The following is a 57,671-nucleotide window of genomic DNA, read 5'->3' as shown; positions in this document are numbered from 1 at the left end:
CGTAGTATTTCAGCTGCCTAAAAACCTGACGAACGCAGCCAAGACCAATAACGCGCAATAACAAACCCATTACGACAGTTAGTCTTAAATTGAAAACGTATAAAACCCCAGTTTCTGCACTTGTACTTATTTACACCCCAGACTTAAAAGTGTTGATCATGGAGCGTGCAGATAAAGCTGGGTTCTGGCAATCGGTAACCGGCAGCATCGAAGGTGACGAAACACCGCAGCAAGCAGCAGCCAGAGAGCTAGCCGAAGAAACTGGCTTAGATGCAACACAATATACTTTGGAAGATTGGAACGTATCTAATGTATATGAAATTTACCCCCACTGGCGCCATCGCTATGCCCCTGGCGTCACTGAAAACCGCGAACACTTATTTGGCTTGATGCTACCAAGCGCCTTGCCCGTTACGCTTGCACCAAACGAACATTTGCAATACGAATGGGTAGATTGGCGCGAAGCTGCAAAACGGGTGTTTTCATGGACAAATATAGATGCATTAAAAAGATTAGGTGAACGACATCAATTAACGTTATAAAATATACGCTTTAGCGTGCGCACTTTTAGAAAATACTATGTCTATTGCAACCATACCAGCAGCCCCGATTAAATTCGAGAAATTTCAAGCCACAGATGACGCTGACTGTCAGCGCCGCATCATTGCCGCTAAAGAGAAGTTAGGCAAACGTCTTGTTATTTTAGGTCATCACTACCAGCACGAAAGCGTGTATCGCCATGCCGACTACACTGGCGACTCACTAAAGCTGTCACGTTACACTGAAAACCTAGATGCTGAATACATCGTATTTTTAGGCGTGCATTTCATGGCCGAAGTAGCGGATATTTTAAGCCGCCCAGAGCAAATTGCGATTCTGCCTGACCTTGCTGCCGGCTGTTCGATGGCAGACATGGCCAACCTTGCCAAGGTTGAGCGCAGCTACCGTGAGCTTAACAAGGTGCTGAACTTTGATGAACAAATCACGCCAATTACTTACATTAACTCCGCTGCCGACCTTAAAGCGTTTTGCGGTGAGCATGGTGGCATTGTGTGTACCAGCACCAACGCGCCTAAAATCTTAGAATGGGGATTTGCACAGCGAGAAAAAGTGCTGTTCTTCCCTGACCAGAACTTAGGCCGCTGGAGCGGCTACAAAATGGGTATCCCGCTAGAGCAAATGCCAGTGTGGGACCCAGACCAACCGCTAGGCGGCTTAACCGTAGAGCAAATCAAGAATGCGAAAATTTTGCTGTGGAAAGGGCATTGTGCTGTACACCAGATGTTCCGCCTGCAGAACATAGAGAAATTCCGCGCCGAGCATCCGGATGGGTTCGTGATTTCACACCCGGAAGCGCCGTTTGAAGTTTGCCAGCACTCTGACTACGTAGGTTCTACTGAATATATTTTAAAAACCATCAGCGATGCACCTGCCAATACAAAATGGTTAGTTGGTACTGAATTAAATCTAGTAAACCGCCTAGCTGAACAAATGAAGGCAGAAGGCAAGCTGGTACAGTTTATGAGCCATGTGGTGTGCGAATGCTCTACGATGGCACGCATAGACCCGCAACACTTAGCTTGGGTGCTGGAGAATTTGGTAGAAGGCAAAGTGGTGAACCAGATCAAAGTACCTGCGCACGAAGCTAAACTGGCAAAATTAACGTTAGATCGAATGCTAGCGGCCTCTTAAGCCGGCATACTGGCATAACGATTGCGTTGAGAGGTATTAAAATTGACTTGTGCATTATGCGGCCCTACACCCCATGAAATCTTATGGTTAGATGACTTCTGCCGCGTAGTATTGCTTAACGATGAAGATTACCCAGCTTATTGCCGGGTAGAGCTATTAGAACACGTTAAAGAAATGTCTGACCTGCCACCGCAAGAGCGGGCGCGCATGATGAAGGTGGTATTTGCGGTGGAAACTGCGTTAAGAACAGCGTTCAACCCGGACAAAATCAACTTAGCCAGTCTAGGCAATAAAACACCGCATATCCACTGGCACGTGATTCCGCGCTTTGAGCATGATAAGCACTTTCCGAACTCGCACTGGGGGCAAGCGGTGCGCGAACACAACAGCACATTGCTTAATGCGCAAGCTAAGCAAGCACTGGCTGACAACATGAGCACACTGATTGAGTGCGCGCTTAGTGCTAGTTAAACTGCCAAAACATTCAGGCGCTTTAGTATTCTGCAATACTTCCCTAGCCTAGACCAACAAGCGCTCCACGACTTTGCCATTAATTAAGTGGCTATCAATAATTTCATCAATATCATCGTTATCGACAAAGGTGTACCACACAGCCTGCGGGTACACGACCATCACTGGCCCGTCATTACAGCGATCTAAACAACCAGCACGGTTGATACGTACTTTACCCTTACCATTTAGGTTGAGTTTTTTCACTCGCGACTTCATGTGGTCAAAAGCCTGCTCAGCACCATGATCCATACAGCAAGCGGCACCGCCCTCACGCTGATTTAGGCAGAAAAATACGTGATGTTCGAAATGGCTTGTCATCATTTTCTTATCTCAATTCTTAAGGCAACAACAGGTTATGTCTTTTCAGACCAAACAAAGCAATAAAGATTTTTAATTTCTATTTCAGCATTGAAGTGCAGGCAACACACTCAGTACTACAAGTGAAAATAACAGAAATTAAGAAAGATAAAGGCTTACTCGGTAGCCAAGCTCTCTTCTTTGGTAAAGGTCCATGTTCTGGTGATGCTCAGCACATCGATCTCTTTGCGCACATCATCGGGAAACCTAGCGTAGGGCGCCCCTAGCTCAACAATATGCCTTGCCGCAGCATCCAGAACCTTATGCCCTGAACTGCGGTTGATTTCTATAGATTCAATGCTGCCATCGGCCTTAATCGAAACTGTCATTTGCAGCTGGCCATACAGCTTTAGGTTTTTTGCGGCTTCCGGATAGTTAAGATTACCAATCTTCTCTACTTTTTGTCGCCAGGCTTCCACGTATAGTGCATAGCGATACTCCTGCGCCCGGCCACCGACAAATTTGCGCTTAGGTCGTTTTTGGTACTCATCCTGCTGCTTGGCAATCAAGGCCTCCAAGCGGTCCATTTCCAGCGCGGCGGCAGTAATATCCTGAATATTAACCTTTTTACTCAAATGCTCTTGAGGCGCTGTCTCAGACTCGGTGGCATTCACCTTTTGTACCGGTTGAGATTCGACCTTATGGGTAGCTTCTAGCTGGGTCATCAATGCCTGCGCCTGCTTTTCTAGCGCAGCAACATTTTTCTTCGATTGCTTCTCTTCTGTTGGCTGCTCTGCCAATTTAGCTGCTTGTTTTGCATTGACCACAGGCTTAAGCGTGACATCAGCCTGCTGCTGTTTAAATGCAGGCAATGCAGTCTTCATCTGGCGGTCTAAATCCGTATTGCCGCCACGATCCAAGTTGGCTTGAGCATAAACCTCGGTATTTTGTGGTTTTGACTTGGTTTTTGTATTTACCAACATCACCTCAAGTACTGGCAATTTATCACGAAACTTTTTAAGTTCAGGCTCAAAATGGATACTGAGAATCACCAAATGCACCAGCAAAGAGATGCTAAGCGCAATGGTCATCACACGCATTGTTTTAATTTTTACAATGAGTGATGCCAATGGGTTTAGCGCTGTTTTTGCGGGCTGCTTGCTCAAATGTTTACACTTCTTTTAACGCGTCGAGCAATTTCTGATGGATGCCGCCAAAACCACCATTACTCATAATCAACACATGGTCCCCCGCAACCGCTACTTGCTTAATCGCAAGAATCAACTGCGTCAGGTCATCATGCACTTGAGTTTTACTGGCAATAGGTGCAAGCGCCGCACCAGCATCCCAACCCAAATTAGCTTGGTAACAAAACACTAAGTCTGCCTCTTTTAGGCTGGCAGGTAATGCGCTCTTCATCACACCCAGCTTCATAGTATTAGAACGTGGCTCTAATACTGCCAGGATGCGAGCTGAACCTACTTTGGCACGCAAGCCAGCTATCGTAGTTTCAATGGCTGTTGGATGATGGGCAAAATCATCATACACCACCACACCACGGCTCTCACCGCGCACTTCCATGCGGCGCTTTACGTTCTTAAACTCGGTCAACGCAGCAATGCTTACATCAACAGCAACCCCTGCATGGCGCGCTGCTGCAATGCTTGCCAACGCATTCATACGATTGTGCTCACCTAACAAACCCCACGCCACATGCCCTTGCATTTGACCTTTGTAGATGACGTCAAAGCTACCGTCGCCTTGGGCGTTGATGGCTTGCCAGTCGTCATCTGTGCCAAACTTCTCTACAGGTGTCCAACAACCTTTATCCAGCACGCGTTGCAAGCTAGCTTCTTTGCCATTGGCCACCACCAAACCCTGCTGCGGTACAGTTCTCACCAAGTGATGAAACTGTTTTTCAATCGCATTCAAATCTTCAAAAATATCGGCATGGTCAAACTCAAGATTATTCAACACCGCAGTACGCGGGCGGTAGTGCACAAACTTGGAGCGCTTATCAAAAAAGGCGGTGTCGTATTCGTCCGCCTCAATCACGAAAAATGGCGATACACTGTTTTTATCTTGTGCCGGCACTTGTGGCAGACGCGCTGACACTGAGAAGTTTTCAGGTACTCCACCAATTAAGAAACCTGGTGCCAAACCTGCGTACTCCAATATCCACGCCAACATTGAGCTGGTGGTGGTTTTGCCATGCGTACCGGCCACCGCAAGTACCCATTTACCTTGTAGCACATTTTCTGCCAGCCACTGCGGCCCTGAAATATATGGCAACCCTTGATTTAGAATCGCTTCCATTAAGGGATTGCCACGCGACACCACATTACCAATCACATAAATATCTGGATTAAGTGAGGTTTGCGATGGGTCGAAGCCCTCAATCAACTCTACCCCTTGCGCCTCTAGCTGCGTGCTCATTGGCGGGTAAACATTGGCGTCACAACCTGTGACTTTATGCCCTGCGGCTTTAGCCAGCACCGCAATGCCGCCCATGAATGTACCGCAAATACCTAATATATGAATGTGCATAAAGTTATTTCAAAAAATCGATTAAAAATTGTAAGAGCTGAACAGCCCCATTTACTAAACGGTGCGTACGCTCTCCTCCATTATTAAAGAAGAGATACGCGAAAAATGCTAATAAGCTTAAACCCAAGACCCAGCCTAATAACCTTGCGAACTTACGCCTTTTATCACTGACAGGATGCTTTTTCTCCGCTGTCATTTCCATAAAGATAAAAGGCAAAATCACAGGTAAAGCAGCAACAGTCATAACAATTAATAGAAAAAGAAGATTTTCCATATCCACTTACGCTAAGTTAGGCGCTAGCCAGCGTTCTAAATAGTCTTTAGTTAGCCCTCTACGCTTTGCCATATCTTCCAATTGGTCTGCGCCAATTTTATCTACACTGAAATATTTACTTTCAGGATGTGCAAAATAGAAGCCTGATACAGCAGCACCAGGTGACATGGCAAAGGATTCGGTCAATGCCATGCCAATAGTCTCCGCTTGCAGCAACTTAAACATATCTGGTTTAACCGTATGATCAGGGCAAGCAGGGTAGCCAGGTGCAGGACGAATGCCTTGGTATTGCTCTTTAATCAAGCCTTCTTTGCTGATGTTTTCATTCGGCGCATAGCCCCAGAAATCTACACGGACGCGCTCATGCATATATTCGGCAAACGCCTCAGCGAGCCTATCAGCCAAGGCTTTGAGCATGATGCTGCTATAGTCGTCATGTGCATCTTCAAACTTTTTCTCGTGCTTTTCGATACCTAAGCCAGCCGTCACGGCGAACAAGCCGATGTAGTCCGGTGTACCTTTAGGTGCGATGAAATCAGCCAAACACTGGTTAGGACGTGCGATGCCGTCAATCACCGGTTTCACGGTTTGCTGGCGCATACCGTAATAGGTAAATGCCACTTGCTCACGCGTTTCATCGGTATAGATTTCAATATCATCATCATGCACGCGGTTAGCTGGGTGCAAGGCGACCACACCATTGGCGGTGAGCCAACGGCCGTCGATGATTTTTTTCAGCATCACTTGCGCTTCATTGAACAACTTAGTGGCCGCATCGCCCACTACCTCATCCTTTAAAATAGCAGGGTAGAAGCCTGCCAAATCCCAAGTCTGGAAGAATGGCGTCCAATCAATGTATTGAGCAATGATGCTCAAGTCTGCATTTTTAATCTCACGGCGGCCGATAAACTTAGGCTTAACTGGCGCATCCTCACCCGCAAACGAGAGATCTGCCTTATTGGCACGCGCCTCGGCGATGGTGAGCATCGGCGTGCCTTTTTTATTGGCATGCTGGGTGCGGGCTTTTTCATAATCAGCCTGAATCTCGGCCAAATAAGCGCCACGCGTTTCTGGGGTGAGTAAGTTCTGCATTACCGTCACAGAACGTGAAGCATCTGCTACATATACAATTGGGCCATCATAATGCGGTGCAATTTTCACTGCAGTATGCGCACGTGAAGTAGTGGCACCGCCAATTAACAATGGCATTTTCTGTTCTTTGAAATACGGGTCGCGCTGCATTTCACGTGCTACATGCGCCATTTCCTCGAGTGAAGGAGTTATCAAGCCTGACAAGCCGATAATATCAGCATTCTCGGCTTTGGCCATGGCTAGAATCTCAGAGGCAGGCACCATCACGCCCATGTTTACCACTTCAAAGTTATTACATTGCAGCACGACGGAAACGATGTTTTTGCCGATATCGTGCACGTCGCCTTTTACCGTCGCAATCACCATTTTGCCTTTAGGTTTAGCTACGATGCCGGTACGTGCTTCGTCGGCAGCTTTTTCCGCTTCAATAAAAGGGATAAGGTGTGCTACAGCCTGCTTCATCACGCGCGCAGACTTCACCACCTGCGGCAAGAACATCTTACCTTGGCCGAACAAATCACCCACCACGTTCATACCATCCATGAGCGGGCCTTCAATCACATGAATCGGCCTGCCGCCAGCCTCGGCGACTTTTTGCCGTGCTTCTTCGGTATCTTCTACGATAAATTCGGTGATGCCATGCACCATGGCGTGACTCAGGCGCTTTTCAACCGGTACCGGATTTTCTGGCGTACCACGCCATTCTAGCGTCGCCGCCTCCTTTTTGCCGCCAGCCACTAAAGTGCTGGCTATCTCAATCATGCGCTCGGTAGCAGCTAATGGATTATTTGGGTCAACCACACGGTTAAGTACCACATCCTCCACGCGCTCTTTAAGTTCGGCTGGCAAGTCGTCATATACGCCCATCATGCCGGCGTTAACAATCCCCATAGTCATGCCTGCCTTAATGGCGTGGTATAAAAACACGGTGTGAATCGCTTCACGCGCAGGGTCGTTACCCCTAAAGCTGAAGCTCACGTTGGATACACCACCGGAAATCTTGGCGTAAGGCAGGTGCTGCTTAATCCAGTGGGTAGCGTTGATAAAATCAACGGCATAGTTGTTATGTTCCTCGATACCCGTTGCAATCGCGAAAATATTCGGGTCGAAAATAATATCTTCCGGCGGAAAATCTAGCTCTTTTACCAGCAAATCATAGGCGCGCTTGCAAATCTCAACCTTGCGTTCAAAGGTATCGGCCTGACCTTTTTCGTCGAATGCCATCACAATCGCCGCGGCGCCATAGCGCTTACATAACATCGCCTGACGGATGAACTCTTCTTCGCCTTCCTTCATGGAAATCGAGTTAACGACGGCTTTACCTTGCACGCACTTTAAGCCCGCCTCAATCACTGACCACTTACTGGAGTCGATCATAATCGGCACGCGTGCGATATCCGGCTCTGACGCCACTAAGTTCAGGAAATGTGTCATGGCCTTGATAGCGTCCAACATGCCTTCGTCCATGTTGATATCAATCACCTGTGCGCCATTCTCAACCTGCTGGCGCGCTACGGTCAGCGCTTCATCGTATTGCTCGTTGATAATCAAGCGTGCAAACGCTTTAGAACCGGTCACGTTGGTACGCTCACCTACGTTCACAAATAGCGAATCGTCATCAACCACAAACGGCTCTAGGCCAGACAACTTCAAGGTGCGTGGCAATACCGGAAGCTGGCGTGGCGGTAAGTCTTTAATTTCGTTATAAATGGCATTGATATGCGCTGGCGTAGTGCCGCAGCAACCGCCTGCAATGTTCAAAAAATTACTGAGTGCAAACTCTTTTACCAAGCTTGAGGTGACGTCAGGCGTTTCATCAAAGCCAGTGTCAGACATTGGGTTGGGCAAGCCCGCATTAGGGTAGATACACACGAAAGTATCTGCGATCGAAGACAGCTCTTCTACATAAGGGCGCATCAAGGTAGCACCCAATGCACAGTTTAAGCCGATAGTAAGCGGCTTGGCATGACGTACAGAGTGCCAGAAGGCGGTAACCGTTTGCCCAGATAAAATACGGCCCGAAGCATCGGTCACCGTACCGGAAATCATAATAGGTAGGGTATGTCCCACTTCTTCAAAATAGGCATCAATCGCGAACAATGCGGCTTTACAGTTCAGCGTATCAAAAATGGTTTCTACCATTAAGATGTCCGCTCCACCCTCTACTAGCGCACGCGTTTGCTCCAAGTAAGCATTTACTAACTGATCAAAATTCACGTTACGAGCAGCAGGGTCATTCACGTCAGGTGAGATAGAGGCCGTTTTAGGGGTGGGGCCTAATGCGCCAGCCACAAAACGCGGCTTGTCTGGTGTGCTGTATTTGGCGCAAGCGGCTTTCGCTAGTTTGGCTGCCTCTACGTTCATTTCATATACCAGATGCGCCATATGGTAGTCATCTTGTGCAACAGCTGTGGCACCAAACGTGTTGGTTTCTATGATATCTGCACCAGCTGCTAGGTATTTTTCGTGAATCTCCTGAATAATGTCAGGCTGAGTTAAGGTCAATAATTCGTTATTGCCTTTTACAAACAACTCGCGCTCACCTTCAGGTGCTTTAAAATCGGCAAAGCGCTCACCACGATAGTCGGCTTCCGTCAGCTTATATTGCTGAATCATGGTTCCCATCGCACCATCTAAAATCAGGATGCGCTGCGCCAGCAAAGCGCGTAATTGGGTTTCTATCGGGGAAGTTGTTAATTGAGCCATGAAAATCAGTCGTTAAAATTTTCTCAATTTTATCATGCAAGTATCAGGTTGCTGTAGCTAGTTCTATACTATCTAACGCTATAGTGGGGCGAGTTCGAATACTGCTCTATGCTTCACCACGTCTATATTGCACAGCCTCTGCGATATGGCTAGATTTGATATCAGTATCACCTGCTAAATCGGCAATACTGCGTGCCACTTTTAAAATACGGTGATAAGCGCGTGCGGATAAATTAAGGCGTGATATCGCAGTTTTTAATAATGCTAAACCTGTCGCATCAAGCGCGCAGTGCAACTCTATTTCCGCACTGCCAAGTGCAAAGTTCGCCTTACCTTGGCGGCGCAATTGCGCATCGCGCGCTTTCTCAACGCGGTTACGAATAGCATCACTACTTTCAGCATTGGCAGCCTTGGTGAGCTCGTCCTCTTTTAACGCAGCCACTTCTATATGCAAATCAATCCTATCTAGCAATGGGCCGGAAATTTTGCCTTTATAACGCGCCACCTGATCCGGCGTACAACGGCATTTATTGTTGAAATGCCCCAAATACCCGCAAGGGCAGGGGTTCATGGCAGCGATTAACTGAAACTGTGCAGGAAAATCTGCCTGACGTGCGGCGCGCGAAATGGTGATATGCCCACTTTCCAAAGGCTCGCGTAACACCTCTAATACTTTACGGTCAAACTCAGGTAGCTCATCTAAAAACAAAACCCCGCGATGCGCTAATGAAATTTCACCAGGGCGAGGAACACCGCCGCCGCCCACCAACGCTACGCCAGAAGCAGTGTGATGCGGAGATCTAAATGGCCGCCGCTTCCAATGCTCCACTTTATATTGACCATTAAGCGACTGTAGTGCGGCTGATTCGAGCGCCTCATCTTCTGCCATGCTGGGCAGTATGCCAACAAAGCGACTTGCCAGCATACTCTTACCGGTGCCGGGCGGGCCGCTCATAATCACACTATGACCACCAGCCGCAGCAATCTCCAACGCACGCTTAGGACCGGACTGCCCCTTCACCTCACTAAAGTCAGGATAAATAATCGGTTGCGCTTGGCGCTGCGCATCCAGTTGCACCAATAGTGTGCGTCCGCTTAAATGCGCGCACACTTCTAGCAAATTTTTTGCGGGGTATATGACTGCATCGTTTACCAATGCTGCCTCTAGTGCACTTTCGGTAGGCAAAATAAAGGCGCGCCCACTTTGATAAGACTTATAAGTCATGGCTAACGCACCGCGCACCGGGCGCAATTCACCGGTTAACGCCAGCTCACCTGCGAACTCGTATTGAGATAAAGCAGTTGCTGGAATCTGGCCGCTGGCCGCCAGTATGCCCAGCGCGATAGGTAAATCGTAACGCCCGCTCTCTTTGGGCAAATCTGCAGGAGCCAAATTCACCGTAATGCGTCGTGCAGGAAACTCAAACTGAGCCGTTTGTAAGGCCGCTCGCACGCGGTCTTTACTCTCTTTCACCTCCGCTTCGGGTAAGCCCACGATGGTAAAGCTAGGCAAGCCATTGGCCAGATGCACTTCCACCACCACCTGTGGTGCGTCCATGCCGGTAAGCGCACGACTATACAAGACGGCTAAGCTCATACGGCTTACTTCCCTTCCAACTCAGCCAGCCTGGCCTCTAGCGCCTCTAGCTTTTCGCGCGTATGACGCAGCACCTCTGCCTGCACTTCAAACTCTTCGCGTGTCACAAGCTCCATTTTGGTGAATGCGCCCTTTAATAGTGCATTTAGGTTTTTTTCAACATCAGCCAAAGGTGATGTTGACATTACCTCTTTGATTTTATTAGATATTTCGTTAATTTTATGTGTGTCCAACATATTAAATTCCTTATTAATAAAGTCTAGTTTAGCAGATTATTTATCAGCATTACATAAACGCAACAATCATACAATTCAATATCACATTGATTTTAAACACTTTTATTATTGGCACGGCAATTGCTTAATCAAAATCGTAGAATTTTTAGATAACCTTTTTTTAACTTGGAGTTAATAGCATGCGTAAATCAATACTAACACTAGCTGTTTTAAGCACTCTCGCCCTACCTTCGTTCGTATCAGCGGCAGAAGAACCTGCAGAAACAACAGCTAAAGCACCAGCATCTGACTGGGCGTTAACAACAAATGTTGGCTTTGTATCAGACTACTACGCACGTGGTGTTTCACAAAGCTGGCACAAACCTGCTGCTCAAGCAGGTATTGATGTAACTCACTCAAGCGGCTTTTATGCTGGTGCATGGGGTTCAAATGTATCACCAAACACTTACCCAGACGCAAATGTTGAACTAGACGCATACGCTGGCTACAACGGTACTATTCCTGCTATTGAAGGCTTAGGCTACACCGTGGGTGCTATTGGTTACTTTTATCCGGGCGGTAGCTGGAAAAAGTACAGAGGCTCAACTGCTGTAGATGGCTCTGGCAATCAAATTCCACTAACACCACGTGGTGGTCGCTGGGATACCTATGAAGCTAACTTTGGTTTGTCATACAAATGGCTAAGTGCTAAAGCATCAGTAACACTAGGCGACTGGTATGGCGCTGAAAAGAAAACTGGTTGGGATGGCGGCACTAGCGGTACAACTTATCTTGAGTTGAACGCTGCTTACCCATTGCCATGGGAAGGCCTAACCTTGGTTGGTCACGTTGGTCACTTAAATGTAGCTGGAAAACTTAATTTAAGTTTCCCAAATAGCGCTAGTACATCAATTACTAACGAAACTAATCCTGACTACACAGACTGGAAAGTTGGTTTAAGTAAAGCATTCAAGATTGCTAACTCTGAGGGCTGGAATGCAGGCGTTTATTATGTTGGCAATGATAATGATAGATACTGGGGTGCAAACGGTTACGGTGGCACAAGTTTTAATGGTAAAGGTACAACTACCAAAGCTGCTAGCAAAAACCTAAATGACGACAGACTTATTGTTACTATCGGTCGCACGTTCTAAATTTTTCAGTAGAATAACGGGCGCAGCGCCCGTTATTGTTCTTAACAACTAAAGGAGACATACATGAAATTTGTATCCGCAATTATCAAGCCGTTTAAGCTTGACGAAGTGCGCGAGGCACTTTCAATTATCGGTGTACAGGGCATCACTGTAACCGAAGTGAAGGGTTTTGGACGCCAAAAAGGCCACACAGAGCTGTACCGTGGCGCTGAATACGTAGTAGACTTTTTACCAAAAGTTAAACTAGAAGTAGCGATTAAAGATGAGTTACTAGACCAAGTAGTAGATGCGATTGAAAAATCTGCAGCGACAGGTAAGATTGGCGACGGTAAGATTTTTATCTTTAATCTAGAAGAAGTCTACCGCATTCGTACCGGTGAAACCGGTGTAGAAGCTCTATAAGGGGATCAATAATGAAGAAACTACTCTCGATGTTTGCGTTAGTTACCATGTTGGGTTTCGGCTTCACAGGTAACACATACGCAGAAGACGCTGCGCCAGTGGCTGAAGCCGCGACCGCGGTTGCGCCAGCTGCCGAAGCAGCTGCTGCTGCAGTTGCACCTGCTGCGACAGAAGTTGCTCCGGCAGCTGCGCCTGCACCAGTACCAAACAAAGGTGATACAGCATGGATGTTAATGGCAACCGTACTGGTTAGCTTAATGGTAATTCCTGGTTTGGCATTATTCTATGGTGGCTTGGTTCGTCAAAAAAATATGCTGTCTGTACTCATGCAAGTATTCATGATTTTCTCGCTCATGGGCGTGTTATGGGCAATTTATGGTTACAGCGTTGCATTTACAGGTGGTAGCCCGTACTTTGGCGGCTTAAGCAAAGCATTCTTAGCTGGCGTCACCCCTGATTCATTAGGCGCGACATTCAGCAAAGGTACTTACATTCCTGAATTAGTATTCGTTGCTTTCCAATTAACTTTTGCAGCGATTACGCCAGCATTGATCGTTGGTGCATTTGCTGAGCGCATGAAGTTCTCTGCAATCTTGGCATTCATGGTGCTATGGTTCACATTTGCTTACTTGCCACTAGCACATATGGTTTGGTACTGGGATGGTCCTGATGCGATTACTGATGCAGCTTCACTTGAAACTGTAGTAGCTAACGCAGGCTGGTTATGGGCTAAAGGTGCACTAGACTTTGCAGGCGGTACAGTAGTGCATATCAACGCTGGTGTTGCTGGTTTAGTGGGTGCCATCATGGTTGGTAAACGTATCGGTTACGGTAAAGAAGCGATGACTCCACATAGCCTAACCTTAACTATGGTTGGTGCAGCATTACTATGGGTGGGCTGGTTTGGTTTCAACGCAGGTTCTAACCTTGAAGCTAACGGTTATGCAGCACTTGCTTTAGTAAACACATTTATCGCAACTGGTGCAGCTACATTGTCTTGGACATTCTCTGAGTGGATGCTGAAAAGCAAACCATCAATGTTGGGTGCAGTATCTGGTGCGGTAGCAGGTTTAGTAGCAATTACACCAGCTTGTGGCTTCGTAGGCCCAATGGGTGCAATCGTGATTGGCTTGTTAGTATCACCAATCTGCTACTTCATGGTAGCTAAAGTGAAATACGTACTTGGTTACGATGACGCATTAGATGTATTTGGTATCCACGCAATTGGTGGCGTATTCGGTGCATTAGCAACTGGCGTGTTCGTTAACCCAGCACTAGGTGGTGCAGGTGTGGTTGATTATGTAGCAAATGGCGTAGCAGCTTACGACTTTGGCGCACAAATGACTGCTCAAGTTTATGCAGTAATCACTGCAATCGTGTTATCAGCAGTGGTTTCATTCATTGCTTTCAAAATTGTAGATGTGCTGATTGGCTTACGTGTAAGCGAAGAAGCTGAACGTGAAGGCTTAGATACAAGCCAACACGGTGAGCGTGCATATCACAACTAGTAGTACATAGTTGTAAAGCAAAGGGGCGCAAATGCGCCCCTTTTTTTATACCTAATCACATGCAGGCATTAGTTCAGTATAAGCCTAACCACAAGCAAACGATTATTCAGCAACCTGTTGCACAGACCCTATTAAACTGACAGCACTTGCATTATCACACTATCGCTAGCCTATGGCTTATAGGGCTTACTTAGCCTTGATCTCCATGTATGGCCTCTTACCCAAAAACTGGGTTCTTAACGCATCGTGTTGATGCGATGCCTCATCATCCACGGCTTGATTGGTGCTTACTTTCTTTGTATCTGCCACTTGCATATTAGCCTGCTGTACTTGTGCCGTGCTGGTTTGATCTTTAGCTTCATCCGCACTTGCATTAACACTAACAGCAAGACAAAAAGCATAAATAAATAATGCGAATAACTTCATGAATACTCCTAATTTTTAATATTGGTCATCAACCCGAATGCAGGTAGCGCTAAATCAATCACAATAGCTTATCGTGCAGGGGAGTTGGTTAGCATGATGCAATGCCATTAAAGCGCCATACATCATGCTAAGTGTTAATTGCGAGTTACTTCCAGCCGCCGCCTAGTGCTCGGTATAAATTCACCATTGCACTAATCTGCTTCTGCTTGGTTTCAATCAGCTCACTTTTTGCTTCCAACGCTTCACGCTGGGTTAACAAAATCTCTAAATACTCTGCTCGGGCAGATTTAAAGAGCTGATTCGCCACATCCACAGACTCGGTTAAAGCTTGAACCTGTGTCGTTTTAAGTTGATAATTTTTCTCTAAATTATCAATATTAGACAGCTGGTTAGCGACCTCACCATAGGCATTAATAATGGTCTTCTCATAATCATAAGCAGCCTGTATTTGCGTTGCATTTGCATTTTTATACACGGCTGTAATGGCATTACGATTCACTAATGGCGCCATCATATCGCCCGCCAAGGTGTACATTAAAGACTCTGGCGTATTGAGCAGATACCTAGGGTTGAATGCCTGGAAGCCAACCCCAGCGCGTATCGCGAATGAAGGGTAGAAATTAGCCTTCGCCACTTGAATATTCAAATCGGCCGCCGCTAATTCCAGCTCAGCCTTTCTGATATCAGGACGATTTTCCAACAGCTGTGCAGGCACACCGGCCTGAATCATCTTAGGCTTAATCTCCATAAAGCCTGCACTTGCTCTTTGAATCGGCTGTGGCGTTCTACCGAGTAAGAAGTTAATGCGATTCTCCAGCTCAACTTGCTGCTGTTTAATCACGTACTGTCTACTTTGGTTTTTCTTCACTTCCGCTTCAAAGCGCTTCACCGCCAGCGAGGTTGCTCTAGCGTACTTTTTAAGCTCTTTGGTCACTTCTAGCGCATTCTGCTGGATCTTAATATTCTGCTCTAAGTTATCCAGCTGATTATCTAGCGCGATCAGCTCATAATAAGCATTGGCAATTTCCGCAACCAAGTTAGTTACTAAGAAATTTTTGCCCTCTATCGAGGCCATGTATTCCATGCCGGCAACTTTTGTGGCGTTTCTCAGTTTCTTCCAAACGTCTAACTCCCAAGAGGAATACAAACCAAATTGATAATTAGGCAAAGGGTCCGGAAAGGCCTTGCCCTCTTTGATTTCCAGACTTTCCTCTACCGCGCCATTTCGCGTAAAGCGGCCAACCTTCTCAACTTCTGCACCCGCGCCGAAGCTCACGAATGGCAGATACTCACCACGTCGTGCCTGAATCTCATTTTTGGCCATGCTGATGCGCTGGGCCATGATATTCACTTCTTTGTTGTTGGCAATTGCAGTGTCTATCAAGCCCGGCAAATAGGCGTCGTCAAAAAAATCTTTCCAGTTCACATTGGCAGTATTTTCGGTACTTTGCGCTTGGTTATTAAATTGCTCAGGCAGCTTAGTGTCCGCCTTTTTAGTTGTTAATAAAGGGATGGAACACGCCTGCATCGAGAGGGCTAACGCCCCCGCGACCGCCAATCGAATATAAATAGGTTTATTTGTCATCATCTTTATCTTCATCTTTATTGTAGTGATATAGCTCTGTAAGAGGTTTGAACTCTTCGTTTTTAATCAATGATTTGCCTTCTTCCATTTTTGCAAATAGATAGTAGAGGCCAGGAATCAAGATCACGCCAAAGACAGTACCGAACAGCATGCCACCTAACGCTGAGCTACCAATCGTACGGTTACCAACAGCACCCGCACCCGTTGCAACCACTAATGGAATCAAGCCTGCAATAAATGCAAACGACGTCATCAGAATTGGGCGGAAACGCGCTCTTGCGCCTTCAATGGCAGCTTCAGCAATCGACATACCTTGCTCATGTTTTTGTACCGCAAACTCCACAATCAACACGGCATTTTTGCCCAGCAAGCCCACCAGCATCACCAGCCCCAGCTGCGCATAAACATCATTGGCAAGGCCCAGTGTTTTAAGCAGGAAGAAGGTACCAAACACACCCGCCGGTAATGACAGAATCACGGCTAACGGGAGCAAGAAGCTTTCATACTGCGCGGCCAGCACCATGTATACGAAAACCAAGACCACTGCAAAAATGATCATCGCCTCGTTACCACGTTTAGCTTCATCAAAGGACAGGCCTTCCCAGCCAATGTCATAGCCATGTGGCAAGGTTGCCGCAGCCACTTCTTGTACCGCCTTAATCGCATCATCGGTGGTGTAGCCTTTAGCTGGCGTTGCACGAATCGTGGCTGAGTTATACAAGTTGTAACGGGTAATTTCGTTTGGCCCTTGTATTTTCTTCATTTTCATAAAGGATGAATAAGGCACCATTTCACCTTCTTCATTTTTCACGTAATAATTCAAAATATCACTTGGATATCTACGGAACTCTGGGCCTGACTGCGTATACACCCGGAAGAAGTTATTGAAGCGAATAAAGCCTTGCTCAAAGGTACTACCAATCAAGATATTGAGGTTATCCATTGCCTTACCAATAGACACGCCTTTTTGCATGGCAGCCTTATTATCAATGTCTAACTCATATTGTGGATAATTGGCGGCGTAAAACGTGAACAAGCCTGTCAGTTCTTTACGCTTACCTAATTCCGCCATAAAGTCCTGATTAATCTTGTCAAACTCGTGGTAATCCGTGCCATTGGTTTTATCTAACAAACGCAACGCCAAACCAGAGGCTGCGCCATAGCCAGGTACCGCAGGTGGCTCGAAGAACTCGACGATTGCACCAAAGTTTTTGGTTTTCTCTTCCAGCTCTTCAATAATTTGCTGCACAGATTTGTCGCGTTTTGACCAATCCTTCAAGTTAATCAGACAAGTACCGGCATTAGAACCACGACCTTCGGTCAGAATCTCATAACCCGCCAAGGCAGATACAGACTCAATCCCTTCAATCTTCTTAGCCTCTACCTGCAACGCACGCGCCACCTTATTGGTAGCTTCCAGCGTAGTGCCCGGTGGCGTTTGAATAATTGCGTAAATTTGCCCCTGATCTTCTCCTGGAATGAAACCAGCAGGTAAGGTCTTATTGATAGTAAATGTCGCAAAAGAAAAACCTACCAAGGCTAAAATAGTCACTACTCTTAGCGTAACGATTTTGCTCAAGAAGTTGGTGTAGCGCCCTGTCAGTTTCTCAAACAGGTGGTTAAATACATCGATGAAATAGCCAATCGGTGTTTTTCTTTTAACGTGCCCATGATGATTTTTCAGCAACATCGCGCACAACACTGGTGTAAGTGATAGCGCAACCACACCAGAAATCACGATAGACGCAGCCATGGTAATAGAAAACTGACGGTAAAACACGCCCACAGGCCCGGTCATAAACGCAACTGGCACAAACACCGCAGTCATCACCAAGGTAATCGCTACAATCGCACCGCCAATTTCACCCAATACTTGCTGAGTTGCCTTATATGGGCTTAATTCAGCATTTTCTTCCATTTTGGCATGCACCGCCTCTACCACCACGATCGCATTATCGACCACAATACCAATCGCCAGCACCAGCGCGAACAGGGTAATCAGGTTAATGGTAATGCCAAATATCTGCATGCAGAAGAACGTACCAATCAAGGATACCGGCACCGCCAAGATAGGAATTAAGGTAGAGCGCCAATCCCCAAGGAAGATAAACACCACCAAGGCCACTAAGATAAACGCCTCAACCAGCGTATGTAGTACCTTTTCAATCGAAGCATCTAGGAATTTAGAAACGTCATAGTCGATTTCATATTCCATACCCGCAGGGAAAGTGCCTTTTAGCTCCTCCATTTTTTCCTTAACCTGCTCAATGACTTCACTCGCGTTACTGCCGTAGTTCTGCTTTAAAATAATCGCAGAGGATGGATAGCCATCTTTATTTGAGTAAATATCAAAGAACTCACTGCCTAACTCCACCTTGGCAATATCTTTAAGTTTTAAGATTTCGCCATCAGAGTTTGCACGGATAATAATGTCTTCATATTGTTCAGGCTTGTTATAGCGGCCTTGGTAAACCAGTACGTACTCTTTAGACTGTGCTGCAATGCCTGAGCTTTGACCCAACCGACCCGGGCGGCCAATAATGCTCTGCTCGTTCATGGCCTTCATCACTTCTTCAACCGAGACTTTATAAGCACGCATTCTGTCCGGGTTTAGCCAAATACGCATCGCATATTGGCGGCTACCAAGAATCTTCGCGCTGGCAATCCCGTTTACACGCTGTATCTCAGGAATCAGATTGACGTTAGCGTAGTTGTATAAAAACTTCTCATCAGCATCTTTATCTTTACTGAACAAGTTGATATACATCAGCATACTAGGCTGCACACGCTCTACTACTACGCCCTCTAACTGCACTAACTCAGGCAAGCGGCTCATGACCTGATCCAAACGCGTTTTGACGTTAATCATTGCCTGGTTCGGGTCAGTCCCTAAGCCAAAAATTACCTGGATTGTCGCTTCACCTGCACTGGTCGCATCTGACACGATGTACTTCATGCCAGGCACACCGTTAATAGCGCGCTCAATCGTAATTAAAGATGATTGCACCAATACATCGGCACTCGCACCTGGGTAGGCTAAAGACACAATGACGCGCGGCGGCGCAATGTCAGGAAACTGCGAAGTCGGTAGCGTCCTAATCGACAAAAATCCAAGAAAGACAATAATCAGTGACAGCACAATCGCCATCACCGGTCTTTTGATAAATATATTAAACATATAGGGTCTCTTCTTTCACTATTCGGCGTGAAGTTCTAATTGTGAAAGTACTTTCTCTGGCGCGACAAAATTAACGCCGATTTTCTGGCCGTTATGTACCTTGCGCAAACCCTCTACTAAGACCTTGTCATCATCTTTCAAGCCACTTTTCACAACAAACACATGTGGCAATTCAGCAGCGATGGTAATCAGCCTTTGCTCCAGCTTGTTCTCTTTGTTCACTACATAGACATAGGTTTTGTCCAGTATTTCAAAGGTCGCTTTTTGTGGGATAAGCATGGCGTTTTTGTAAGGGATGTCGATGAGGATATTGCCGGTCTCACCATGACGAAGAATTTGATTCGGGTTCGCAAATACAGCCCTAAATTCGATGTTGCCGGTTTTGTTGTCAAAATCCGCTTCTATGGTTTCAATCACCCCTGGCTGATCAAACATTTCACCATTCGCCATTTTCAACTTAACGTTAACGGGTGCTTTTGTCGTTTTGGCAATCTTATAATCCAGATACTCTGACTCAGGCACATTGAAGTAAACCCACATTTTGCTGATGTCAGATAGCGTAGTTAATAAGTCACCTTCATCCACCAGACTACCGTTTCGCGCATTGAAGTGATCCATCACACCACTAAATGGCGCGTTAATATCGGTAAAGTTTAGATGCGTTTGTGCAAGCTTAACCTCGGCCTCGGCTTTATCCAACCTAGCCCTAGCTAGCGCCAGTTCATTTGGGGAAACGATGTTTTTTTCTGATAGGGATTTAGTATTTTGATACTCAATCCGCACCACTTCAGCCTCAGCTTTAGCTTTTTGCAAATCCACTTGGTACAGGTTCGGCATGATTTTAAACATGCGCTGACCTTGCTTCACCGCCTGGCCTTCATCTACAAAAATGTCTTGTAGATAGCCACGCTCTAGCGCTCTTAATTCAATATGCCTGAACGCATGAATCTGGCTCACATACTCTTTAACAATGGCGGTGTCTTTACGTAGAGGTTGTGTGACCTCAAGCTTGGCCTCCTCCTCTTTTGCCTCTTCTGAATGGTGGCAGCCAGTAATGAGCAATACGGTAAGGCCTAATGCTACAAACAATTTATTAATCATATTAATTTCTAATTTCTAAAATTTAAAAAAGATTTGAAGCTCAACTATGTTGTTTTAGCAGCTTCAGTAGCCGCTAGATTGTTGTGATTACACCAAGAATAAAAACACGAGGTGAGACATGCACAGACAAGCAGAGGCGACTTTGCTAAATACAGTCAGTAAAACAATTGATTTGGAGACGATGGCTTAACGCATATTCAGTGCTTGAAACATACGCAAAATCATCACCGCGGGTGCGGTGCGCATCGGCTATATGCAAAGCAAGATGTAATACATGACCAGTCTGTTAAATCTGAGCGGCAACGTAATGCCAACCCATGTTAAACCGACTAGTTGAGTGGGGGAGAGCGGGGTCGTACGTGAGAAAGAAAGGTCAAACGAGGGAAGACCTCGTTCAAAAATACAAATGAGATAAAAAATACACTAGCGAAAATAAAGACAATGCTGGACAACATGATGTCCCGCGGCGGCCTATCCTGCGGAGGAGGCTCGGAGTCACCCGTTGCGCCCTGTATTTCGGCTACACGTAAGCGCGGCGCATCGTCGTTATATGAAGAACTATCTGAGAACTGGGCCAGAAAAACAAATCCGAGCACAGCAATCAGCACTGTTAGTGATAACAGTCTGATTCTAAACGCTACTGAATTTAAGTTTTGGTCCATAAGGTTGTTTGTACAATCCTGATTTTGTATAAATATTAAGCAAAGTGACGCTTAATTATTTGGAAACATACTATATCAAAAGCACCACTTTAACAATGATTCAATCACATACGACTAAAATGTTGTCAATAATCGCGCGTTGCTAGCGCCAGCCGGCAACTGAATAAATAAAACCAGCAAATCAAAACCGTGCTGATTGGACAGGCCAAAGCCAAATAGTTCAAAACCGCATGGTGATATCACTGCCGCAGTATAAATCAGCGTTAGAATTTCAAGTCTTGCTAAGCGGAATTGCGGATGTCTAGCTATTAGCTTATGAATCAACTTCGCTTTATATAAAATCCGCTTGACTTTCATAACTAAATAACTAATTATTTAGTTATGAAGAGTGTGACAGAAATTCCAACTAGCTTTAAAGATACCGCGGATATTTTCATCGCGTTAGGTGATGAGCATCGGCAACTGATTCTGCTTGCCTTTGAAAAGGGTGAGAAACTGAACATTATGCAAATTGTTTCCACCACCACACTCAGCCGCACCGCAGTGACGCATCACCTAAAAGTATTACATCGCGCAGGCGTGTTAGCGTCAGAAAAAATAGGCAAAGAAGTCTTTTTCTGGATTAATAGCCCGCTAATTGCCAATGCTCTGCAACAAGTACTGCATTACATCCAAAACGAAACCTAATAACAAATGGAGAAAATATGATTGCAACGCTGTTACAACTGGTTTGCCGCATTCTTTTCAGAGTAGATGTCTCTGGAGTTGCCAACCTACCAAAACAAGGCAAGTTGTTGATTATTGCAAACCACGAATCATTTTTAGATGGCTTGCTACTAGGCTTATTTTTGCCGATTCGTGCCACGTTTGTAGTGCATACCACCGTACTGAACCATTGGCTATTTAGACAAATATTACGCCTTACTCCTTATTTGGCGGTAGACCCGACCTCACCGCTCGCCATGAAAAAAGTCATTAAGTTGCTGGAAGCTGGCAAACCTGTGGTGATATTCCCCGAGGGGCGCATCACGCTCACCGGCTCATTAATGAAGGTCTATGATGGCCCCGGCTTTGTTGCCGCAAAAACAGACGCGATGATTTTACCGGTGCGCATTGACGGTGCAGCCCGCTCTTACTTTAGCCGCCTCCGTGGCAGCCACCCAAGAAGGTTATTTCCCAAAGTCACCATCAGCATCTTGCCGATACGCCACATTAGCATGCCACAAGCACACACCGCCAAAGCCAGACGCAGACTAGCCGGTGACGCCATGCGCCGTGAAATGCAAAATATGCTGTTTAGTTCGGTGCCTATCAGCACCTTGTTTAGTGCATTTCTCGATGCGGTTAAAACCTACGGACGCAGCACCATGCTCGTGGAAGACATGCGTCAAGTTGAGGAAAGCTATGGGGACTTATTGAAAAAGAGCCTTGCCTTAGGACGGCTCACCAACAAAATCAGCAGCAAGCATGAAAACATTGGCGTACTCATGCCCAATGTCACTAATACGATTTGCCTGATATTTGGCATGAGTGCCTTTGGCCGGGTGCCCGCAATGCTGAACTACACCGCAGGCAGCGCTGGCATTCAAAATGCCTGTACTGCAGCCAGTGTTAAAACCATCATTAGCTCTCGTGAGTTCATTAAAACCGCCAAGTTGGAAGAGGTCATCTCCGGCTTAAAAAATATCAACATTGTCTATCTTGAAGAGCTATTCAAACAATTCACCTGGGTAGATAAATTATGGCTAATGGGCTTTGCATTATGGCTACCTAGACTGGCTGTCAATAAAGGTCAATCACATGACCCTGCTGTCGTGCTGTTTACATCCGGCTCCGAAGGAAAACCCAAGGGAGTCGTGCATACGCACACTAGTATCTTGGCGAATATTGCACAGATTAAATCCGTGATTGATTTTTCCATGCAAGACAAATTCATGATGGTGCTACCGCTGTTCCATGCGTTTGGCTTTACTTGCGGCGCAATCATGCCGCTAGTTGCGGGCAGTAAACTATTTGTCTATCCATCACCATTACATTACCGCGTGATCCCAGAGGTGATTTACGACCGCGGCTGTACTGTGCTGTTTGGTACCAGCACTTTCTTAGCTAACTATGCAAAATTCGCTAATCCGTATGACTTTTATAAACTACGTTATGTAGTCGCTGGTGCAGAAAAACTCAACGAAGAGGTGCGTAAAACCTGGGTAGATAAATTTGGTATCCGCATACTAGAAGGCTATGGCGCTACCGAATGTGCTCCAGTACTTGCTGTGAACACGCCGATGGCCAACAAACTAGGCTCAGTAGGCACGCTGATGCCTAGCCTAGAATCCAAACTAGAAAGTGTCCCCGGTATTGAGCATGGTGGTTTGCTCTCGGTGCGCGGGCCAAACGTGATGCGCGGTTATTATTTATTTGATCATCCCGGCGTCATACAAGCACCAAAAGACCAGTGGTATAACACTGGCGATATTGTAGAAATTGATGATGATGGCTTTGTGTTTATCAAAGGTCGCGTCAAACGCTTTGCCAAAGTAGCGGGCGAAATGGTTTCTCTGGAAACGGTAGAAAGCATTGCCAACCATGCCTCACCACAACATCAACATGCGGCCACGACCAGCCCAGATCTACAACGTGGCGAAAATATCATTCTCTACACTACAGACAAGTCACTCAGCAGAGAGCAGCTAGGTAATAGTGCAAAAACACTAGGCAGCCCAGAACTTGCCATTGCACGTAAGATTATCCTGATAGAGGGGCTACCGTTATTAGGCACCGGAAAAACCGACTATGTAACTTTGAAGCAGATGACAGAAAATGAAAAACAATAATTCAAGAACTAAAACATTAGCTATTGGCGTATCGATTATCACGACTTTATATAGTTTAACGAGCGTAGCAGAGAGTCCCTTTAGTAATGCATTAAACGAAAATAATTTGCTAGGCCTCTACCGCACCAATCAATTCCAGCTGAATCAGGGCGCTTGCAAGAATTGCGCGATAACGCCGCAAGCATCCTGGTTTTTCGAGCAGGAAACCATTGCCATACCACTGAGCAACGCACACAGTTTTGATCCAAGTTTAAGTGCTCAAGATGATGTCAAACAATGGGCTAAACGCCAACCAGTAACCAACACTATGCCGCCTTTGGTATGGCTAGGCTCGCCACATGTTGCTGTGGGTAAGCTCAGTCGAGATGGAAAATTTCTGGAAAGTGAAAATAGCAAAATTCAGCTATCGATTACACCAAAAATCCAAAGCAATCAGTCTTACTACAGCAATGCTAGTGAACAGCATTTCGCTGGTCGCAATTTAGTCATGCGAGGCACGGCGAATCAAACCCATTTTACTGCACGCAGTATTTGGCCATTGGATTACAACCTAGATTTGAATCAAATCCCCTACCAACCACTTGCAAATCAGGAAACGATTGCCAGTTTAATACGTGAACAAAATGGTGGTGCATCAGCACCTTTTTCTGCGCGTATTTTGTATAAAAATCCTAATCTGACTAGCTTGCAAAACAAGTCTGTATTGAGCTTTGTACTTAATGGCGCACAGGGTGACGATGATGAAGCGCATGGTGGCCACTTCGCAGTTGCTACCGGCCGCTTTGGTGCACAGGGTGAGTGGCATGATTGGCTGGTCAATAACTTCTACAACCTAGGCTCCGTTAGCGAAAAAGGTATTATTGCCGCCAGTTTACCGATGGATAGCTATCAAGGTGATTTAAATAGTGGCCAGTCTTGGTACCGTCCATCCTATATGCTGGTGGCGGTACTAAAAAGTGATCGTAGTGCAGCCACCTATCAAAGTGCAGTTAACCGCGTCATGCAGCATTTTTACCGTCAAGATTTCTTATACCGTCACGCCGGGGTCAATTGCGCTGGTATTAATTTGGAAACTTTACGCTCGCTTGAATGGAATATCCCCAAGCTTGGTGCAACCAATTTACCAAAAGCCTTTGCTGCACTGCCATATAAAGCACTGAGCGATATGAGCTTGGAAAGTGGCCTTAAAGCATATGACTACCTGAGCGCAGAACAAACCAATTTATATCCTTTTGTCGCATTTGAAAGTATAGGTAATGATTTATTGAGTCGTATTGCTAAGAATCAGGCGAATAGCGCATTTGAAAAACAACTGGCAGAAGACCTTGAAGCGATTATTTATGTGCATATCCCGCAATTTCCTTCTTCTCGAGCCATGGGTCTGGCACCCGTTGCTTCTTTGGATGAGTATATTGAACGTACTCCAGCGGATATGTCGCAATGGAAAATTATCCCGGTAGGCGCACGTCATTTTCCTGACAATTTAAAAGACAAAAATGCACCAACTGAGCCAACTCGCCCTGCCTACTATGGCTTAATGGCATGGCTAGTCATTTTGATATTGGCGCTGCTAGGCGTGCGAAATATTTTCCAAAAATTACGTAAAAAATAATTAATGATGAACCGCAGACAATTTTTACTTGGGCTATCAGCCATTGGTGCCAGCGGCCTTACGATTGCCGGGGCGAGATATTGGCCGGAATCAGGCTTTACCAACCCATGTTTCAGCCATATACCGGATGAATTAAAGCAGCATCCACTGATGCAGAAAATATGGGCGGATATAGATGCCGCACAAGTATGGGATACCCATGCCCATATTATCGGCACAGGCAATAGCGGTAGTGGTGTGAGGTACAACCCGGATATGGATAGCTGGTCACACCCCATTTTGAAAATCCAAAAAGATTTCTACATGAATGGCGGCTGTATTACTAGTGACCACGAAGATGAAACCTTCATCGCCCGCATGGTAGATTTGTCCGCTGACATGCCTGCTGGCTACAAAACTATGTTATTTGCGTTTGACTGGACGCACAACGCACAAGGCGAGCCTGAAAAAGCGCACTCTATCTTTCATATTCCTAACAGCTATGCTGCGAGCATTGCCAAACAATATCCGCAATACTTTGAATGGGTGGCGTCTATCCATCCTTATCGGCCAAATGCTATAGACACATTAGAAAGTGCGAAAGCTAACGGCGCACGTGCAATTAAATGGCTGCCTTCTGGTATGGGTATAGATCCCAGTTCGCCCAAGTGTGACAAGTTCTATCAAAAGCTTGCCGAACTAAACCTGCCTATAATTAGCCATACAGGACGTGAGAGCGCAGTGCAGGGCGGTGACCAGTCTTTCGGCAATCCATTACACATGAGGCGTGCGCTGGATGCTGGGGTACGTGTGGTACTTGCACACTGCGCAAGTGATGGTCATGACGAGGATTTGGATAACCACGGAAAAACTATCAAAAGTTTTGAGCTGTTTACAAGAATCATGGATACGACTGCTTATGCAAAGCTAGCATTCGGTGAGATATCAGCCATTACTTTAATTAATCATGCTTGGGTGATTAAACCATTACTGCAACGCCCAGATTGGCATGCTCGCCTACTCAACGGTTCTGACTATCCATTACCAGGCATAATGCCCCTAATTTCCATCAAACAATTGATGCGTGCGGGACTATTAGAAGAATCACACTTATTATTCCTACAAACCTTGCGCGATTACAATCCATTAATGTTTGATTTTGCCGTAAAACGACTCATCCAATTTAATGGCGCTAGTTTTGGTCGCAAAGTTTTTGAAACCAGAGCATTTTTTGATAATGCCACGACAAATACATAGCTAGCCAACATATTCTCTATACCCAATAAAGATTCAAAATAAATCCAATAACAAAAGGCCAAACCCATGAGCAACCAGTTTCAATTGATGCGAGAAAAACGTTTTCGTCCATTTTTCTTTACCCAGTTTTTAGGCGCATTTAACGATAATGTTTTTAAAACTGCACTGATCACACTGGTGGCATTTCACACGGCTAAACTCACCTCCATAGACGGCAGCACACTTGCGACTTTGCTACCGGGCTTGTTTATTCTGCCATTTTTTCTGTTCTCGGCCACGGCGGGGCAATTAGCAGACAAATATGAAAAGTCACAAATCATCCGCTTAGTTAAGGTGTTTGAAATAGGCATCATGTTATTTGCCAGTGCAGGTTTTTTTCTGCATAACATCTGGCTGTTAGCCACGGCGTTATTGATGATGGGCATGCATTCCACACTGTTTGGGCCAGTGAAATATGCCTACTTACCGCAACACTTGAACGAGCATGAAATCGTGGGTGGTAACGGCATGGTGGAAATGGGCAGTTTTGTGGCGATTTTACTTGGGCAAGTACTGGGTGCGTGGCTCGCCATGCAAAACGGGCATGCCACATTAACCAGCATCACCGTGTTAGGCATCGCCATACTGGGCTACTGGACTAGCCGCGGCGTACCAAACTCACCGGCGGCCGCGCCAGACCTGACCATCAACTGGAACCCAATCACCGAAACCTACAGAAACATCAAGTTTATCTGGCAGCACCAAGCCATCTGGCTCACCATTATTGCTATTTCTTGGTTCTGGTTTTATGGTGCAACGCTATTGGCGCAATTCCCTAACTTTGCAAAAAACATACTGCACGGGGATGAAAGCCTATTCATTTTATTACTGTCAATTTTTTCATTGGGTATAGGCATAGGCTCACTGATGTGTGAAAAGCTTTCTAAGGGGAAGGTGGAGCTTGGTCTGGTACTATTTGGTGCGTCCGGGTTAACCGTATTCGGTGTTGATTTATATTTTTCCAGTGTAAGCATCTATGAAAGCTTGAACAATAAAGCCTTGTTTGATTATGTAGCGTTTATTGCAAAACACTACGATGCAGAAGGGGGCTTAATTCTCACTTATTGGCGCTTACTTGCAGATATCGCATTGATTGGTGTTTTTGGTGGTTTATATATCGTGCCACTGTACGCATTCATCCAAACCCGCGCGGAGAAAAGCCATCAATCACGCGTGATTGCAGCCAATAACATTCTCAATGCACTGTTCATGGTGACTTCGGCGTTATTTTCAGTGCAGGTTTTCAATATGGGATTGAACATTCCACAGTTGTTTTTAGTCACAGCACTGCTCAATGTCATCATCATGATGTATTTATGCATTCGACAGCCTGTTTACTTGCAGGCGTTTATCAGTTGGCTAAGACCCCGTCATAAACGCCTCTAAACATCAGGCATAAAAATATCTTTAACCTTATAATAGCAAAACTATTTTATTGTCTGCACGCTCATGCCTTTAATCAAAAAACTACACCTATCCATCTGGAAGCTTTCTTCTAAATTAGGCCCGTTTGCACCATTGATTGCCATGCTCATCTTGGGTTTGGCAATTTTGTCTGCAAGTCGCTTGGGGCTGGTTTTATGGAAATTTGAGCGCGTCACGAGCACAGGTAAGCTAGCGGAAATTTTGCTGCAAGGCATACGTGTAGATATGATTCAGCTCTGCTTGGTTGCTTTTATACCATTACTACTCTCGCCTATATTGGCAACGCAGCGACTGTTCAAGGTTTGGCAAAAATTCAGCTATGTTTGGGTAAGCATTGCACTGGTGCTGCTTGTGTTTTTAGAAGCCGCTACGCCCGGCTTTATTAGTGAATATGATGTACGCCCTAACCGAATTTTTGTGGAATACCTTAAATACCCACACGAAGTATTTAGCATGCTTTGGGGCGGCTTTAAGCTGGAAATCTTTAGCGCATTAGGTGCAGTGGCATTAGCCGTATGGTTAGTGCGTAAATTTATGCGCCCGTGGCTCACTATGTCATCTGGCTGGTCTAATACAAGAGTCTGGCTGGTGTGGCCGCTTATCGTGATTTTAGCGGCTCTGGGTATACGCTCCACTTTAGGTCACCGTCCTGCCAACCCAGCCTTGTTTGCTATCACGGCAGATAATATGGTCAACAGCCTGGTCCTTAACTCTGGCTACTCCGTGATTTATGCCACTTACAATTTAATGAAAGAAACTAAGTCTAGCGACATCTACGGCAAAATGCCGCGTGAAGAAATATTCAGCATCACCGGCGCTAAAGATACAGATATTCCGACACTCACCACGCTACACCCTAGCCAAAAACGTGACAAACCACTGAATCTGGTGATTATTTTGCAGGAAAGCCTGGGCGCGACCTTTGTAGAGTCATTAGGCGGCGTTCCGGTCACGCCCAACTTAGAAAGACTGAAAGAACAAGGCATCTGGTTTGAACAACTGTACGCAACCGGCACCCGTTCCGTACGCGGTATTGAGGCTGTCGTTACCGGCTTCCAGCCTACCCCGGCGGATAGCACGGTCAAACTGTCAAAATCACAAAAGAACTTTTTCAGCATTGCCGCATTATTAGAAAAACAAGGCTATAACACCGAATTTATCTACGGTGGTGAGTCACATTTTGACAATATGCGCAGCTTTTTCTTAGGCAATGGCTTTAATCATATTGTGGATCAAAAGGATTATAAAAACCCTGTGTTTTCTGGCAGTTGGGGGGTTTCAGACGAAGACCTACTGAATAAAACACACGAACAGCTCATGGCGCACCACAATGCTGGCAAACCATTTTTCACGCTGGCGTTCTCATCTTCTAACCACGCTCCATTCGAGTTTCCGGATGGGCGCATTGAGTTGTATGAACAACCTAAAAGTACAGACAACAATGCAGTGAAATACGCAGACTACGCCATAGGTGAGTTTTTCAAAAAGGCACAGCAAAGCCCTTATTGGAAAGATACGGTATTTCTGGTGGTAGCGGACCACGACATCCGCGTGCGTGGTGAAGCCTTGGTGCCGATTACCCACTTCCATATCCCTGCACTTATTTTAGGTGCAGACATCAAGCCGCAACGCTATACCGGTCTGGCCAGCCAGCTAGACTTACCCGTTACCATACTGTCACTGATGGGCATACAAGGCGCACACCCCATGACTGGACGTGATTTATCCAGCCTGGCTGCCGACACCCCAGGACGAGCCATGATGCAATACAACGACAATTATGGTTGGATGGAAGAAAGCCAGCTAGGTAAACAGGTAGTGGTATTGCGCTCCGGTAAAGTGCCAGCGCACGGCACGTATGACACAAAGACTAAGCGCATGACTGAAGTCGCGCCACCGGCAAATGCCAAAGAGCTTGAGCAGCGCGCTTTGGCCAACGTATTGCTGCCAGACTTACTATATAACGAACAGCGTTACCATTTACCTTAAACATTAATGAACAATTCAACTAAACAACGTAGCATGCTGACCTGGTCTATTATCAGAAAAGGTCTGGCCTACATTTTAAGCGGCAGAATGCGTCAAAAAGACGCGCACCTGCCTGTTAATCAGCATCAGGTGCCAGCGAACTTTATCGGGGTTTGTGTCGCTTCTGCCGCTGACCCTGCTATGGATGACTACGTTATCTCCGAACTACTGGCATTAGGCATTAAACAAGTACGCCTTGATTTCACTTATGGTGATTTGGAGAGTTTTAACGCGCGCTTTTTGCAACGCTTAATTAACGATGGGTTTCACGTCACTTTGCACTTGATACAGCCATTCCGCAATGCCAAAAACATGGAGAGTAAAGCGGAGCAGGCAGCATGGCAAATCTTCCTAGATAACGTAATCAGCCGCTTCGGTAGCCAGATTACGCGCATAGAGATCGGCAACACCATCAATAGAAAACGCTGGACCGGCTATACGCCTGATGGCTTTATCGCAGCATGGAACATTGCTTATACCAGCATTAAACAGCACCATATTGAACTAGCCGGCCCTAATGTCACCGACTTTGAGCCTATCTACAACATCGGCATATTAAGCCAGCTCAAAGCCCGACAACAATTACCTGATGTGCACAGCAACAATCTATTTTCAGAACGTGTTTCTGAGCCTGAGCGCTTTGACCACCGCATCTTGAAATACCGCTGGGCCACCATCTTTAAATACAATCTGGTCAAAAAAGCGCGCCTGCTCAAAAAAGTTGGTACTGATTTTGGCATTAAACGTTTTATTTCACCGGTGGCATTTTGGGCAATTTATCGTATCCAACGCCTACTGCCAGATGGTGAGCAAAAACAGGCAGACTATGCTGCACGTTATATGATCCTGAATGCAGCCTCTGGCGCACTAGACCAAGCGTTTTGGGGGGCTTTTATCTGCCACCGCGAAGGCCTGATTGATGATGGCCTGTTGGATGCAGAATACCCTGCGCTGGAGCGCGTTACCCACTATGCCAGCGTAGATGGCAACGTAAATAACTTCTGGCGCCATGCCAGTTTTCACGCCATCAAAACCGTGACAGCCATGATTCAAGGTGCGAAATACATCAAGGCTATCTCCAGTGCTAACGGGCTGGAGATTCATCACTTCCAGACCAATGAGTATGACATCCACGCACTATGGACCATCAATGGCAAAGTGGCCTTGCTGCAAGATATTTATGAAGCAGCTGATATCAGCACCGGTGAAATCATCCACCGTGATGGTCACCCATTAACGCTAGCAAGCCACATTGTTTGCGAGTCACCAATCTATATACGCTGGCCCAAAAACCACACGGTTAACATCAAAGAAAGCTGTGGCCTTGCACAAGACTTGGCTATACATGCGCATATTGCAGCGCTGCAATACTTCCCATTCCGCCAAGGTCAATGGTTTGGCATGATATTGGCCCGTAATGCCGAGGAAGCTTTGCTGATTGGTGAACAGTTACACCCCAGCAACCTGATTAGCCCGCAAAAAGCCAGCGCCTTGCGCCATGCACGCAATGCAATATGGGCGTTACCAGACCCACGCAACGCGCAAGCGCAAGTCACCGTCAAGCAACCGATTAAGATGTACCCGCACAAGGCATTTTTGGATAGATTCAAACCAAGCAAAGCCAAACGCAGTTGGAATGGCGCTGTTGAGTTATTAAGACGCGGCATCAGCACTGCGCACCCGGTTGCTTTTTTCGAGCAGACGGGCGATAAAACGCTCAAACAGAATTTTTATATCTGCGACTACGTGAAAGCCGATTGCTCAGTAGGGGAAATGTTCGTACATTTTGCCAAAGGTAATAAAGAGTTTCATTTTGCCGACAAAGACTATGCAATCCGTGCAGAGGACGCGTATACCCAGTTAGCGCAATACCTGCACCGCATGCATCAAACCGGCACTTTCTTCAGAGATTTATCCGGTGGCAATGTATTGGTGCAGCTACAAAGTAACCGCCAACTCGCATTCTCATTGATTGATACCGCACGCGCGCATTTTTATACACACCCAACTGCAATGAAGTATCGCATTTCAGACTTAGCCAGAGTTTGTAACAAGCTACATTGGGCTGGGCGTGAACGCTTTATGGGCTTGTATCTCGCCAATATCGGCAGGAAACTTACCCTGCAGATCAAACTATCGCTCTATTTATATGACTTTAAAGTGGCATTTAAGCGAAAGTTTGGGCGCAAAGGCATTAAGAAATTAAAACAGAAATTTAAAAAGTAAACCCTGCCGGACAAACAAAGCCGCTTCTAATGATTTTCACTAGCCTGCTTTAATGAACAAGGTCATGCTACAAAGTCAGGCTAGCCGTAATATCTCTATCACGTAATGCAATTGTAATTAAGCAAATGCGGGACGAATTTATATAAAAGGAGAATTACTATGTGGACAACACCAGCTGCTACTGAAATGCGTTTCGGTTTTGAAGTTACAATGTACGTAATGAACAAGTAATATCTTACGTATAAATAAAAAGGGTGCTGATGGCACCCTTTTTATTTGTCTATATCATCTAGAAGCTTCGATGTACTACTTCACCTCGAGCTACATTTACACCCTAGTGGCTAAATAGCTACAAAAGCGCATGCACTTAAACCCGCCTCAGATATCTTACCCTCTGTTATTGAGCTTTAATCACAAATCCTTTAGGTAAAAACACCCAGATCTTACCGGTTTGCTTCATTGCGCCAGCTTTAGCACCAGCGGTAGCCCCTGCCCCCCAGAAGAAGTCTGCACGGACACCGCCTTTAATTGCGCCACCTGTATCCTGCGCCATCATCAAACGTTTTAACGGTTTACTGGTATTCGGCTCTGTTGTTGATAAAAACACCGGAGCACCTAACGGCACAAACTTAGGGTCAACTGCCACACTACGCTCTGCCAAAATGGGCACACCCAACGCGCCTAAAGGCCCGGGCAAGCCTGCTGGCAGCTCTCTAAAGAATACATAGCTAGGGTTCTGATTCAATAACTCGCGTAGCTTATCTAAGTTATTGCGTGCCCAGTTCTTGATGCCCTGCATAGAAGCTTGAGCCAGCGTCAGCTCACCGCGCTCGATTAGCAGACGACCTATCGAGTTATAGGTATGACCATTCTGATCCGCGTAACCTACGTGTATTTGCTCGCCAGTATCTAGCTGCACCAAGCCTGATCCCTGAATTTGCAAAAAGAAGACATCGATAATGTCATCAATATATACAAACTCGCGACCCTTCACTGGCGAGGCCTCCACTTCAATCTCGGCGCGATTGTAGTAAGGCACCAGTTTATTACCGACTAAGCGGCCACGCACACGCTTGTATTTCAACTCAGGAAACAAACTATCCAGCTCTACCGTAATCAAGTCATCCGGCGCGCTATACAATGGGTTAGGGTACTTGGCAGACTTGGTGCGGCTACCTTTTAGCAAAGGTTCATAATAACCAGTAATCAGGCCTTGCTCTGAACCATCCAGATTGCTCGCCTTATATACTGAGAAATACTCCTGGAAATAACCCAGCACTGCCTGCGTTTGCGGCTTACTTGCTGTGTCATTATTGAGCTTTTGTGCAGCGCTGCAGGCGTTTTTCCACATCGGCTTATTCACCAGAGTAGAGCAGCTTTGCATCCATGCTGGCCAAGCCAGGCTGAGGTTATCCAGTTGCAAGCCATCTATGTCGCTCCAATCTGCTGTTTGCAGCAAACTATAATCTGGCAGCTTCGCCATTTGCTTTTGCTGCTCAGCCGTAGCCTCAGCAGGCTTGCTACCTGCTGGCACTTGTACCGGTGCACCAGTAGCGCAATCGCATTTTGCCTGCGGCGGAGCAGGGGCTGTCACCGGTTTAATATTGTTGTTTGCACATGCTGCTACAAGCAGAGTGAGCGTTACAAGCAATGTATTCTGTGCGATTTTTTTCATTTTTATCACAAGTCTAGTGTGGAATGTTAATACTGAAATGAGCACGGCTTAGCCGTTATTTAGTGCAGGATTCTGGGCATCGCCAGTGCAAAAGGAGCAATGACTGCATCAAATTGCGTACCGTCCTCCGCCACCATTTGATAAGCACCATGCATCTCGCCCATGGGCGTGTTAATCAAGGTACCGCTTGTATATTCATAATGCTCGGCAGGTTTGAGCAAAGGTTGCGCGCCTACTACGCCCAAGCCTCTAATCTCCTTGCGTTCGCCGTTGGCCTCAGTGATCACCCAATGACGGCTAATCAACTGCGCAGCGACATTACCGGTATTAATGATGGTCACATGGTATGCAAACGCATATTGATTATGCTCAATATCCGACTGCTCAGCGATAAAAGTAACCTCTACTTTTACCGTGCATTCATAATGTTTATCGCTGCTCATCTCGCGTTCAATACCTAACCGACAGTGCAAAAGTAATAAAATTCATAAGCTAACCTGTACGCTTTCATCAGCGCGCATACTGCAACGGCATGCAACTGCGCACATCTATTGCACTAAAATACGCCGGCGCGCCAGATTTAAGCGTGTATAGCTTATTTCGAGATCAAGCCCGTAGTTGGTGAGCTAGGACTGGCTGAGTACAATTTTTTAGGCATACGGCCAGCCAAGTAGGCTTCACGGCCAGCTTCAACTGCTTTTTTCATAGCACTAGCCATTAATACGGGGTTGTTAGCCGCGGCAATTGCGGTATTCATCAATACACCCTGACAGCCAAGCTCCATTGCAATTGCAGCATCTGACGCTGTACCCACACCGGCATCTACCAATACTGGGATTTTTGCATTTTCGATGATAATTTGCAGGTTCCACGGGTTTAATATGCCCATACCTGAACCGATGAGTGATGCCAACGGCATCACGGCGCAACAGCCAATCTCTTCCAGCTGTTTTGCGATAATCGGGTCATCAGAGCAATACACCATTACTTCAAATCCATCTTTGACTAAAGTCTTGGCTGCAGCCAGTGTTTCAGTCATATTCGGGTATAAAGTGTTAGGGTCACCTAGCACCTCTAGCTTCACCAATTGATGACCATCTAATAACTCACGTGCCAGGCGTAATGTACGCACGGCCTCATCCGCAGAATAACAGCCGGCGGTATTCGGCAAATAAGTAAACTCTTCAGGCGGCAAAAAGTCCAAAAGTGAGGGCTCACCTGCGGTTTGACCAATGTTGGTACGACGAATCGCCACGGTAATAATTTCTGCGCCGCTGGCATCAATCGCTGCACGGGTTTCTGCAAAGTCTTTATATTTACCAGTGCCCACCAACAAGCGTGATTGATAGGTCTTATTTGCTATTTTCAATAAATCTGACAACTTATTATCCTTCATCATTAATTAATCGCGATTTTACAATCGTGAGTCTATTCAACGTACTGACTAGCCGCCACCGACTGCGCCGACTATCTCTAATTTGTCGCCATCCGACAGCTTGGTATGTTCAAATTGGCTACGCGGTACAATTTCGCCATTGAGTTCTATTGCCAAGCGTTTTCCTACTAATTCGAGCTGCTCTACCAGCTGTGCGGTATTCATCTGCGCAAGTTCAAAACTGCGCGCTTTTCCATTTATTGTAAGTTGCATAGAAATTGCCATGTGATTAAATCAGGAAACCATATACGTCTGGACAAACTCACCAGATAGGAACTCACCTGATCTTGTATGAACAAGCGTGATTTGTTTATACAAATAGATTCGAAACAACATTTTACGGAAGTTTTAGCACTCTTAGCAAACCTTAATTTAGGTAAATATGTAATAAACGACTAAGCTAACAAATCGCTGCGTTACACGGCACGTACTGCCTCAGCATATAGACCCTGCGGACATGGACTTACGATGACACTTCATCTCACTCGCTCATTGATTTCGTGCTGCCACTTAGCTAAAGGTGATTTTTGGCTGAGCGGCTTATTTATCGCAGAAAATGCCAGATTTTCCTGCTGTTAAGTCCCACTTATCCCACAAAAAACACGTGTAGCGTTGTACAATATCTCGAGTTTTTTATTTGAAAAGTCTATTCAGAGAGCTATCATGAACATTCAAAGTAACATTGCTGACCTTAACACACCAACTGGGGTTATGCGCACTTATATTCACCGCCCAACAGGCGATGGAAAGTATCCTACTGTTTTATTCTATTCAGAGATTTTTCAGCAAACCGGCCCAATCGAGCGTGCCGCTAAAATCATTGCCAGCCATGGCTACGCGGTATTAGTTCCTGAGGTATTTCACGAACTTAACCCAATTGGCACTGTATTGGGCTATGACGATGCAGGCCGTGATAAAGGCAATGCCGACAAATCTGCAAAAGATGTTGAAGGCTACGACACAGACAACGCTGCCATGATTGCTTTTGTGAAACAACAAGCTTGGTATAACGGCAACATTGGCGCAATGGGCTTCTGCATCGGCGGTCATTTAGCTTTCCGTGCTGCATTACAGCCAGAAATCAAAGGCACTGCGTGTTTCTATGCAACAGACCTACACACACAAGTGATTCCTAACAAACCTGGCCAGCACAGCATGGAGCGCCTGAGCGACATTACAGGTGAGCTATTGATGATCTGGGGTAAACAAGACCCACATATCCCTGCAGCAGGCCGTGCAGACGTGTATAAAAAGCTAGGTGATACTAATATCACATTCACATGGCATGAGTTTAATGCCCAACATGCATTTATGCGTGATGAAGGTGAGCGTTATGATGCGCAAACTGCAATGATTGGTTACCAATTGGCACTGAATCTGTTTAGCCGCACTTTGCATCAATAAACCTTACAGCATCGCTATTCATTAGCGAATACGTACAAAAAAGCCTGATCTATTGATCAGGCTTTTTTAATATCGTTTACCCAGCTCATTGCGGATAAAACGGTAAATTACACATGGTATTGCTGACTATGTGCCCTGATGGCAGTAAGCATCGCTGCTGCGTTTTCTGGCGGCGTCCATTGCGTGATGCCATGACCTAAATTAAATACGTGGCCATGTCCTTTACCGTAGCTTGCAAGCACACTGATCACTTCTTTTTCAATGGCTTCTGGTGTTGATAGCAAAATAGCAGGGTCTAAGTTACCTTGCAGCGCTACTTTATCGCCCACTCGTTGACGTGCGCTGCCGATATCTACCGTCCAATCCAAGCCCAATGCATCTGAGCCAATTCCAGCCTGCGCTTCTAGCCATAAACCGCCACCTTTGGTGAATACGATACTTGGCACTTTACGGCCATCATTGGTTTTAATTAAACCATTCACAATTTTTTGCATGTAATTGAGTGAAAACTCAGTATAGGCATTGTGTGACAAGGCACCACCCCATGAGTCAAAAATCATCACAGCCTGTGCGCCTGCCATAATCTGTGCGTTCAGATATTGAATCACGGTCTGCGCAGTGGTTTCTAAAATATGGTGCAATAAATCCGGGCGAGCGTACGCCATTTTCTTAGTGGTTAAGAAGTCGGTACCGCCTTTGCCTTCCACCATGTATGTGGCTAGCGTCCACGGGCTGCCTGAAAAGCCAATTAAAGGTACGCGGCCATCCAATGCCTGACGGATACTGCTCACCGCATCAAACACATACTGTAGCTTTGCCATGTCTGGCACCACTAGCTTTTGAATATCAGCCTCTTGCTGCAAGGTGCGCTCAAACTTAGGACCTTCGCCTTCTTCAAAATACAAACCCAAGCCCATGGCATCTGGCACCGTGAGAATGTCTGAAAACAGAATCGCCGCGTCTAGCAGTGGATAGCGGTCCAAAGGTTGCAGTGTGACATCGGTTGCAAATTGTGCATTTTTGCAAAGCTGTAAAAAGCTGCCCGCGGTTTTACGACTCTCACGATATTCAGGTAAGTAGCGTCCTGCTTGGCGCATCATCCACACTGGCGTGTAATCCGTTGGTTGGCGCATCAGTGCTTTTAAGAATGTGTCGTTTTTTAATTGATTCATTTGGTTACCTAAATAAAAAAGGACACAAAGTGGTTTTACTTTGCATCCTTTATTTTTACATTGTCATACTGTAGCGTTAACTTAACGTGGCAATACTGATGAGCCCATCAAAAATTCATCAACTGCACGTGCTGCCTGACGACCCTCGCGGATGGCCCAAACCACTAAAGACTGACCGCGGCGTACATCACCAGCCGCGAATACTTTATCTTTGTTAGTTTTGTAACTTGCGTCGCCTTCAGTCGCTGCTTTAGCATTGCCGCGGTTGTCTTTCTCCACGCCAAACGCTTCTAGCAACTTCTGAATTGGTGACACAAAGCCCATTGCCAAGAACACTAAATCTGCCGGAATTGTAAATTCAGAGCCAGCGATTTCAGACATTTTTCCGTCTTTCCATTCCACACGAGCGCCTTTCAATGCCACCACTTTACCGTTTTCGCCAATCAACTCTTTAGTGGTGATGGACCAGTCACGGTTAGCGCCTTCTTCATGTGAGCTTGAAGTGCGTAGTTTCAGTGGCCAGTTAGGCCATACCAGCTCTTTGTTCTCTTTCTCAGGCGGTTGTGGCATTAACTCAAACTGCGTAATGCTTAATGCGCCATGACGGTTTGAGGTACCCACACAGTCAGAACCTGTATCGCCGCCACCAATCACAATCACGTGCTTACCTGTAGCTTTAATTTGGTCAGGGATAGTATCACCAGCCACTACTTTGTTTTGCGGTGTTAAAAAGTCCATCGCAAAATGTACGCCATCCAACTCACGGCCGGTTACTGGCAAGTCACGTGGCTGTTCTGCACCTGCTGCCAATACCACAGCATCAAACTCCGCGACCAAATCGTCGGCATTTACGTTTTCACCAACATGTTGATTAACGCGGAACTCAACGCCTTCCACTTCCATTTGCGCCATACGGCGGTCAATGTGGGACTTTTCCATTTTGAAGTCAGGAATACCGTAACGCAACAAACCACCGATACGGCTATTTTTTTCCAATACAACAACACTGTGACCAGCACGCGCCAATTGTTGCGCAGCAGCCAAACCAGCAGGGCCAGAACCTACCACAGCCACTTTTTTACCGGTTTTATTCGGGTTTACTTGTGGTTGTACCCAGTCGTTTTCCCAAGCTTTATCAATAATCGCATGCTCAATTGATTTAATACCAACCGCATCCGCATTGATGTTCAACGTACATGCAGCCTCACACGGAGCAGGACAGATACGACCTGTGAACTCTGGGAAGTTATTGGTTGAATGTAGTACATCAATTGCGCTACGCCAGTCTTGGTGATACACCAAATCATTCCAGTCAGGAATGATATTGTTGATCGGACAACCCGTTGTACAAAATGGAATACCACAGTCCATACAGCGTGCACCTTGCTGTTTAGCTTGGTCATCTGTTAAATGCAGTACAAATTCTTTGTAATTCTTAACGCGATCCTGTACAGGCAAATTTGCCTCTGACAGACGTTCAAATTCCATAAATCCCGTTACTTTACCCATACTATAAGGCCTTTTCCCAAAAGAGTCTCTTTACTTGTTTCATATTAAAAGCGACTCTAGGCCGCTACTAGCGCTTTATCTTCAGCCAATTCAATCAAGGCGCGCTTATATTCATTTGGCATCACTTTAACAAACTTAGCACGTGCATTATCCCAATCAGCAAGCAGCGCTTTAGCTCGCTCACTGCCAGTGTATTCAGCATGCTTGTTGATTAATGCAAGCAATGTTACTTCGTCAGGTTGATTCAAGTGGTGCACCGCATCAGCAGCTACATTGTCAACGTGCTCTACTTTTTCTAAAGACACCATGCCCATATTGCAGCGTTTTGCAAACAAGCCGTCTTCATCATAGACATAAGCCACGCCGCCACTCATGCCTGCAGCAAAGTTTTGACCAGTCACGCCTAACACTACAACAGTACCGCCTGTCATGTATTCGCAACCGTGGTTACCAACACCTTCAACCACTGCAGTAGCGCCTGAGTTACGCACACAGAAACGTTCACCTGCTACGCCGCTGAAATAGCTTTCACCGGTAGTTGCACCAAACATCACCGTGTTACCCACAATAATGTTCTCGTGCGAAATGCCACGGAATGTTTTTGGCGGTTTAATCACAATACGGCCGCCGCATAGACCTTTACCTACATAGTCATTGCCTTCGCCTGTAAGGTCAAAAGTAATGCCTTTAGCCAAGAATGCAGCAAAGCTTTGGCCAGAAGTGCCAGTGAAGTTCACATGGATGGTGTCATGCGGTAAACCAGCGTTACCATAACGTGTAGCCACTTGGTTAGACAGCATAGTACCCACGGTACGGTTAGTGTTGGTGATTGCAATATCCAACACTACTTTCTCACCTTTTTCCAGTGCCGGAGTTGCTAGTGTTACTAGCTTGTTATCTAGTGCATTCACCAAGCCATGGTCTTGCACGTCATTATTTTTACGTGACACACTAGCTGGCATATCTGGTTGATGGAATACTTTGCTGAAATCTAAGCCGCTGATTTTCCAGTGGTCAATACCTGCTTGCATATCCAATAAATCTGGGCGGCCAATTAGGTCGTCAAACTTAGCGATACCCATAGAAGCCATTAATTCACGCACTTCTTCAGCAACAAAGAAGAAGTAGTTCACTACGTGCTCAGGTTGACCTGTGAAACGTTTACGCAATTCCGGGTCTTGTGTAGCTACACCCACTGGGCAAGTGTTCAAATGACACTTACGCATCATGATACAGCCTTCAACCACGAGCGGTGCTGTCGCGAAACCAAACTCATCTGCACCTAATAAGGCACCGATTACTACATCACGACCCGTTTTCATTTGGCCGTCAACCTGCACCACCACACGGCCGCGCAATTGGTTCAATACCAAGGTTTGTTGAGTCTCAGATAGACCTAGCTCCCACGGCGCACCTGCGTGCTTAATAGAAGAAATCGGTGATGCACCGGTACCGCCATCATGACCTGCGATCACGATATGGTCAGATTTTGCTTTTGCCACGCCGGCAGCAACCGTACCTACGCCAGTTTCAGATACTAACTTCACTGAAATAGAAGCTTTAGGGTTAGCATTTTTCAAATCATGAATCAGCTGCGCCAAGTCTTCAATTGAGTAAATGTCATGGTGCGGAGGAGGCGAAATTAAGCCTACACCTGGCACAGAGAAACGCAATTTAGCGATGTACTCTGATACTTTATGGCCAGGTAATTGACCGCCTTCGCCTGGTTTTGCACCTTGTGCCATTTTAATTTGGATTTGGTCGGCATTCGCCAAGTACTCAGCAGTCACACCGAAACGGCCTGATGCCACTTGCTTAATGCTAGAACGCATTGAGTCGCCAGCTTTTAGATTGATATTGCTCTCAATCAGCTTGCTGCCCAACACATCTGCCATGGTGGTTGCGTTAGCCACAGGGATAAAGCGTTTAGCGTCTTCACCACCTTCACCAGTATTAGATTTACCGCCAATACGGTTCATGGCAATCGCTAAAGTCGCATGTGCTTCTGTTGAGATTGAACCCAATGACATCGCACCTGTTGCAAAACGTTTAACGATTTCTTTCGCAGGCTCTACTGAGTCTAGCGGAATCGCAGCAGCCGCGGGTTTAATCTCGAACAAACCACGTAGTGTCATATGACGGCGTGATTGATCGTTAATTAACTTAGCGTACTCTTTGTAGGTATCATATTGACCAGTTCGTGTTGCATTTTGCAATTTAGCTACTGATTCTGGCGTCCAGGTATGCTCTTCACCGCGCACACGATAGGCATACTCGCCGCCAGCTTCAAGATGGTTTGCTAACACTGGGTCTGTACCAAAAGCTGCCGTGTGTAAACGCACCGCTTCTTCAGACACTTGATCTAAGCCGATACCTTCAATATTAGTCACGGTGCCAGTAAAGTACTGTTCAACGAACTCACTGTTTAAGCCAATCGCTTCAAAAATCTGCGCGCCACAGTAAGACTGGTAAGTAGAAATACCCATTTTAGACATGACTTTGTACAAGCCTTTGCTTACGGCTTTCACAAAGTTCTTATTGGCTCTGTAGCTATCAGTTGCCAAATCTTTGATTGTCTCAAAGGTGAGCCATGGACAGACAGCCTCTGCACCGTAACCAGCCAACAATGCAAAGTGATGCACTTCGCGAGCTGAGCCAGTGTCAACCACCAAGCCAGTGCTGGTTCTTAGGCCTGCTTTTACCAAATGCTCGTGCGTTGCAGAACATGCCAATAGTGCAGGAATCGCCACGCGGTCTGCGCTCACATTGCGGTCAGATAAAATTAAGATATTAAAACCATTTTGCACGGCATCAGACGCTGCTTTAGTGATGCTGGCAACTGCGGCGGCCATGCCAGCTTTACCTTGTGCTACTGGGTAAGTAATGTCCAATACCAATGATTTATATTGGTTTTGCGTCAGGGTAGCAATCGCTTTCAATTGCTCTAGCTCATCCAGCATCAACACTGGCTGGCTCGCCTCTAAACGCATTGGCGGCGTAGTTTCATCTAAACCCAACAAGTTTGGTTTAGGGCCGATAAATGTAATCAATGACATCACTAACTCTTCGCGAATCGGGTCGATTGGCGGGTTAGTCACTTGTGCGAACAATTGCTTGAAGTAGTTGTACAGGACTTTAGGCTTAGCAGACAACACTGGCAATGCAGCATCGTTACCCATAGAGCCTGAACCCTCTTCACCGCTTTGAATCATAGGCTGCAAGATAAACTTGATGTCTTCTTGTGTGTAGCCAAATGCCTGTTGTGTATCTAACAAATCAGCCGCCAGCTCTAGCTCGCCATGTACTTTTGGCATATCGCTCAAGAAGTAGCGTGATTTCTCAATCCACTGTTTATATGGCTTAGCTGTTGCCAACTGATGCTTCACTTCAGCATCATCAATAATACGGCCTTGCTCCATATCGATCAGCAACATTTTGCCTGGTTGCAAGCGCCATTTTTTAACGATTTTCTCTTGCGGGAATGTCAACACACCCATTTCAGACGCCATCATCACGATGTCATCATCGGTTACCAAGTAACGTGCTGGACGCAAGCCATTACGGTCTAGCGTAGCGCCAACCATACGACCATCAGTAAACGCTACCGCTGCTGGGCCATCCCATGGCTCCATCAATGCAGCGTGGTACTCGTAGAACGCGCGGCGCTCTTCATCCATCAATGGATTGCCTGACCATGCTTCTGGAATCAACATCATCATGGCGTGCGGCAAGCTGTAGCCACCCGCAACCAACAATTCTAGACAGTTATCAAAACATGCAGAGTCTGACTGGCCTTCAGCGATTAATGGCCATAGTTTTTCTAAATCTTCGCCAATCACGGTTGAGCGCATCGCTTCGTGACGCGCTGCCATCCAGTTGACGTTACCTTGCACGGTATTGATTTCACCATTGTGCGCAATCATGCGGAACGGGTGCGCTAAATCCCATGCTGGGAAAGTATTGGTAGAGAAACGTTGATGCACTAAAGCTAGTGCTGACACTACGCTTTCATCGTTTAGATCTTGGTAGTAAATACCCACTTCATTGGCAAGCAACATGCCTTTATAAACGATCGTGCGTGATGACAATGAAGGCATATAGAACGCCGCATTATCCGTTAATTCTAGCGCACGTACCGCATGCTCAATGCGCTTACGAATCACGAACAGTTTACGCTCGAACACGTTTTGGTCAGCAGTAGTGGTAGCGATAAATACCTGACGCATGGTCGGCTCTACATCGCGTGCCGCTTGTGCAATATTGCTGTTATCGACCGGCACATCACGCCAGCCTAGCAAGGTTTGATTTTCTTCTGCGATGATTTGTGTGAATAGGGCTTCACAGGCAGCGCGATTATTTGCAGCTTGCGGTAAAAATACATTACCCACCGCATATTGGCCTGCTGCAGGCAATTCAATACCAAGCTTAGCAGCTTCTTTGCGCATGAATGCATCAGGCATTTGCATCAGCAAGCCAGCGCCATCACCCAATTTAGGGTCGTAGCCGGTAGCGCCACGGTGCGTTAGGTTGGTTAAAAGCTCCAAACCTTTTTGCACGATATCGTGACTTTTTTTGCCTTTAATATGCGCTACAAAACCAACACCACAAGCATCGCGCTCGTTAGAAGGTCTGTATAAACCTTGTTTTGCTGGTCGTCCTGAGTACAGGTCAGGATTAACTGAAGCTACATCATCGTGTGCAGCCAGTGCGTTTTCAGAACCAATTTGCTTACTTAAATCTGTTGCCATATTATCTAATCACAAAACATTTAGCGGAACCTTCAATATTACCGCTAAATGCCTATGAGTTCAATAAGATAGGACTGAAAGATAAATATTTTTTTATCAGCAAGCTTTAAAACAAGTGAATTAGGCAAAGCAAGCTTTGCCTCGACCACTATTGAGCGGCAATCGCCGAAAATGCTTTTTTAGCGGCAGCTAAAGTAAATTCAATATCATCATCTGTATGCGCCGCCGATACGAAGCCAGCCTCAAATGCAGATGGACCCAAATAAATACCGGCATCCAACATGCTGTGGAAAAATTGATTGAAGTTTTCCTTATTGGTCTGCATCACTTCAGCAAAACTGGTAGGGCATTGCTCGCTGAAATACAAACCAAACATACCGCCCACGCTTTGCGCACTAAATACAACGCCAGCTTCTTTTGCCGCCGCAACCAAGCCATCCACCAGCTTTTTAGTTTTTGCAGTGAGTTTGGCATGAAACTCCGGCGCTTGAATCAACTTCAAGGTTTCCAAACCAGCAGTCACTGCTACCGGATTGCCAGACAGGGTGCCAGCCTGATACACCGCACCTAATGGCGCCAAACATTGCATAATATCTTTACGGCCACCAAAGGCGCCCACTGGCAAGCCGCCACCAATCACCTTACCTAAAGTCGTCATATCAGGCTTAATGCCATACAACGCCTGCGCACCACCCAGATGCACACGGAAACCAGTCATCACCTCATCAAAAATCAGCACCGCACCATGCTGAGTGCAGAGATCACGCAAGGTTTGCAGAAACTCCATATGCGGCACCACTAGGTTCATATTGCCAACCACAGGCTCAATAATCACACAGGCGATTTCATCGCCCGCTTTTGCAAACAAGTCTTTTAATTGCTGCGTGTTGTTGTACTCAAGTGTTAACGTATGTGCGGCCACTTCCGCAGGCACACCCGCTGAACTAGGCTCGCCAAACGTGAGCAAACCAGAGCCAGCTTTTACTAATAAAGCATCTGAGTGCCCATGGTAGCAACCTTCAAACTTCACCAGCTTATTGCGGCCAGTAAACCCACGCGCCACACGAATCGCGCTCATGGTGGCTTCTGTACCGCTGCTCACCAAACGCACTTGCTCCATGCTCGGCACTAGTTTGTTGATCAGCACCGCCATTTCCAGCTCTAAGCCGGTAGGCGCACCAAATGACAAGCTGTTGGCTGCCACTGCCTGCACTGCACCTATCACATCCGGATGTGCGTGACCAACAATCATCGGCCCCCAAGAGTTAATGTAGTCAATATACTCCTTACCATCGACATCCCACAGCTTAGAGCCCAGGCCTTTTTTGAAAAATATAGGGGTACCGCCTACGCTGCGGAACGCACGCACCGGAGAATTGACGCCACCAGGAATAAGTTGTTGTGATTTTTCAAAAAGGGCTTGATTAGATGAGGTCATGATTGAAATAGCTTTGTAAATTGTTGAGAGGTTAATTTTACGTCATCTGCATTAAAAATTGCATTGATGACCGCTATGGAGTTAGCGCCAGCAGCAATTGCTAACGGTGCATTTTCTAGTGTAATGCCGCCAATAGCGACAGCGGGCACCTTAAGCTCTGCTCTTGCCTGCGTGAATAAATGTAAGCCGGCTACCGGCGCATTGGGCTTAGTACTGGAAGCAAAGCAAGCGCCAAACGCCACATAATCTGCGCCTAACTGCTGCGCAGAAACAGCTAAATCAAACCGGTTATAGCAAGATGCACCCAAGAGCTTATTACTTCCTAATCTAGCCCTGGCCTCAGCTAAATTACCGTCATCTGCGCCCAAATGCACACCGTCGGCATCTAAGGTAAGGCAAAGCTTGATGGAGTCATTGATAATAAACGGCACATGGTATTGACGGCACAGAGGTAGCAAGGCGCGTGCTTGCTGCGTTTGCAACTTATGATTAGCCAGCTTGTTGCGATACTGTAAAACACCTATACCACCCTGCAGCGCAGCCTCCACCTTGGCAAGCAAGACATCGGTATCCTGCTCATCCGGCGTAATTGCGTAAAGCCCTTTAATTGCCCACATGCGAAACTGGCACCTAATGCGTTTTTACACTGCCATCACCGCTATTGATAGCAGGATCTTCTTCGTCCCGCGCCCAGAACATGCGGTCTGGAATATATTGGCCCATGCCTGGCCTGAAACCGTTTTTAAGGGTTTGCCATGTGTACTCCTGTGCTTCCAGCACGGCATCTTCAATGCTGAGGCCATGCGCCATGCACGCAGCAATCGCACTGGTCAGGGTACAACCGGAGCCATGGTAACTACCGGGCAAACGCTCCCATTTATAGGCTTTAATTAGCTTATCTTCACCATATAGCGTATTGGTCACCTCTGTAGTGCGCTCATGCGTGCCTGTAATCAGCACATATTCACTACCCATTGCCAACAAACGTGCCGCGCTTTCATCCAAAGAGGTCAGACCTACCTCTTCCGCCTCATCTGCAAACGCAAAACGGCGCGCCTCTAAACTATTAGGAGTAATCAGTGTGGCCTGTGGGAATAACAGCTCCACCATGGCTTCCATCATTTCATCATTGCTTAAATCATCGCCACGGCCAGAAGTTAAGATAGGGTCTATCAGCAAAGGGATGTCCGGGTAATCTGCCATGATTTCAGCAATCACTGCGATATTCTCAACCGACCCCAGCAAACCCAATTTAAAGGCAGATACCTGCACATCTTCTAAAATAGCGCGCGCCTGATCATTCACCCAGTCCGGGTCCATCGCCAGCACGCCATCGACACCCACAGTATCTTGCGCAGTGATGGCCGTCACCACAGATAAAGGATGGCAGCCAATACTGGCAAACGTGAGGATATCTGCCTGTAGCCCAGCACCGCTACTGGGGTCTGTACCTGCGAATGTCAAAACTGATGGAGGTGCTTGGTTGGCCATAATATTGTCGCTAATTGCTATAAGGTGGAGCGGGTGACGGGAATCGAACCCGCGTATCGAGCTTGGGAAGCTAGCGTTCTACCATTGAACTACACCCGCAAAAAAACTACTCTAGTATCGTGCTAACAGCACTAACCTGCTGGTATATTTTACCACCAATCACGCTAGCGCTAAACCTAGCAATCCAGTTATCTCACTTTAAACACCCTCGTGTTTACTTAAAACAGATTAATGCTGGCTATATCAATGCAATTAGCATTAAATATCAATACCCAACATTTCAATAACACCATAGACAAACTATTGACTACAAAGGCTAATTGTATTGCATAATGCAATTAACATTGTTATGCATGTGGTTTATTGTCGCACCTTCAATATGCCCATCATCAACGCAAGCATTCAGTACTAAAATATAAGCACTGATTTCATTCATCGTAAAAGTGCAAAACGGTTATTACTTAGCAATATTTTTTTGAACCACGGGTACAGCAGTAGCGGTAATGATTTATTTTGAGGAGACTGATAATGGTCATGAGGACATATAAATTAAAAGCAATTACATTAGCAATAAGTGCATTTTTATCAACTAATGCGTGGTCGGGCGAGGCAACTGCTGGCGCGCAAGATGTAGAGCAATTACGCAAAGAGCTAGGCGAACTGAATAGCCGCTATCAAGCACAAGGCGCCGCGCTACAGGCCTTGGCACAACGACTGCAACAGCTTGAAAACTCCGGGCAAGCGCAAGCCAGACCGATGCACGCCGTGAATAAAAAATTCGTAGTTGCTGATACGGATGCTGCTCCGAGCACAAGTAGTGATCGAACGCCCGCCTTAGAAGCCAATGAACCGGTAATCAAAGAAGCGCCGGCATCACGTAGTGCTGAAGCAGTTTATCGCGAACAGCACGCTTTATTTAACAAAACATTTACTTTAGAAGCTGGCGTTAGCTACAGCCACACTGACCGCCGCCAATTAACACTGGAAGGCTTTTTGGCACTGGATGCCATTTTTCTTGGTAATATCAACCTTGATCGCATTCAATCTGACATCACCCAATTTGACCTCACTGGTCGCTACAGTGTGACTGATCGCCTGCAATTCGACCTTAATGCACCTTTTCTGTATCGTTCATCAACCTATGAATCTGGTGGCGCGGCTGGCGGCAGCGCCTCAACACTTAGTGAGCGCGACATCAGCAATGCTGGCTTAGGTGATGTAAGTGCTGGCGCTTACTACCGCTTATTCCCAGAAACACCTACAAGCCCTGATGTCGTATGGAACGTACGGGTAAAAGCGCCGACAGGTAAAGACCCTTATGGCATTAAGCTTAGAACAGACCCAAGCAACAGCAATCTGGTTGTTCCTGACGACCTGCCTACAGGTAATGGCGTATGGACATTATCTTCCGGCCTAACTTTTGTTAAAACCGTAGATCCAGCGATTCTATTTGCCAACATTAGCTACGCACACAACTTCGCCAGAAAATTTGATGATATTAGCAGCCAGCCAAATGTAAGAACCTCTGGTGAAATTGATTTAGGCGACGCTTATCAATTAGGTGGTGGCTTGGCTTTTGCGCTAAACGAACGCATGAGCATGAGTATGTCTTACGCGCATCGTTTTACACAAAAGTCCAAAGTTAGAGCAGATGGGCAAAGCTGGACTAGCGTTATTGGTAGCGACTCAAGCTCTGGTTCACTTAACTTTGGTGTGACTTATGCCATGACAGACCATTTATCAATGGTAGCCAATGTGGGTGTAGGGGTAACACCTGATGCACCGGATGTAACAGTAGGCATGAAGTTCCCGTACAGCTTCTAGAATGAGCCCTTTGTAATACTTCACCTAGTAACTACCGATTTTATTATCAGTAGTTACTAGGCAAGCCACCCACCGTCCATATCAATCATCTAGCAAATGCTGATCAAAGTTTAATTGATTGCCTCTAACTTACTAAGGTGTCGCCCTTAGTTTCAAATCTAGTGAATCCATATACGATGCAAGTTCTTTGTAAAGCTTCACTTAAGGTGGCTTAAACGCCTCAGTATCACCATTCAACATGCCTGATATTGGATAAACCGTGGCGCTACCGATAAGATGCAAAACGGAAATCCAATCATGCATGAAATTGAATACCGTAATCTGCTTTACTTTAATACTTCGTGTTCACCCCCAGTCTTGGTGGATGAAATCAATGATGCTGGCTGGAACCTAAGGCTAGCCCACGATGTGCAAAGTGCTCAAAACATACTGCTTAAATACACTCCTAGTGTTGCCATCGCCCAGTTTGACGACACAAGCGGTCGCCTCTCCGTGCCTATTGAGAATTTTTTTAGGAACGTAGATCAGGTAGAGTGGGTTGCGCTCATCCCCAAGAACGCCATGAGCAATCACCATATCAAACAAATTATTAGTGAGTCCTTCTACGACTTTCATACACTGCCCCCAGATACAGAAAAACTACTCGCAACGCTAGGTCATGCAGAGGGCATGGCGCTGATGAAACGAGACAACCCAGCCTCACGGCAATTGCCGTTGCCATTGCAACCCAGTGAAGATGAAATGGTGGGTGCCAGCCCGCAGATGCTAGATTTATTTAAAAATATTCGCAAGGTGGCCAGTGTGGATGCCCCTGTGCTGATTACCGGCGAGAGCGGCACGGGCAAAGAGCTTGCCGCACTAGCGCTACATGAACGCTCTGCTCGGCATAACAAGCCATTTGTTGCGGTGAACTGTGGCTCACTACCCAACGGGTTGATTCAATCGGAGCTATTTGGCCATGAGAAGGGCGCGTTTACTGGGGCTAGTCAGCGCAAAATAGGCCGTATTGAAACCGCATCAGGTGGCACTATTTTTCTGGATGAAATTGGTGATTTACCGCTGGAATTACAAGTGAATCTTTTGCGCTTTCTACAAGAAAAAACCATAGAACGCTTAGGCAGTACGGAGAAAATCCATGTTGATGTACGCGTGCTTGCTGCGACACATGTTGACCTAGAGGCTGCAATAAAAGATGGGCGATTTAGAGAAGATTTATATTATCGACTGCATGTATTAAAAATTAAAATACCGGCGCTACGCGATAGAAAAGGGGATATTGAAGTGCTTGCCAAATACTTTTTTAATAAGTTCTTTAACGAAAAAAGGCGTAACGTCAAAGGGTTTGCACCATCAGCCTTGCAGCTGATGAATCACTATGATTGGCCTGGCAATGTAAGAGAGCTTATCAGCCGAGTTAGGCGAGCTATGGTGATGTGTGAAAGGCGTCTTATCACCCCAGAGGACTTAGATCTTGACCGCAGGAATGGTGAACGCCAAGTAACTACGCTGGAGTCGGCTAGAAACAGTGCTGAAATGGAAGCGATTCGTAACGCTTTGCATAAAAATAATAACAATCTAGCACTTACATCACGCATGCTTGGCGTATCTCGTGCTACCTTATACAGACTAATGGAGAAGTACAGCCTCATGCCTAAACCTTGAAAAATAGCCATTAGCAATTATTTAGCTTTCTACGATGTAACTTCCCTGTTTTTAACTCACCCACACTTGCTTAAACATCTAAAATCAACCCTCAATCTGACTTGTTACCCTTTTAAAATATCACTGTTGCAGTTTTGATACACTTTTTAAGAATTAATTTATCATTTAAATTCAATAAGATACAAAAATACCACGCAATATCTGTCACAAGTTCAGTACACATAGCACCTGTCTACGATTTACCAGTCATAACAAATATTCAATATAAACAACAAGTTACCAAATTGGCATAACGATTGCTATACATATCCCAACGATTCGATGCTCAAGATTCTTGCATCGACAAGTTGAGAGGTAGTCAATATGTACTGGGTATCAAAGCGACTAAGCAACGATGAGGGTCAACACCAAAATCACTACCCGTATTGCATTGACATCATCAGACTAGTGCTAGTGATTGCTGTGCTTTGTAGCTCAAGTTTGGCGTTTGCTGGCACTTTTACGGATGCTACGGAGGTGATTTCCGAACCCGATGCATTTAATGTGCTGGGCGATGATGCCGCGATGATGAATGACACAGATTTATCATTGATTAACGGTAAAGGTGCAGAGGCTAGTGCTTTAGAAGGCGATTCAAAATTAGCGATTATTCTTTGGGATGAAGGCAGGCAGGGTAACAAGGGAAGCACCAATCATGCAATGAGTAGTCCCCCTGTGATTACGTTAACTGTCATTCAAAAATAAAGGGATTCATGTTATGCACAACAAGCACTTACAAATAGCAGAGCAAGTAACCATTGCTACGCTACTTTTAAGCTCGGCTTTGTCAGGCCTTGTTGTTTTAGGTTTATTAATTGTGCCGAGCACAACAGCGTTGGCTGCAGACGGCATAGTGGTACTGCAGCGCGAAGTACCGGCACGCCCCGCCATTCGTGACGGCGAGCCTGGTCGCGCAGTCACCATCGACACCTCTCCGGATGACAAGGTAAAAGCCGCTGTCGCGCAAAACGTTGGCATTAAGCCTATTGAATTAGATGATACCGAGTTCTCGGCGATTTCTACCAACACGCCAGCATCATTAAGAGCCAGCCCTGAGACAAACAAATTGTCCGGTGCGGTGTTGGATAGCTATGGCCTAAACAACAATAGCCATCCTGCACAATCCGCCACCTCGACGCTATCTGGCACCATAGGCGGCGCAGTGGGTGGTGCAGTTGGCGGTTTGTCAGGCCAGATTAACGCTGGGATCAATGGCACCAGCAATGCACTAAACGGCATGACCGGCGCCATTATGCGCAGTAGTGGCCAGTAAGAAAAGAGCATGAGGAAACCATCATGAACTCAAAAATCTTAGTCATAGTATTAATAATCCCGCTATCTGGGCTGCATAGCCCGTTTGCTATGGCGCAGGATAACTTGCCGGATATTCCCGGCTACGTTACACAGAGCATTATCGATAGCAATGTATTAAGCCATGTGCGTGGCCGCTTTGCTGTCAACATGACAGCAGGCGACGCCAACACTCAAGCAAATGCCGCAGCCATCGCGCTTGGCACACAAGACGGCCCCGCGATTGGGCTCATTAATGGCATGCAAGTCACAAACTCACAGCAAGCTAATTTACCAGACATCGCGATTGCTACTATCGGCAGCCAAGCCTTTGCATATAGCTCAGGTTTGATTTCGGTGAACCAATCTAGCGGTGTAGGGAATGCACAAGCGAACGGCGCAGCCTTCGCCATGGGATTTGAAGAAGTGGTAGCAGAAAGCGTACTCTCTGCCACTACTTCAAACGCAGTACCGATTGACGCAGAAAACAGCAAGCGACACCAAACAGTATCGATTGATGATACTGCGTTTCACGGTGCACACGGGCTAGTTCAAGTTAATCAATCGGCAGGGTCGGGCAATAGTACGGCCAACAACTTTGCGCTCCAAGTGCAATTGGGCGCAAAGCCGTAATTTCCAGTTTTTTACCAACAGCAATTAGGAGAATAACATGAGATTGTCTTTTGAAAAAAAATCCATCGCGTTGGCAGTGGCCGCTTTGCTCACTTCGCCAGCAGTATTTGCTAACGATAATGATCGCGGTCGAGGCCACGATGATGTCAAAATCAAAAAAGAAATTAGCCTAGAACAGGATGTAGAAATTGAAGGCAGGGTGCGGGTGAATGGCACGATTACACTTGACGCCAGCTCTGCAGCAATCGTTAATGACAAACAAATTAACGGTGACAACAGTGTGACCAATAATGAGTCGACCAACACTGCTACTGTAAACGGCAATGCACTCAACAACGCTAGTGGCAACATAGGCCTTAACGTCACCGCCGGCGATAACAACCAACAAGCTAACGCAGCTGCATTTTCTGCAGCAGATGCCAGCTTTGTGTTTGGCTCATCTGATGCAGAGGTATTTGCTACCCAAGCTGTCGTTAGCAACAACGTCACCAACCTAGGCCAAACCAACGCAGCAGCACTTGGCGGCGACGCACTTGCCAATGCCAGTGGTAACATTGGGGTTAATATTTCTGCTGGTAATAATAATCAGCAAAAAAATGACCTTGCAGCATCTGTAGCTGTCGCTCGCATGGCCACAGCTACTGTTCAGGTAACTCAAATGAACGGCCATAACACAACTTCTAACGACCCTATTCATAAAGAAGAAGTGCAAAATTTGGCTGTCAACCTAGCACTTAGCGCAACTGGTGGTTACACTGGTTATGGTAGTGGCACCTATTCTGGTAGCGCATCTGGGACTACCTCTGGTACATCTGATCAAATTGGCGATGTGTACCCAGATATGTGGACAGGTAACACTCACCCTAATGGTAGCCAAACTGGTCACTTTGATCTAGACACACAAACGCAAGGTGGTAGTGATCTTAATGATGACGGTGGTGCGCTTGCATTTGGCAACAATGGCACATACTCAGGTAGCGAAGGCGGTAGTCTAGGATTCTATGAATCTGGCTCACAGTCTCTATCTGGTAGCGTGACTGGTTATATTCCAGTGGTTGTAGCGACTAACCTAGCAACAACAAATACATCAACCCTAGGTGATAACGCACTGATGAACGCTTCTGGCAATATTGGCGTGAACATCGCATCAGGTACCAATAACCAGCAATATAACGGCCTCGCAATCTCTGCCACACACGCGGGCAGTGGTGAGTAAAGGTGCTTAGATAGCACAACTATCGTGCACAGATAGCCCACAAGGCCATCTCGCAGGTCCCCGCTGGTTTTTCCGGTGGGGACTTCGCTACTTCTTACCGCTCGCACCACGATGTGTTACGAAAAGAGAATTGCGATGTTACCTACCCATCAGATTCATCCATCAATACGTGTACTCACGATGACGGTCGTGATGCATATAAGCGTCAACATTTCGTCTGCATTGATGCAGCCAGCCATGGCAGCCGATATTAGATTTGGCGGCATAGTGCCGGGTATGGGCGTGATTCAAAAAAATATGAATAGCATGCGTGAGCTAAAGTTTACAGATATGGTGCCTCAGCACACTGACTTTAGCTGCGGTGCGGCTGCATTAGCAACTATATTAAATTATGCGTACAACAAAAATCTCACTGAGGAAGATGTGATTGAAGGTTTATTAGAAGTAAGTGACTCAGAAATAGTGCGTCAAAAAGGGTTCTCTCTCTTAGATATTAAAAACTATACGCAGAGCATAGGTTTTCGTGGGCGTGGCTATAACGTCAATCCTGCAACCTTAGAGAAAGTAACGATTCCAACCATTGTTTTGCTTAATTACAAAGGCTACAAACACTTTGTAGTGCTTAAGAAATCCACCGCAGAGAAAGTCTACATTGCAGACCCTGCGCTTGGTAACCGCATTATGAAACGGGCTGAGTTTGATGCCAACTGGAATGGCATTGTATTTGCTGTTATCGGACAAGATTTTGACCGTGAATCCATCTTACTCAGACCTAAAGAACAATTAACAGCTAAAACCTTAACTGATTCATTTCACCCTTTAACAGACGCGGAGCTATTTGATTTTGGCTTTGTGCGTTCAGATATGCTGGGGTTATAAAAACTAAGTAAGCAAGCACTCACATAACGGAATTAATGAAGATAGCAGTTCGTTTACAAGCACTCAATAGCAATACATTTAAGCACAGCATGAATAACACTTAGAAAAATGTAGCTGAGGAGTTTAGGAGGTTTTAAAAATGAACATCTCTACAATGAATTCGATTCAACACGCTGGATATTTACATCAATTAAAGCTGGAGCCTGCGCATCAATCTGCTATCCGGCCAGCTCCCTCTAAAAGAATTGCATTCATATTAGCTGGTATTATCACTGTAAGTCCGGTAGCCAGCGCCGCTTTACCGCCAGATTTAGAAGTGTTTAATAGCATGCAAGAAGTTTCTGACAACGATTTAGGACATATGCGCGGTAAATTTGCTAGTAACAATCAGGTACTATATTTTGGCGTGGAAATGATTAGCCAATGGGAAACATCTACAGGCAGCGTCATTACTGCTGGTGCCAACCTCAATATAGATTTTAGATCCAACACACCTTCCGTACACTATGCGCCCACGGTCAGCATAGAACAATCACAAAACACGATAACCACTCAACAAACGGATGGGAGCAATAATGTAAGCGGTGGGGCTGGCTTAACCAATATCAGCGGAGTATCACAAACCATACAAGTCGCTGGCGCCTCTAACAGCATTCATAATGGCATCGACATGCAAGTAGAACTAACATCGTCTAACCAAAGTGGCTCTATCGCTAATGCCGTAGGTGGTCAAGCGGGGTTAGTGTCAGCTACTGCAAGCGACGGAACAGTCGCCACAGTCACGCTGTCGCACAACAGTGTTGGTGTAAATGTGATGGTGCCTGGGCAAGGACAGATTCTGCAGGAGATTCGAAATCAAGGCATGTTCCAAGCTGCACGGATTGGCGGTGACCTTAATCAGATTCATAACGCAATTACCATGCATATTGGTTTAAATGCAGCAACAGGGATCGATAGTACTAGCGCTTTTGCAGCAATACAAAGCTTAAAGAGCCTGCCTAGGAACAGTTTTTAAGTTATATCTAGTTGGTCATACAGACTAGCCTTAGGGATAAGAGGTGTGTAAAAGATGCGCTTGTGATAAAAGTCTAATGCCAAGGTACTGCCTGCGATTAAAGCATCGCTCGCCCCACGGGCACGAAGCAATGGTTATCCATCATCATGAGCGCATCTTCCACACACCTCTGTTACCTTGTGATTTAGGCGTGATTGAAGTGTGAGAACTCCTAAGGGTTTACATCACCAGTAACCGTCTCATCTTGGCTGCAGCTCATTATTGATTCATTAGTTACGCATGCCATGAAAACGACTCTTTAGTGACATGCTCTGCCGAATTAAAATGAATTTTCTCGACTAAAGCTCAATATCCATACCACCTTTATTGCAGACTATACGTCAACCTCACTTGTATAAATCCTGCAAAATATGTATTAATTTAGGCGTTCATACTATTCGATAGCCAACCAGTGTTCCAATAACACATTGATTAATATCAAACAGTATCGCATCAACCTGACAATGGCATGGCTTTTGCCTTATTATCTCGATTAAGCCAATAAAGGCGTAGGTTAAAAACAGCATGTCGCGCACTCAAACAAAAGCTTTTCTCTATTTCACTGCATTAATTTTATTTGTCATTACGCTACGCATCATATTGATGACGAGCATGCCCTTACTCGACACCACTGAAGCACGCTATGGCGAGCTAGCGCGCGTGACCGCAACCGGCCACTACTGGTTGATGCCTCACATGTCGGCAAGCCAGCCTTTTTTCGCTAAACCACCGCTAGCCACATGGTTTGCAGCCTCCAGCTGGCTGGCATTTGGTCACAACGAGTTTGCGCTCCGGTTACCTTCCTTACTACTGGTGCTGCTATCATGCCTGGCGCTTTTATATGGCGCGCAAAGCCTTAAGATGACACGTCAGCAATGGCTATTGGCCTCTTTTGTAATGCTAACTGCGCCGATCGGTTTTATCAGCGCTGGCGCGGTGATGACCGATGCGACCCAACTTGCCGTCGTTACCTGGGCCATGGTCCTTTTATGGCGACTGCAGACATGTGCTGAGCCATCAACGCTGGATCAATATGGCTTATGGGCAGTACTGGGCATAGGCGCCATTGCTAAGGGGCTGGCTACCTGGGTGCTGATTGGGTTACCAGTTTTGTTATTTTGGGCCTGCTCGTCGCGTGCAATCATCTATCAACACATCAAAAAAATATGGTTTTGGCCGGGCATTTTGCTCTTTATTGGCTTAGTCTTGGCCTGGTATATTCCAGCAGAAATTTATTACCCCGGCTTTCTGAAATATTTCATTATTGGTGAACATTTTCAGCGCTTTTTAGAGCCTGGCTGGAAAGGAGACATGTATGGCATAGCTCACCGCCAGGCGATAGGCATGGTCTGGGTGTATTGGGCAGTATCTATTGCCATCTGGTTGCCGATATTTATTCACGGTATCGTTAAAGATAAGCCGCTCATCAACGCCAGCCTAGACACACAAACGAAATGGCTATGGGCATGGGTGCTAGCGCCATTGCTGTTTTTTACGCTCTCGCGCAATATCATATGGACATATACCTTAACGGCTTTGCCAGCTTTTGCGCTATTAACTGCCAATTTTTGGCCAACATTAAGTAGCCGCTTTAAAAAAGCGATGCAAGTGCTGATCGCAGCCTGGCTCATTTTGGCCACAGTGGCTAGCCTGATATGGATTCCGCAACAGGCTGAAAACAGATCAGCTCGCAAGCTGATACAGCAGGCACAAAGCGACTATCCAAACCTTCCGCTGTATGCTTATAGTTCTGATGAATTCTCCGTGAGCTACTATACTAAGGGAAATGTTCATGTAGTCGATGATTACAACGCTGTCATTACATTACTGCAACAGCCAGATAAACTGCTGATTAC

Annotated in this window: 46 protein-coding genes and 1 tRNA gene (2 of these 47 cut by a window edge); 25 read left to right on the top strand and 22 right to left on the bottom strand. The window is 46.1% G+C overall.

Annotated elements, in window-relative coordinates:
* The 4 genes in view from ispH to C3Y98_RS03055 are tightly spaced (at most 42 nt apart) and all read left to right on the top strand, a layout consistent with a single transcriptional unit that may run on beyond the window.
* Positions 1-61: the end of a 4-hydroxy-3-methylbut-2-enyl diphosphate reductase gene (gene ispH / locus C3Y98_RS03070; RefSeq protein ID WP_135276719.1), read on the top strand. It extends 956 nt beyond the left edge of the window; the window shows 61 of its 1,017 coding nt (coding positions 957-1,017); the start codon falls outside the window, past its left edge; it ends in the stop codon at positions 59-61.
* 28 nt (positions 62-89) lie between these two features.
* Positions 90-542, top strand: coding sequence for a dihydroneopterin triphosphate diphosphatase (gene nudB / locus C3Y98_RS03065; protein WP_135276637.1), 453 nt, complete (start codon positions 90-92; stop codon positions 540-542).
* Positions 543-579: 37 nt separating this feature from the next.
* The gene (gene nadA, locus C3Y98_RS03060) at positions 580-1,692 is read left to right on the top strand and encodes a quinolinate synthase NadA (RefSeq protein WP_425339457.1); all 1,113 of its coding nucleotides are present in this window, start codon (positions 580-582) and stop codon (positions 1,690-1,692) included.
* Positions 1,693-1,734: 42 nt separating this feature from the next.
* Positions 1,735-2,163: an HIT family protein gene (locus C3Y98_RS03055; protein ID WP_135276636.1), complete on the top strand. Its 429-nt coding sequence runs from the start codon at positions 1,735-1,737 to the stop codon at positions 2,161-2,163.
* A gap of 48 nt (positions 2,164-2,211) precedes the next feature.
* Here C3Y98_RS03055 and C3Y98_RS03050 read toward each other — a convergent pair whose 3' ends face one another.
* The 7 genes from C3Y98_RS03050 to C3Y98_RS03020 form a co-directional block, all read right to left on the bottom strand.
* Entirely contained in the window at positions 2,212-2,523 is a 312-nt protein-coding gene (locus C3Y98_RS03050) for a (2Fe-2S) ferredoxin domain-containing protein (RefSeq protein WP_135276717.1), read from the bottom strand.
* Positions 2,524-2,678: 155 nt separating this feature from the next.
* Positions 2,679-3,668 carry an energy transducer TonB gene (locus tag C3Y98_RS03045; RefSeq protein ID WP_245234300.1) on the bottom strand — a complete coding sequence of 330 codons (990 nt, stop codon included), beginning with the start codon at positions 3,666-3,668 and terminating at the stop codon, positions 2,679-2,681.
* Positions 3,669-3,672: 4 nt separating this feature from the next.
* Positions 3,673-5,049 carry a UDP-N-acetylmuramate:L-alanyl-gamma-D-glutamyl-meso-diaminopimelate ligase gene (gene mpl, locus C3Y98_RS03040; RefSeq protein ID WP_135276635.1) on the bottom strand — a complete coding sequence of 459 codons (1,377 nt, stop codon included), beginning with the start codon at positions 5,047-5,049 and terminating at the stop codon, positions 3,673-3,675.
* A 4-nt stretch (positions 5,050-5,053) separates the two neighbouring features.
* Positions 5,054-5,323, bottom strand: coding sequence for a hypothetical protein (locus C3Y98_RS03035; RefSeq protein WP_135276634.1), 270 nt, complete (start codon positions 5,321-5,323; stop codon positions 5,054-5,056).
* Between the two features lie 6 nt (positions 5,324-5,329).
* A complete protein-coding gene (gene metH / locus C3Y98_RS03030; RefSeq protein ID WP_135276633.1) occupies positions 5,330-9,121 on the bottom strand; it encodes a methionine synthase in 3,792 nt (1,263 codons plus the stop codon).
* Positions 9,122-9,227: 106 nt separating this feature from the next.
* On the bottom strand, positions 9,228-10,718 hold the full coding sequence (locus tag C3Y98_RS03025; protein WP_135276632.1) for a YifB family Mg chelatase-like AAA ATPase: 1,491 nt from the start codon (positions 10,716-10,718) through the stop codon (positions 9,228-9,230).
* Positions 10,719-10,723: 5 nt separating this feature from the next.
* Positions 10,724-10,954: an accessory factor UbiK family protein gene (locus C3Y98_RS03020; protein WP_135276631.1), complete on the bottom strand. Its 231-nt coding sequence runs from the start codon at positions 10,952-10,954 to the stop codon at positions 10,724-10,726.
* A 179-nt stretch (positions 10,955-11,133) separates the two neighbouring features.
* On the opposite strand from C3Y98_RS03020, the gene C3Y98_RS03015 reads away from it, so the two are divergent.
* The 3 genes from C3Y98_RS03015 (at position 11,134) to C3Y98_RS03005 (ending at position 13,997) form a co-directional block, all read left to right on the top strand.
* Positions 11,134-12,087: a TorF family putative porin gene (locus C3Y98_RS03015; RefSeq protein ID WP_135276630.1), complete on the top strand. Its 954-nt coding sequence runs from the start codon at positions 11,134-11,136 to the stop codon at positions 12,085-12,087.
* Between the two features lie 63 nt (positions 12,088-12,150).
* The gene (locus tag C3Y98_RS03010; protein WP_015833227.1) at positions 12,151-12,489 is read left to right on the top strand and encodes a P-II family nitrogen regulator; all 339 of its coding nucleotides are present in this window, start codon (positions 12,151-12,153) and stop codon (positions 12,487-12,489) included.
* A gap of 11 nt (positions 12,490-12,500) precedes the next feature.
* Complete coding sequence (locus C3Y98_RS03005) at positions 12,501-13,997, top strand: ammonium transporter (RefSeq protein ID WP_135276629.1); 1,497 nt, start codon at positions 12,501-12,503, stop codon at positions 13,995-13,997.
* 186 nt (positions 13,998-14,183) lie between these two features.
* Here the strand turns inward: C3Y98_RS03005 and C3Y98_RS03000 are convergent, their stop codons facing one another.
* The 4 genes from C3Y98_RS03000 to C3Y98_RS02985 form a co-directional block, all read right to left on the bottom strand.
* Positions 14,184-14,423, bottom strand: a complete 240-nt coding sequence (locus tag C3Y98_RS03000) for a hypothetical protein (protein ID WP_135276628.1) — start codon at positions 14,421-14,423, stop codon at positions 14,184-14,186.
* A 145-nt stretch (positions 14,424-14,568) separates the two neighbouring features.
* Entirely contained in the window at positions 14,569-16,008 is a 1,440-nt protein-coding gene (locus C3Y98_RS02995; protein WP_135276715.1) for a TolC family protein, read from the bottom strand.
* Positions 15,998-19,186: an efflux RND transporter permease subunit gene (locus C3Y98_RS02990; RefSeq protein WP_135276627.1), complete on the bottom strand. Its 3,189-nt coding sequence runs from the start codon at positions 19,184-19,186 to the stop codon at positions 15,998-16,000. Before C3Y98_RS02990 ends, C3Y98_RS02995 begins: the two co-directional genes overlap by 11 nt.
* A gap of 18 nt (positions 19,187-19,204) precedes the next feature.
* Positions 19,205-20,287 carry an efflux RND transporter periplasmic adaptor subunit gene (locus C3Y98_RS02985; RefSeq protein WP_135276626.1) on the bottom strand — a complete coding sequence of 361 codons (1,083 nt, stop codon included), beginning with the start codon at positions 20,285-20,287 and terminating at the stop codon, positions 19,205-19,207.
* Positions 20,288-21,330: 1,043 nt separating this feature from the next.
* On the opposite strand from C3Y98_RS02985, the gene C3Y98_RS02975 reads away from it, so the two are divergent.
* From C3Y98_RS02975 to pqqA, 8 genes are all read left to right on the top strand, one after another.
* The gene (locus C3Y98_RS02975; protein WP_135276624.1) at positions 21,331-21,636 is read left to right on the top strand and encodes an ArsR/SmtB family transcription factor; all 306 of its coding nucleotides are present in this window, start codon (positions 21,331-21,333) and stop codon (positions 21,634-21,636) included.
* Between the two features lie 17 nt (positions 21,637-21,653).
* Positions 21,654-23,780 (top strand): bifunctional acyl-ACP--phospholipid O-acyltransferase/long-chain-fatty-acid--ACP ligase, encoded by a 2,127-nt coding sequence (aas, locus tag C3Y98_RS02970; protein ID WP_135276623.1) that lies wholly within the window; start codon positions 21,654-21,656, stop codon positions 23,778-23,780.
* Positions 23,767-25,392: a hypothetical protein gene (locus C3Y98_RS02965; RefSeq protein WP_135276622.1), complete on the top strand. Its 1,626-nt coding sequence runs from the start codon at positions 23,767-23,769 to the stop codon at positions 25,390-25,392. The genes aas and C3Y98_RS02965 overlap by 14 nt, the downstream gene beginning before the upstream one ends.
* A gap of 3 nt (positions 25,393-25,395) precedes the next feature.
* Entirely contained in the window at positions 25,396-26,628 is a 1,233-nt protein-coding gene (locus C3Y98_RS02960) for an amidohydrolase family protein (protein WP_245234299.1), read from the top strand.
* 66 nt (positions 26,629-26,694) lie between these two features.
* Complete coding sequence (locus C3Y98_RS02955; RefSeq protein WP_135276621.1) at positions 26,695-28,053, top strand: MFS transporter; 1,359 nt, start codon at positions 26,695-26,697, stop codon at positions 28,051-28,053.
* Positions 28,054-28,116: 63 nt separating this feature from the next.
* Positions 28,117-30,081 (top strand): LTA synthase family protein, encoded by a 1,965-nt coding sequence (locus tag C3Y98_RS02950; protein WP_135276620.1) that lies wholly within the window; start codon positions 28,117-28,119, stop codon positions 30,079-30,081.
* Positions 30,082-30,087: 6 nt separating this feature from the next.
* A complete protein-coding gene (locus C3Y98_RS02945) occupies positions 30,088-32,346 on the top strand; it encodes a lipopolysaccharide kinase InaA family protein (RefSeq protein ID WP_135276619.1) in 2,259 nt (752 codons plus the stop codon).
* Between the two features lie 159 nt (positions 32,347-32,505).
* A complete protein-coding gene (pqqA, locus tag C3Y98_RS12875; RefSeq protein ID WP_012777389.1) occupies positions 32,506-32,577 on the top strand; it encodes a pyrroloquinoline quinone precursor peptide PqqA in 72 nt (23 codons plus the stop codon).
* Positions 32,578-32,743: 166 nt separating this feature from the next.
* Here the strand turns inward: pqqA and mltA are convergent, their stop codons facing one another.
* From mltA to thiS, 4 genes are all read right to left on the bottom strand, one after another.
* Positions 32,744-34,021 carry a murein transglycosylase A gene (mltA, locus tag C3Y98_RS02935; protein ID WP_135276618.1) on the bottom strand — a complete coding sequence of 426 codons (1,278 nt, stop codon included), beginning with the start codon at positions 34,019-34,021 and terminating at the stop codon, positions 32,744-32,746.
* A 59-nt stretch (positions 34,022-34,080) separates the two neighbouring features.
* Positions 34,081-34,464: a Co2+/Mg2+ efflux protein ApaG gene (gene apaG / locus C3Y98_RS02930; RefSeq protein WP_135276617.1), complete on the bottom strand. Its 384-nt coding sequence runs from the start codon at positions 34,462-34,464 to the stop codon at positions 34,081-34,083.
* Positions 34,465-34,616: 152 nt separating this feature from the next.
* Positions 34,617-35,420 (bottom strand): thiazole synthase, encoded by an 804-nt coding sequence (locus tag C3Y98_RS02925; protein ID WP_036301263.1) that lies wholly within the window; start codon positions 35,418-35,420, stop codon positions 34,617-34,619.
* A 45-nt stretch (positions 35,421-35,465) separates the two neighbouring features.
* A complete protein-coding gene (gene thiS / locus C3Y98_RS02920) occupies positions 35,466-35,669 on the bottom strand; it encodes a sulfur carrier protein ThiS (RefSeq protein ID WP_135276616.1) in 204 nt (67 codons plus the stop codon).
* 450 nt (positions 35,670-36,119) lie between these two features.
* Here thiS and C3Y98_RS02915 point away from each other — a divergent pair, with 450 nt between their 5' ends.
* On the top strand, positions 36,120-36,860 hold the full coding sequence (locus C3Y98_RS02915; protein ID WP_135276615.1) for a dienelactone hydrolase family protein: 741 nt from the start codon (positions 36,120-36,122) through the stop codon (positions 36,858-36,860).
* Positions 36,861-36,967: 107 nt separating this feature from the next.
* Here the strand turns inward: C3Y98_RS02915 and hemE are convergent, their stop codons facing one another.
* The 7 genes from hemE to C3Y98_RS02880 form a co-directional block, all read right to left on the bottom strand.
* Complete coding sequence (hemE, locus tag C3Y98_RS02910; protein WP_135276614.1) at positions 36,968-38,032, bottom strand: uroporphyrinogen decarboxylase; 1,065 nt, start codon at positions 38,030-38,032, stop codon at positions 36,968-36,970.
* An 81-nt stretch (positions 38,033-38,113) separates the two neighbouring features.
* A complete protein-coding gene (locus tag C3Y98_RS02905) occupies positions 38,114-39,541 on the bottom strand; it encodes a glutamate synthase subunit beta (RefSeq protein ID WP_135276613.1) in 1,428 nt (475 codons plus the stop codon).
* 56 nt (positions 39,542-39,597) lie between these two features.
* On the bottom strand, positions 39,598-44,289 hold the full coding sequence (locus C3Y98_RS02900; RefSeq protein WP_135276612.1) for a glutamate synthase-related protein: 4,692 nt from the start codon (positions 44,287-44,289) through the stop codon (positions 39,598-39,600).
* Positions 44,290-44,437: 148 nt separating this feature from the next.
* The gene (gene hemL, locus C3Y98_RS02895; RefSeq protein ID WP_135276611.1) at positions 44,438-45,727 is read right to left on the bottom strand and encodes a glutamate-1-semialdehyde 2,1-aminomutase; all 1,290 of its coding nucleotides are present in this window, start codon (positions 45,725-45,727) and stop codon (positions 44,438-44,440) included.
* Entirely contained in the window at positions 45,724-46,344 is a 621-nt protein-coding gene (gene thiE, locus C3Y98_RS02890) for a thiamine phosphate synthase (RefSeq protein WP_135276610.1), read from the bottom strand. The genes hemL and thiE overlap by 4 nt, the downstream gene beginning before the upstream one ends.
* Before the next feature lie 13 nt (positions 46,345-46,357).
* Positions 46,358-47,218: a bifunctional hydroxymethylpyrimidine kinase/phosphomethylpyrimidine kinase gene (thiD, locus tag C3Y98_RS02885; protein ID WP_135276609.1), complete on the bottom strand. Its 861-nt coding sequence runs from the start codon at positions 47,216-47,218 to the stop codon at positions 46,358-46,360.
* A 25-nt stretch (positions 47,219-47,243) separates the two neighbouring features.
* Positions 47,244-47,317 (bottom strand) — tRNA-Gly (locus C3Y98_RS02880).
* Between the two features lie 435 nt (positions 47,318-47,752).
* On the opposite strand from C3Y98_RS02880, the gene C3Y98_RS02875 reads away from it, so the two are divergent.
* From C3Y98_RS02875 to C3Y98_RS02835, 9 genes are all read left to right on the top strand, one after another.
* Entirely contained in the window at positions 47,753-49,042 is a 1,290-nt protein-coding gene (locus C3Y98_RS02875; protein WP_245234298.1) for a transporter, read from the top strand.
* Between the two features lie 276 nt (positions 49,043-49,318).
* The gene (locus C3Y98_RS02870) at positions 49,319-50,704 is read left to right on the top strand and encodes a sigma-54 dependent transcriptional regulator (RefSeq protein WP_245234297.1); all 1,386 of its coding nucleotides are present in this window, start codon (positions 49,319-49,321) and stop codon (positions 50,702-50,704) included.
* 363 nt (positions 50,705-51,067) lie between these two features.
* Positions 51,068-51,448 (top strand): hypothetical protein, encoded by a 381-nt coding sequence (locus C3Y98_RS02865; protein ID WP_135276607.1) that lies wholly within the window; start codon positions 51,068-51,070, stop codon positions 51,446-51,448.
* A 13-nt stretch (positions 51,449-51,461) separates the two neighbouring features.
* Complete coding sequence (locus tag C3Y98_RS02860) at positions 51,462-52,016, top strand: hypothetical protein (RefSeq protein WP_135276606.1); 555 nt, start codon at positions 51,462-51,464, stop codon at positions 52,014-52,016.
* Positions 52,017-52,039: 23 nt separating this feature from the next.
* The gene (locus C3Y98_RS02855) at positions 52,040-52,666 is read left to right on the top strand and encodes a hypothetical protein (protein ID WP_135276605.1); all 627 of its coding nucleotides are present in this window, start codon (positions 52,040-52,042) and stop codon (positions 52,664-52,666) included.
* 37 nt (positions 52,667-52,703) lie between these two features.
* Positions 52,704-53,882, top strand: coding sequence for a hypothetical protein (locus C3Y98_RS02850; protein ID WP_135276604.1), 1,179 nt, complete (start codon positions 52,704-52,706; stop codon positions 53,880-53,882).
* A gap of 135 nt (positions 53,883-54,017) precedes the next feature.
* Positions 54,018-54,761, top strand: coding sequence for a C39 family peptidase (locus C3Y98_RS02845; RefSeq protein WP_135276603.1), 744 nt, complete (start codon positions 54,018-54,020; stop codon positions 54,759-54,761).
* Between the two features lie 139 nt (positions 54,762-54,900).
* The gene (locus tag C3Y98_RS02840) at positions 54,901-55,776 is read left to right on the top strand and encodes a hypothetical protein (protein WP_135276602.1); all 876 of its coding nucleotides are present in this window, start codon (positions 54,901-54,903) and stop codon (positions 55,774-55,776) included.
* Between the two features lie 564 nt (positions 55,777-56,340).
* Positions 56,341-57,671 carry the 5' portion of an ArnT family glycosyltransferase gene (locus tag C3Y98_RS02835; protein ID WP_135276601.1) on the top strand. Its footprint extends 97 nt past the window's final position, so only the first 1,331 of its 1,428 coding nucleotides appear in the window; it begins with the start codon at positions 56,341-56,343; the stop codon falls past the right edge of the window.

It is taken from the genome of Methylotenera oryzisoli (genome assembly GCF_004661485.1).
Taxonomy (GTDB): domain Bacteria; phylum Pseudomonadota; class Gammaproteobacteria; order Burkholderiales; family Methylophilaceae; genus Methylotenera; species Methylotenera oryzisoli.
The sequence above is the reverse complement of the archived record's forward strand: the minus strand, read 5'-3'. Positions and strand labels throughout refer to the sequence as shown.

Coding starts and splice junctions, on each gene's coding strand:
- C3Y98_RS03000 (WP_135276628.1), bottom strand. CDS start 14,423: ATGAAGTTATTCGCATTATTTATTTATGCTTTTTGTCTTGCTGTTAGT.
- C3Y98_RS03025 (WP_135276632.1), bottom strand. CDS start 10,718: ATGAGCTTAGCCGTCTTGTATAGTCGTGCGCTTACCGGCATGGACGCA.
- C3Y98_RS02955 (WP_135276621.1), top strand. CDS start 26,695: ATGAGCAACCAGTTTCAATTGATGCGAGAAAAACGTTTTCGTCCATTT.
- C3Y98_RS03020 (WP_135276631.1), bottom strand. CDS start 10,954: ATGTTGGACACACATAAAATTAACGAAATATCTAATAAAATCAAAGAG.
- C3Y98_RS02915 (WP_135276615.1), top strand. CDS start 36,120: ATGAACATTCAAAGTAACATTGCTGACCTTAACACACCAACTGGGGTT.
- C3Y98_RS02960 (WP_245234299.1), top strand. CDS start 25,396: ATGATGAACCGCAGACAATTTTTACTTGGGCTATCAGCCATTGGTGCC.
- C3Y98_RS02845 (WP_135276603.1), top strand. CDS start 54,018: ATGTTACCTACCCATCAGATTCATCCATCAATACGTGTACTCACGATG.
- C3Y98_RS02995 (WP_135276715.1), bottom strand. CDS start 16,008: ATGACAAATAAACCTATTTATATTCGATTGGCGGTCGCGGGGGCGTTA.
- thiD (WP_135276609.1), bottom strand. CDS start 47,218: ATGGCCAACCAAGCACCTCCATCAGTTTTGACATTCGCAGGTACAGAC.
- aas (WP_135276623.1), top strand. CDS start 21,654: ATGATTGCAACGCTGTTACAACTGGTTTGCCGCATTCTTTTCAGAGTA.
- C3Y98_RS02870 (WP_245234297.1), top strand. CDS start 49,319: ATGCAAAACGGAAATCCAATCATGCATGAAATTGAATACCGTAATCTG.
- C3Y98_RS02985 (WP_135276626.1), bottom strand. CDS start 20,287: ATGATTAATAAATTGTTTGTAGCATTAGGCCTTACCGTATTGCTCATT.
- C3Y98_RS02905 (WP_135276613.1), bottom strand. CDS start 39,541: ATGGGTAAAGTAACGGGATTTATGGAATTTGAACGTCTGTCAGAGGCA.
- C3Y98_RS02925 (WP_036301263.1), bottom strand. CDS start 35,420: ATGATGAAGGATAATAAGTTGTCAGATTTATTGAAAATAGCAAATAAG.
- apaG (WP_135276617.1), bottom strand. CDS start 34,464: ATGAGCAGCGATAAACATTATGAATGCACGGTAAAAGTAGAGGTTACT.
- nadA (WP_425339457.1), top strand. CDS start 580: ATGTCTATTGCAACCATACCAGCAGCCCCGATTAAATTCGAGAAATTT.
- C3Y98_RS02850 (WP_135276604.1), top strand. CDS start 52,704: ATGAGATTGTCTTTTGAAAAAAAATCCATCGCGTTGGCAGTGGCCGCT.
- hemL (WP_135276611.1), bottom strand. CDS start 45,727: ATGACCTCATCTAATCAAGCCCTTTTTGAAAAATCACAACAACTTATT.
- C3Y98_RS02860 (WP_135276606.1), top strand. CDS start 51,462: ATGCACAACAAGCACTTACAAATAGCAGAGCAAGTAACCATTGCTACG.
- C3Y98_RS02975 (WP_135276624.1), top strand. CDS start 21,331: ATGAAGAGTGTGACAGAAATTCCAACTAGCTTTAAAGATACCGCGGAT.
- C3Y98_RS02965 (WP_135276622.1), top strand. CDS start 23,767: ATGAAAAACAATAATTCAAGAACTAAAACATTAGCTATTGGCGTATCG.
- C3Y98_RS02950 (WP_135276620.1), top strand. CDS start 28,117: ATGCCTTTAATCAAAAAACTACACCTATCCATCTGGAAGCTTTCTTCT.
- thiE (WP_135276610.1), bottom strand. CDS start 46,344: ATGTGGGCAATTAAAGGGCTTTACGCAATTACGCCGGATGAGCAGGAT.
- C3Y98_RS02865 (WP_135276607.1), top strand. CDS start 51,068: ATGTACTGGGTATCAAAGCGACTAAGCAACGATGAGGGTCAACACCAA.
- metH (WP_135276633.1), bottom strand. CDS start 9,121: ATGGCTCAATTAACAACTTCCCCGATAGAAACCCAATTACGCGCTTTG.
- thiS (WP_135276616.1), bottom strand. CDS start 35,669: ATGCAACTTACAATAAATGGAAAAGCGCGCAGTTTTGAACTTGCGCAG.
- mltA (WP_135276618.1), bottom strand. CDS start 34,021: ATGAAAAAAATCGCACAGAATACATTGCTTGTAACGCTCACTCTGCTT.
- mpl (WP_135276635.1), bottom strand. CDS start 5,049: ATGCACATTCATATATTAGGTATTTGCGGTACATTCATGGGCGGCATT.
- C3Y98_RS02840 (WP_135276602.1), top strand. CDS start 54,901: ATGAACATCTCTACAATGAATTCGATTCAACACGCTGGATATTTACAT.
- C3Y98_RS02900 (WP_135276612.1), bottom strand. CDS start 44,289: ATGGCAACAGATTTAAGTAAGCAAATTGGTTCTGAAAACGCACTGGCT.
- hemE (WP_135276614.1), bottom strand. CDS start 38,032: ATGAATCAATTAAAAAACGACACATTCTTAAAAGCACTGATGCGCCAA.
- C3Y98_RS03050 (WP_135276717.1), bottom strand. CDS start 2,523: ATGACAAGCCATTTCGAACATCACGTATTTTTCTGCCTAAATCAGCGT.
- C3Y98_RS02990 (WP_135276627.1), bottom strand. CDS start 19,186: ATGTTTAATATATTTATCAAAAGACCGGTGATGGCGATTGTGCTGTCA.
- C3Y98_RS03035 (WP_135276634.1), bottom strand. CDS start 5,323: ATGGAAAATCTTCTTTTTCTATTAATTGTTATGACTGTTGCTGCTTTA.
- C3Y98_RS03010 (WP_015833227.1), top strand. CDS start 12,151: ATGAAATTTGTATCCGCAATTATCAAGCCGTTTAAGCTTGACGAAGTG.
- C3Y98_RS03005 (WP_135276629.1), top strand. CDS start 12,501: ATGAAGAAACTACTCTCGATGTTTGCGTTAGTTACCATGTTGGGTTTC.
- C3Y98_RS02875 (WP_245234298.1), top strand. CDS start 47,753: ATGAGGACATATAAATTAAAAGCAATTACATTAGCAATAAGTGCATTT.
- C3Y98_RS02855 (WP_135276605.1), top strand. CDS start 52,040: ATGAACTCAAAAATCTTAGTCATAGTATTAATAATCCCGCTATCTGGG.
- C3Y98_RS03015 (WP_135276630.1), top strand. CDS start 11,134: ATGCGTAAATCAATACTAACACTAGCTGTTTTAAGCACTCTCGCCCTA.
- C3Y98_RS02945 (WP_135276619.1), top strand. CDS start 30,088: ATGAACAATTCAACTAAACAACGTAGCATGCTGACCTGGTCTATTATC.